Genomic DNA, 56,417 nt, shown 5'->3' on the forward strand with positions numbered 1-56,417 from the left:
GCCATCGCATCGCCGATGCCGGTGGCGGCGGCGTCGAACGCCTCTTCCCAGGTGTCGACGTGCCCGTCCCAGATCCGCGCCTCGGCGACGTAGTCGTCGAGCCTGCCCTGCTTGTTCGCGTCGTCTGTGGACGCGTCCTCCGCCTCCGGCGACTCGTCGTCGGGCTTGTCCCAGAACGGGCGGTCGCCCTCCAGGTATCCGGGCGCGTTCTGGTACTCCTGCCACAGTTCGACGCAGCGCTCGTACGCGGCGTTGACCTTGGGCTGGACCTCGGCGAGCGCATCCGCGTAGGTGACCAGCACCGGACCGGTGGGGCGGTAGAGGTCGCCGGCCTGCCCGAGCTTGTCGTAGGTGTCGCCGACCACCTCGCGCAGCTTCTCGATCGCCTTGCCGCGCTGATCGGATGCCTGGTCCACCAGTCCCTTCAGGAACGTCGAGCCGTCCTGCATCTGGTTGCCCAGCGACGTGATCTGATTGCCGCGCTTGCGGATCTCGGCGGGCTCGCCGTCCAGTGTGGTGACCCACCGGCCGGCGGGCGACGTGTCCATGGTCATCTGCTCGTCCTCCCCTGCCTCAGACCGGTCGCGGTTCGTGCTGGCCGCTCACATCGACCTCGAACTGGGCCGCCGTGTCGTGGTCCCAGTCCTTCATCCCGTCGACGACGCCCTGCACGTGCTGCTGCACCTTGCCGATGTCGCGGGACAGGTCTCGGCGCTTGTCGTCCCAGCGCGATTCGAAATCGTGCGCGCGGTCATTCAGCTTGTTCTGGCCGAACGGGTGGGCGATCGCCTCATCCAGGTCGTCCGCCCGCGAGCTCGCCTCGTCCAGCTCGGTGATGATGGCCTTCAGCTTCTCGTTGACCTGTTCGAGCTGGGTGTAATGCACCCACACACCATCCGACATCGGTCAGGTCCTCTCGATCACGCGCGGTTCGCCGCCGGGGTGGGCACGAAGTCGAGGGCGAGCGCCATCGCGTCGAACAGCGCATTGGCCGCCTCGCGGTGCGGCGCGTCCTCCGGGTCGGTCGCCTCGACCAGGTGCGTCCCGGCCAGCATCACCGCCTTGCGACGGCTCGTACCGGGCACCGGGATCAGGTAGGAGTACTGGCACGAGACGGTGCCCGCCATCTCGTCGCGGCCCGCGGTCCGCGTCTGCCAGGCCAGGACGGTGCGCCCGTCGTCGAGGAACTCGGTCGTCCCCTGACGGATCTTGGCGGTGACCCAGTCCTCCAGCGAATGCTCCGCGTCGTCGCCGACGAGAGAGACGGTCAGCGACATCGGCAGCGTCCGTTGGTCGGGCAGATCCAGCGGCAGGATCGCGTAGAGTCCGCCCCGCTCCCGGAGGTCGCCGATCCACCGCTTGAGCATCGACGTCACGTACGCGTCCACGTCGGGCCGGCCGGCGCGCTTGACGGTGGTGCGGAACCGCTGGGCGAAGCGTTCGTATCCTTCCCCCTCGAGCGGAATCACCTCCCAGCCGCCGGGCACCAGCATCCGCATCGTGGGCGCGTCCGGCGCGCCCAGCAGCTCCTCGCGCAGCGACGTCATGCCACGATCCCCTCATCCGCCCGGCTCACGCTGATCCCGGCCGCGAACTCCTCAAGGATCGACAGGCCCTCGCCCAGGATGCCGAGCTCGGCGGACGCCGCGTACACCTCGACCAGGACCCGGTCGTGGATGAACTCGAATCGCAGCTCGCCGATGGCGCCGCCGGCATCGGTGGCGGCCACGGAGCTGGTCACCCGCCCCTCGCCGAGCGTCGGCGAGGTGACCGGCCGCACCCGCTCGGGCAGCGCGACCGGGGTCGGGCGGTCGTCGAGCTGATCCAGCTCGTCCACGTCGACCTCGCCGACGTGCACCTCGACCAGCACATCCCCGGGCAGTCCCCGCGGGCAGTACACGAACGCGGCGAACGCCTCCGGCGACAGGAGCGCGAGCTGCGCCTCCATCCGTGCCCGGAGGCCGTCGGGATCGTCCTTCCACTCGTCTGCGACCGTGTTCTGGGCGCAGACCTCGCGCAGCCAGGGGGCGCGCTCCGGGGACTGATCGCCCCGCAGCTGCTCCGGCACCTCGAGGAAGAGCCGCGCGTCGAAGGGCACCTCGATCTGCCGTGCGATGCCGTCCGACATCTCAGACCCAGCCCATGTCGTGGGCGAAGCTCAGCCCGCCCTTGCCGGAGGCATCCACGAAGTTCAGTGCTTTGTCGATCCCGCTGGCGCTGTCGCCGATCAGCGAGGCCAGGCCCTGACCGCCGGGCGTGTTCGACAGGAACTGGGCGAGGTTGCCCTTCGCCTTGTTCGACAGGGCGGCCGCGGCATCGGTCATGGTTGCTCCGGCGGCGTTGTCGAACCCCTGGGTGAGACGGCTGAGGATGCTGGGCTGTCCGGTACGGCCGAAGAAGTTGCGCAGCACGGACGATCCGCTCTTGTTCAGCGCGCCGCTGCCGTGGAACACCTGCGCGAGCCGGCCGTTCTGCAGGACGCCCTTCAGGCTCTTCAGGCTGGTCTTGCTGCCCAGGCCCACCAGGTCGCCGAGCATCCCCTTCCCACCCTTCAGGCCGGCGGTGAGCTTGCCGAGCGGGCCGGCGGCCTTGGAGATGCCCTTGAGCGCACCGAAGGCCTTGCCGAACGGGAAGACGGCGATCGCCGCGAACATGACGTCGGTGAGGGTGGCGCGTCCGCCCGCGTACCGCAGCAGGGTGGTGCCCAGGGCGGCCAGGCCGACGAGCGCGGCGGCCAGCACGAACGGGCCGCCGATGATGCAGGCGGCGACCACCAGCGCGATCCCCACCCAGGTCAGCACCGTGCCCAGCGCATCGAGGAACGGGAGCGCGTTGTCCAGCCACGAGTCCTTGACGCCGTTGTCGTTGGCGTCCTCCAGTCCGCTGTGCGCGCGGTCGTACGCGGCGTCCCAGGAGTCCCAGTGGCCGTTGTACTTGCGTGCCTCGTCCTCCCAGTCCTGGACGGCGGTGTCGAATTCGGACTGCAGCGTCGAGGTGTCGTCGCCGGTCTGCGACGCCGTCTCCAGGTCGGTGGACTTCGTGCGGACGGTGCCCCACAGGGTCTCGCACTCCGTGACGATCACCTCGATCGGGCCCTGCACCTCACCCAGGGTCTTGCCGTAGTCGGCGAGCGCCTCGCCGCTGGGCGCGTACCGGATGCCCGCCTTCTTCAGGTCTTCATGCACGTCATCGGCGCTGTCGCGCAGCTTGTCGATCGAGGCGCCCTTGCCCTCGGTCCCGGAGGCGAGGGCGCTGAGGGAGTTGGCCGCCTTCTGCATCCGCTCGCCGAGGTCCTTCATCGCCACGCCGCGCGTGTGGATGTCCTCGGCGTTGCCGCTGATCCGGCGCAGCTCGTGCCCGCCCTCCGGCGTGACCAGCATGCTCAGGGAGCGGTACTTCGGGTCGTTCTCGGTCATCCGTCGTTTCCATCCGATGTGTCGACGGCCTTGGCCAGCTCGGCGTCGAGTTCCGCCCACTTCTCCCGCGTCCCCGAGACGCGATCCAGCAGGTCGACCAGGTGTTCCTTGAGCGTGTCGCGCTTGTCGTCCCACGCCTCTTCGAACCGCTGCGCCTGCGAGCGCAGACCGGACCGGTCCAGCGGGCTGCCGATGGCCGATTCCAGCGCCTCGCTGTTGTGGGTGGCGTTCTCGAACTCGTCGATCGTGTCCTTGACGGCCTTCTCCAGGTCTTCCATGCTGCGCATCGGGATGTCGATGTCGTCATAGGCCATGTGAGAACCTCCCCCTGTGGTGCGGACGGTCGTGCCCTCGTGCGGGACGACGCGCGGATGTCGAGACAGCGGCGTCCGACGACCTCAGTCGTCGGACGCCGCGGTGGCCGGTCAGCTGCCGGCGAGCTGCTGGTCCAGGTCCTGGATCGCGTGCATCATGCCGGTCAGCGCGTCGGACATGTCGCCGATGCCGTCGACGGCGTTCTTCAGGCCGGTGGTCAGCTCCTCGTAGCCCTCACCGAACTTGCCGGACGCGTGCTGCGTCTTGAAGTCCTCGCCCAGCAGGGTGTCCACCTGGCTCTTCAGCGTGTCCAGCTGACCCTGAATGTCATCACGAGCCTGCGACAGCGAGTTCGCCACCTGCTCCATCTCTGAATACGATGCTCCGAAATCAGCCATCGTCAACTCCTCTGCTCAGATTGCCCGACCCCCGTCGGGCCGATGAGAAGAACCTAACAAGATCGGCCGGACCCCGTCGATGGGGACAATTCCCCACCGTTCTCAGGGCCGCGCGACGGCAGAGACGTCGAGGTCGCCGTCGTAGAAGGTCCAGGCCAGCCAGGCGACCGGTCCGAGCTCCTGCGCCTGGGTGCGCGTGGCGGCCGGCACGTCGGTGAGCGTGTCGAGCTCGCGCGCCCACTCCCGGCCGACGGCGTCCGGCGCGTCCGTGCGGGCCAGCCGCGCGGCATCCGCCCGCAGTCGCCGGCCCTCGTCGCGCAGGCGTCCGGCGTCCGCGTTCGGCGCGGCGTCGGGGGCGGGCCGCACCAGCAGCGCCAGGACCGCGAGTTCGAGCACCACCACTATCGCTCCGGCGTGCCACCAGGCCAGCTGGGCCGCGGTGAAGTCGGTCGTGCCGCCGGCCGGTCCGATCACGAACCGGTAGATCACCACGGCGACCATGATCAGCCCGACGACGACCACCATCGTCAGCGCTCCGGTGGACCGCGGCCGGCGGCGCAGCCACGCGGGCAGTGCGACGGCCAGCAGGACGATCGCCGCGATCAGGGTCGCGAAGATCACCGGGACGGCGGTCGCCGCCTCGAGCGTGACGCGCTTCATCACCGGGCCGGCCAGTGCCGCCGAGACCGTGGCGGCCAGCAGCCCCAGCGCGAGCAGCACGTACCAGACGGTCGATGACGCGGGTCGGCCCTTCGGCGCGGCGGTCTCGGATCCGGCCGCCGCGACCGTCGGCGCGGCGAATCCCGCCATGTAGGAGCGACGCTGTCGCCCGAGCTGGTCCAGGGCCGGCAGCAGGCCGCGCGCCTCGCGGTCCGCGGCCACCACCCGCCAGGCGCGTCGCGCGACGGCGACGATCTCGTCGTCACTCCCGGTCAGACGGATCGGTTCGCTGCTCACCACCACTCCAATCTACCGGCGGATCATCCGGCGGCCGGGGACGCGACGGTGAGCACGGATGCCTCGGCCAGCGGCATCTGGACGGTCACGGCCCGACCGGCCTGCACGAAGATGCCGCGCCCCTCGGGGAACTCGGCGCGCTTGACCTTCGGGAACGGGACCTTGAAGACCGCCTCGCCGTCGAACGAATCCGGCTTGAGCACGATGCCCTTCCGGCCCGCCTTGAAGTCGCCGATGAGTCCGAACCCGCTGGTGACCTGGGTGATGTCGGCATCGCCGATGAGGAACTGCTCGCTGCGGTTGATCGCCTGGAACAGCGCCTTCAGCGGCCGCTCGGCCGGCGAGTCGGCGAACTGCGGGACGTCCTCCACCACGATCATCAGCCGCATCCCGAGCGCCTCGTCGGCGACCAGGTCGCTCAGCTCGGTGACGAGGTCCTTCGCGTCGTCCGGGGTGGTCGCGCTGCGCACCCAGGGCGCGAACTCCTTGAGCTGCGAGCGCCGCCCACCCAGGTGGAACAGCTTGACCTCGGGGTCGAAGCGCACCATGGCGGTGATCAGCGCCTTCATCGCCGTGGTCTTGCCGGCCATCGGCGGCCCGGCGACCACGAACGTGCCGGCCGGGTCGAAGCCGCGCGGCGCGAGCGTGTCCTCGGCGACGCCGAGCACAGGGAACTCGCCGACCCGGTCGGGCAGCTCGTCCAGCGCCAGGCGGGTGGGCAGCGACCCGATCTCGGCGACCTCGCGGATCCCGCGCGTCCGCAGCTCTTCGGCCAGCTGCCCGAGCAGCTTGGTCTGCTCGGCGACGTTCGGGGTGCCGCCGAGCACCGCGATCTGCGTCTCGAAGCCGTCGACGATGGCACGGCCCGGGCCGGAGCGCTCGTCCAGCACATCCTTGGGGGCGTTCAGCAGCGAGTACGCGTTCTCGTCCGACAGGCGCAGGATGACGCGGCGCGACACGTTCGAGCTGACCGCGGTGGGCACCGAGCCCGAGCGGTCGGCGGTCGCCACCACGTGCACGCCGAGCGGGCGCCCCTCGCCGAGGATCCGCATGAACACCTGGTAGAACGGCATCCGGGCGCTGGTGGACTCCCACTCCGAACGGAACTGCGGCAGCCCGTCCAGCAGCAGGATGATGCGCGACTCGTCCCGCCCGGTCAGCTCGCGGTATTCGGTGACGCTGGACGCATTGGCCGCGCTGAACCGCTTGCCGCGGTCGTCCAGCACCGCGGCCAGGGTGCGCAGCACGCGCTGCACGCGCTCCGCGTCGTCGCCGGGGATGATGGATCCCACGTGCGGCAGGACCTCGAGGCTCTTCAGCGAGCCCGAGCCGAAGTCCAGCCCGTACACCTCGACGTTCTCGGTGCGCCGGCCGATGGCCGCGGCGATCGCGATCGTGCGCAGCACGGTGGATTTGCCGGACCCGCTGGTCCCGTACACGAGCATCGACCCGTCGCGGTCGGGCTCGAAGTGGACCGCCTCCTGCAGCTGGCGCTCCGGGACGTCCCGCTTGCCCAGCAGGATCGACCCGGCACGCCCGGCCGACAGCTCGCGCACGTCCACCGTGGCCTCCAGGTCGTCCAGCCACGGGCGTCGGGGGGCCGGGATGCCGGCGTCCGCAGCGGCCGCGATGAGGGTGGCCACGATCCGCTTCTGGTCGTTGGGGCCGGGGTCGCCGTCGTGCACGTCGGCATCGCCGCGGTCCTCCTCCTCCCACCTCTGCACCGAGCCGAACCGCAGCTCGGCCACGCTCACATCGGCTTCGGGCGGCTCGTCCGTGCTCCAGCCGCCGGCGTACGCGGACTGGAACGGCACCAGGCGGCCCGGGCCGGTCTTGGCGATGCCGCGGCCGGGGATGCTGGGGTCGAAGCTGCCCGCGATCGGGTCGTCCACGACATCCTTCGAGTCCGAGGCGTCGGCCATGCGCAGCGCGACGCGCAGGTTGGTGTTCGCCCGCAGGTTGTCCTTGATGACGCCGGCCGGACGCTGCGTCGCCATGATCAGGTGGATGCCGAGCGAGCGGCCGCGCTGGGCGATGTCGACCACGCCGTCCACGAACTCGGGCACCTCGCCGGCGAGGGCGGCGAACTCGTCGATCACCAGCACCAGGGCCGGCGGGGTCTCGGGGTCGCGGCGCTTCTCCATCTCCAGGAGGTCCTTGGCCTTCTTGCGGTTGAAAAGGTGCTCCCGATAGTGCAGCTCGGCGCGCAGGCTGGTCAGGGCCCGGCGCACCAGGTGGGGGCTGAGGTCGGTGACCAGGCCTACGCAGTGCGGCAGCTCGACGCAGTCGGCGAACGCCGAGCCGCCCTTGTAGTCGACGAACAGAAACGTCACCCGGTCGGGGCTGTGCGCGGCCGCCATGCCCAGCACCCACGCCTGCAGGAACTCGCTCTTGCCCGCACCGGTGGTGCCGCCGACCAGGGCGTGCGGGCCCTGGGTGCGCAGGTCGAGGGTCATCGCGTCGGTCGCGCCGTGGCCGACGAGCGCGCGCAGCGTGCCCGCCTTCTTCAGCCGGGGCAGGGCCGGGCCCGACCGGTCGATGATCGTGTTGTTCTCGCGCCAGCGGTCGACCGCGAACGACGGGGTGGTGGCCAGCTCGGATCCCACCAGCGACAGGAACATCACCGAGTTGGGGATGTCGGAGGCGTCCTCCACGACGGTGCTGGCATCGGTGACCGGGGCCAGGCGCCGGGCCAGCACGTTCATCAGCTCGTTCGAGACGCCTTCGACCGCGGCATCCGGGTAGTCCACGCCGCTGCGCACGGTGCCCACGCGGGCATGCTCGAGTCCGCCGCCGACATCCACGAAGCTGCGGCACACCGCCGGCAGGGCCTCGACGACCGGAGCCACGAACACCCCGTACACGCCGACGTCGGCGCCGCGCTCGAGGACCTGCGTGAGGCGTGCACGGTCGACCGGCGCGTCGGCGGTCACGATCACCACGACCGCGGTCTGACCGGGGAAGGATGCCTCTTCGGCGGCGCGCTTCACATCGGTGCCGAACCGCATCGGGTCCCAGTCCTCGCCGTAGGGCGGCCGGGGCGATGCGGTGGCGGTCGAGCGGCGCATGACCAGTTCTTCCAGCCCGGACAGCAGCGCGGCGCCGGTGGACGCCGAGTCGGACAGCGGCATGTCGCGGAACGGGCTGCGTTCGCTGGAGGTGTGGGGCAGCCACTTCAGCCATTCCAGCTCGCGCGCCCATTCCGGCTCGGTGAGCGCGACGGCCACCAGGTCGTTGGGCGAGTGCATCCCGAACAGCTGCACGCTCAGCCCGCGCAGCGCGTCCGCCGCCTCGCGCTGCGGCCCGGCGATGCCCATGACCCCCACGCTCTGCAGCGATTCGAGCACGGGCACGCCGTCGATCATGCGGTAGCGCTCCTGCAGCCGGTCGACGCGATCGACGTACTCGGGCAGCGAGTCGGTGCCCTCGGAGCGGTGGATCACCGTGCGCGAGAGCGCCTCGCAGGTGCCCAGGCGCACCGCGAGGAAGTTCCAGTGCTCGGGGCGGCGCGTCCACAGCATGGGACCGAGCCGCATCGCCTGCTCGAACACCACGGCCACCGGCGGCACCTCGGCGTTGCGGGTCTCGCGTTCCCGGGGCCGCTCGCGGTACAGCGTCTCCTCGAGCTCCTCGAACGTGCGCTCGAAGACCTCGGACTCTTTGCGCAGCCGCTGGCCCAGGTTCGTGCGCTGGGAGATGAAGTTGCCGAACAGCATCAGCGGCGACATCAGCACGATCAGCAGCGAGCGCGGCTGGCCGTTGATCGCGAACATCGACAGCCCGAGGATCAGCGGGGCCACCAGCATCGGCCACGGGAAGAGTCGGGTGACCGGGTCCTTGGGCATGCGCGGCTCGGACAGCTCCTGCCCGGCGTACCGCGGCTCGACCCGCGGGCTGCGGTTGAACAGCAGCGTCCCGCCGCGCTCGAGCACCGGATCCTGGGTGACCGGCGCGAAGTCCTGGAGCATCCGCACGACCAGCTCGGTGTCGCCGAGCATGAAGCGCTGCCCCGGGATGACCCGCAGGCGCTGCACCAGCCCGCCGTCCACCACGATCCCGTTCGCCGAGTTCAGGTCGACGACCTCCACGCCCGTGCCGACCTCGATGCGGGCGTGCCGTTTGGAGACGAGCGCGTCGTCGACGACGATGTCGTTCTCCGGCGCCCGCCCGATCGTGAACGACCCCTTGCGCAGCGCGAACTCGTGCCCGGCGAACGGTCCGCCGACCACGTGCAGGGTCGCCAGCGCCGGGCCGTCGGCAGAGCGGGACGACGCGTACCGGTCGCCGAGGGTGGTGACCGTCGCGACGAACCCGGACCCGACCGGAGCGTCGCTGATGGGCATGTCGGGGTCGAGCACGGTGTGATCGCCGGAGGTCGGCGGGGCGACGCTGAGGGTGAGGATGCCCTCCGCCGGGCCCGCGCCGAGCCGTGCCGGGTCGGTCTCGGTGATCTTGCGCGCCACGTCCTGCACGGTCGCGGTCGCGTCCGATGTCACCGCGATGTCGGTGGTCTGGCCGTTCTGGCGCCGCAGGGTCAGCTTGAGTCTCATCGGAGATTCCTCGTCGGGGTCGGCGGATCAGTCGGTCTGGAAGCGGGCGCGACGGTCGCCGAAGCGCAGCTCGTCGCCGTCCCGCAACGCCAGCGGTCGCCCGGGCAGGAGCTCGTGCTGGGTGCCGTCCCGCACGATCGCGCTGCCGTTGGTGGAGTGCCGGTCCTCGGCGGCCCAGACCCCGTCGATCCGGTGCACCGCGACGTGCGTCTTGGAGACGGACTTGGTCGTGTCGGCGACGGGGACGGGGAGGAGCTCGGCGTCCCCGCGCGCGCGGGCCGGGGCGCGCCCGAGCAGCACGCCGTCGCCGGCGACCGCGATGCGCTCCCCCGTCTCCAGGACGAGCGTGGCGGTGCCCGCTGCCGGGACGGCGGGCGAAGCGGGGGCGGCCGGTGTCGCCGGGGCGGGGGATGCTGCGGCCGACGGCGCCGGGGCCGCAGCTGCGGGAGCCGACGGCGCGCCCGCCTGGCCCGTCGTCGCCGGGGGCTCGGGCAGCAGCGAGGGCGGAGCCCACGCGGCGGCGGGTGCGGCATCCCTGGCCGGAGGGGAGATCGAAGGTGCGGCATCCACCGCATTCGTCGGTGCGGGACTCGTCGGTGCGGGACTCGTCGGTGCGGGACTCGTCGGGGCGGGGTGGGTCGGCGCGGGGCTCGTCGGCGCGGGGCTCGGCGGCGTGGGCGCCGCAGGCGTGACCGGCGGGCGGGACTGCGCAGCGGCCGAAGCGGCGGCCGGCGGCGCGGCGGCGCCGGAGGCCTGGGTGCGGGGCGCTCCGAGTACCCCGCCGGTGCTGCGCGCGACCGGGAACGCGGCCGCCCCGACCACCGGGTCGGCCGGGGTCGCCAGCGACGGAAGCCGGGTGACGACGTCGCGCAGCGGGGTGGTCACGGTCTTGCGGGCGATGCGCATCCGCTTGCCGTCGTACGGGTTCAGGCCGCGGCGCACGTCGACGAACCAGGTCGCACCGGCCAGGTCGGCCCATCCGCGGCCGCGGCGCTCAGGATCGATCAGGGGCGAGACGGCGATCACCAGCACCGGCCCGATCAGGGGCACGATCATGCTCGCTGCCAGGACCAGGTAGCGGACCACCGCGCCGCGCCAGAAGCCGGGGCGCTCCAGCGTGCGCACGTTGACCGACCGGATGCCGGCGATCGCCTTGCCCACGGTCACCCCGCGGCGGCCGTGCAGCACGAGCTGGACGATGATGAACGCGATCGACAGGAACCACGACGCGGCCGCGCAGATCAGCACGATGATCAGGTCGGACCGGGTTGCGAGCACCTGCTGCGGCTCGGGGTCCAACGCCGCCCCGACCAGGACCGGCAGGGCCACGATCAGCAGCGGCAGCAGCAGGATCAGTGCGATCGCCGCCTCGCACAGGGTCGCCAGCACGCGCTGACCCGGACGCGCCGGCAGCAGTCCGAGCGAGGCCGCGTAGCCGGGCATCGGTCGACCATGCGCGTCGAGGCCCTCGATCGTGCGTGTGGCGTCGTCGATCTCCCAGATCACCGATGCGTCCTCCCGTATTCCCGCATCGACCTTACCCGGCCGCGCCCGCGGCCACAGGCGCGGGCGCAGCCGGGTGCGGCCCGATCAGTGGAAGAAGTGGCGCTCGCCGGTGAAGTACATGGTGATCCCGCGCTCCTTGGCCAGATCGATCGTCTCCTGGTCGCGCACCGACCCGCCGGGCTGCACGATCGCGGTGACGCCGGCGTTGATGAGGGTCTCGGGACCGTCCGAGAACGGGAAGTACGCGTCGGATGCCGCGACCGAGCCGACCACGCGGTCGCCGGCGCGCTCGACGGCCAGCTTGCACGAATCGACCCGGTTCACCTGGCCCATGCCGATGCCCACGGTCGCCGAGTCCTTGGCCAGGACGATCGCGTTCGACTTGACCGCACGGCAGGACTTCCACGCGAAGATCAGGTTCTGCATCTCGGCGTCGGACGGACGCTCGCCGGAGACCAGCTCCCACTTGTCGGCAACGGATTCGATGTCGTCCGGGAACCGGTCGGCGTCCTGCAGCAGCAGACCGCCCGAGACCAGGCGCACGTCCATGCGCTCCTGGGTCCAGTCGGCGGGCAGCTGCAGGACGCGCAGGTTCTTCTTCAGCTTGAACAGCTCGAGGGCCTCGGGCTCGAAGCCGGGGGCCACGATCACCTCGGTGAAGATGTCGCGGAGGTTCTCGGCCATCTTCAGGGTGACGGTGCGGTTCGCCGCGATCACGCCGCCGAACGCCGACAGCGGGTCGCACTCGTGCGCCCGCAGGTGCGCGCTGGCGATCGGGTCCAGCGCGTTGGGCGCGGTCACCGCGATGCCGCACGGGTTGGCGTGCTTGATGATGGCGACGGCCGGCAGCACCATGTCGAACGCAGCACGCAGGGCGGCATCGGCATCCACATAGTTGTTGTACGACATCGCCTTGCCCTGCAGCCCCGTGGCCTGGGCGATCCCGTGACCGCCGACGCGCGAGTAGATGGCGGCGCGCTGGTGGGCGTTCTCGCCGTACCGCAGCGGCTCGATCCGCTCGGCGCGGATGGTCAGGTGCTGGGGCAGGTCGACGCCTTCGGCGAGGGTCTCCTCCGAGAACCAGGTCGCCACGGCGCGGTCGTAGTTGGCGGTGTGCGCGAAGGCGCGGGCGGCCAGCTCCTTGCGCTGGCCGAGCGACGTGCCGCCGGCGCCGACGGCCTCGATGATGGCCGGATACGACTCCGGCGAGACCACGATCGCGACGTTCGCGTAGTTCTTCGCCGAGGCGCGGACCATCGCCGGTCCGCCGATGTCGATCTGCTCGACCACGTCGTCGCTGGAGGCGCCGGAGCGCACGGTCTCCACGAACGGGTACAGATTGGCCACGACCAGCTCGAACGGCTGGATCCCCAGCTCGGCCAGCTCGTCCTCGTGGGCCTGCAGCCGCAGGTCGGCCAGCAGGCCTCCGTGCACGTTCGGGTGCAGTGTCTTGACCCGCCCGTCCAGCATCTCCGGCACGCCGGTCACGGCGGCGACATCGGTCACCGCGATCCCGGCGTCGCGGATCGTGGCCGCCGTCGACCCGGTCGAGACGATCTCGACCCCGGCACCGGCCAGCGCCTCGGCCAGCGGCACCAGGTCGGTCTTGTCGCTGACCGAGACCAGCGCCCGCCTGATCGGCACGACATCGCGCTGACGGTACAGGGAGGGATCGTGACGGGGGCCGGCCATAGGTGCTCCTGGTTCGTTGTCGGGATCGGGTCAGACGCTCTGCGCGGGGCGGGACGCGGCGAGATCCAGCTCGCCGGTGGCGATGCGTCGCACCACGTCGATGAGCAGGCGCCGCTCGACGGGTTTGATGCGCTCGTGCAGAGTGTGCTCGTCATCGCCGGTGAGGACGGGCACGCGCTCCTGCGCGAGCACCGGTCCGCTGTCGACTCCGTCGTCGACGACGATGACGCTGGCTCCGGTCTGGGTGGCTCCGGCGGCGAGCGCATCCCGCACGCCGTGGGCGCCGGGGAACTCGGGGAGGTATGCGGGGTGCGTGTTCACGATGTGCGGGGCCCAGGCATCCACCACCGACGACGGCAGCAGCCGCATCAGACCGCTGAGCACGACCAGGTCGGGCTGCCAGGTGCGCAGCTGGGCGTCCAGCTCGGCCCCCCATTCCTCGCGGGTGGGGTAGGCCGAGTACGGGACGGTGAAGCTCGGGATGCCGAAGGCCTCGGCGTGATCGAGCCCGTCGGCCTGCCGGTCCGCGCCGACCACGACGATGCGGGCGGGGTACGCGGGGTCGTCGGCGGCCTCGAGCAGCGCACGCAGATTCGAGCCGGCGCCTGAGATGAGAACGGCGACCGTGAGCACGCGCCCAGTCTACCCACGGGCGCAGCGGCGCCCGGCCCGTCCCGCCGGTCGCCAGGTCAGTCGCGGCCGAGGAAGCCCGGGTCGATGGGGGCGGTGTCGGTCTCGTCCTCGGATGAGGCGAGCAGACCCCGCTCGATCGGCACGGGCTCGATGGGGGCGGTGTCGTTCTCGTCCTCGAGCCGGTTCGGGTCCCGCGGGACGTCGCGGATCGCGGCATCCGCTGTCGGCGCAGGATCGGCGCGACGCGGCTCGAGCGCCGGTGCCACCTCCGGGTGCAGGGGGCGCTGGGGGGTCAGCAGGATGATCGCCGCCCCGACGAGCACCTCCAGCCCGAACGCCAGCGCGAACGGTCCCGGCTGCGGGCCGACCTCGGCCAGCCGGCCCGGTCCGATCGCCCCGGACGAGAGCCAGCCCAGCAGCGCCGCCCCGGCCCCGCTCAGCGCGGCGACCCCCACAGCAAGGCCGGCGCGCAGCCCGAGATCCGACCGGTGTGCGGGAGTGGCAAGCCGGGCGCGCAGCATCCATCCGGCCAGCGCGCCCGCCGCGATCGGCAGCAGGACCAGGGCGAGCAGCCAGGGCGAGGCCGACTCGGGGAGCGCGCCGAGCACCGGCAGCCCCGGGACCACGCCGAGCTGGGTGCCGGCCGGCGAGACGGCCGTCCCGGCGCCCACGGCGAACCCGGGGCCGGCCAGGAACGCTGCACCCCAGAGCACGAGGGTGGGCAGATAGGCCAGCTGCGCGAGCGCGACCACGATCACGCCGATGGCGTCGAAGTTGCCGGCCTGGAACAGCGCGATCACCTCGTCGCCGCGGAAGATCAGACCGCCGACGACCGTCAGCGCGCCCAGGCCGATCATCGCGATGAGGGTGACCGCCGCTCCGCGCAGCATGAGCGCGGGCGCCTCGGGCCAGGATCCGGGCAGGTCCGTCAGCGCGTGGCGCAGCTGCGCGAGAAGGCCGGGCGCATCCCGCCAGGCCGTGCCGACGGCGCCGGCCAGCGACGGCAGCAGGTAGACGAGGGTCGGCAGGAGCACCGCCTGCCACAGCTGCGGTGCGGCGATCGGGGTGCGGGCGGTGAGCGCGATGACCGCGGATGCCGCGGCGAACACGACGCCGCTCGAGAGCACTCCCACCGCCCAGTGCCCGCTGCGACCGGCACGCGCGCCGGATCGGGCGGCGAACACCGCGGTGCTGCCGGCCAGGGCGAGCGGAGCGAGCGAGAGGGAGAACGAGGCGGCATCCTCCGGGATCCCGGCGACGGCGAGGTACTCGGTGGGCAGGTGCACGGCCAGCGGGACGAGGTGGCCGAGCTGCCAGATCGCGCCGGTCGCCGGCCACAGCGCCGACCAGTCCGGCGCGCCGATCCCCACCACCCACAGCAGGGTCAGCGGAGCCAGCACGACGGCGACGCCGACGGCGGCCGCGATGACGGCGTCGAACGCGGCGAGGAAGACGATGAGCAGGCGTTGCATGGGCGCAGTCGACACTACCCAGGCCCGCGGCATCCGACCTCGCGGCCACGCCCGCGCGCGCGATTCGCGCGCGTTCCTGGATGGATGCTGTGAATCGGCGTGCGGGGCGCTAGGTTTTGTGGCGGAGGTCCCCCGACTATGAGCACAGCCCCTGCCACCGACACCGCCGCAGAGCACGACCGCGCCCCGAAGAACGGCTTCGACCGCTTCTTCGAGATCACCCGCCGCGGCTCGACGCTGGGCACCGAGATCCGTGGCGGCATCGTCACGTTCGTGACGATGGCCTACATCGTCATCCTGAACCCGATCATCCTCGGCGGCACGCAGGACGTGGCCGGCAACGCCCTGCAGAACCAGCAGGTCGCCGCCGTCACCGCCCTGACCGCGGGCGTGATGACGATCCTGTTCGGCCTCATCTCGCGGCTGCCGTTCTCGTTCGCCGCGGGGCTGGGGATCAACTCGTTCCTCGCGGTGAGCGTGGTCGGCCAGCTCACCTGGCCCGAGGCCATGGGGCTGGTGGTGATCAATGGCCTGATCATCGTCCTGCTGTCGGCCACCGGCCTGCGGCGCATGATCATGGATGCCGTCCCGATGGAGCTGAAGATCGGCATCACCGTCGGCATCGGCCTGTTCATCGCGTTCATCGGCATGGTCGACGGCGGATTCGTCACCGCGACCGGTCTGCCGTCACCGCCCGTCGGCCTCGGCAGCGGCGGCTCGATCGCGACCGTCCCGGCGCTGCTGTTCGTGTTCACCCTGCTGCTGGCGGGCATCCTGATGGCTCGCAAGATCAAGGCCGCGCTGCTGGTCGCGCTGGTCTCGGGCACCGTGGTCGCGATGATCGTCGAGGCGATCTGGCACCTGGGCGCCCGCGGCGAGTCGAACCCCGGTGGCTGGGGGATGTCGGTGCCGACGCTGCCGTCGCAGTGGCTGAGCCTGCCCGACCTGGGCCTGGTCGGCCAGGTCGACCTGGTCGGCAGTTGGGGCCGGATCGGCGCCATCGCCGGCATCATGCTCGTCTTCACCCTGGTCTTCACGAACTTCTTCGACGCGATGGGCACCATGACCGGCCTCGCCGAGGAGGCCGGCCTGTCCGACCAGAGGGGCAACTTCCCGCGGCTGAAGTCCGCGCTGATCGTCGAGGGCGTCGGCGCGGTCGTCGGCGGCGGGGCCTCGGCCTCGTCGAACACCGTGTTCGTCGAATCCGCCGCCGGCATCGGCGAGGGCGCGCGCACGGGGGTGGCCAACCTGGTGACGGGTGTGCTGTTCCTGCTCGCGATGTTCCTCACGCCACTGACCTCGATCGTGCCCAGCGAGGTCGCCTCGGCCGCGCTGGTGATCGTCGGTGCGCTGATGATGTCGCAGATCCGCCGGATCGAGCTCAAGGACATGTCGGTGCTGGTCCCGGTGTTCCTGACCGTGTCGGTGATGCCGCTGACCTACTCGATCGCCAACGGCATCGGCGCCGGGTTCATCGCCTGGGTCGTCATCCGGTCGCTCGCCGGCAAGGCGCGGCTGATCAGCCCGCTGCTGTGGATCGTCGCCGCCGGCTTCGTGATCTACTTCGCCCGCGGCCCGCTCGAGGCGGTCATCGGCGGCTGACGCGTGTCGGCGGTGCTCGACCCGCTGCAGCTGCGGCCGCGGGGCGCCCACGACGGGCAGGCCACCGACCGGTTCGGCGTGACCTGGCTGATCGGCTACGAGGACTGAGCCGGCGCGTCGCCGCGGCGGCGCTCAGTCCGTGATCGGGTCGAGGACGAACAGGGCGATGAGCCGGTCGGTCTTCGTCTGGTATTCGGCGTAGTTCGGGAACGCCTCGACCGCGCGCGCCCACCACGTCTCGCGCTCGGCCCCGGCTGCCTCATGGGCGAGATAGTCGCGCTTCACGCCGAGGTCCTGCAGCTCGACGTGCGGGTGCTTTCGCATGTTCGACGCCCACTTCGGCTCGTCGGGCGACCCGCCCTTGGACGCGACGACGGCGTAGTGCCCCTCGTGCTCGACCCGCATCAGCGCGGTCTTGCGCAGCGCACCGGTCTTCGCGCCGACCGTGGTCAGGACGATGATCGGCTTGCCGCGCAGCTCGTTCGCCTCGGCACCGCCGCTCGCCTCGAACGTCTCGGCCTGCTTGCGCGCCCACGATGCGGTGCTCGGCTTGTACTCTCCGGTCAGTGGCATGTCCTCACGCTACCGCGCCGCCGTCAGCGCGAGATCACGCTCGTGCACGCTTTTTCCGGCTCCACGCGTGCACGAGCGTGTTCTCGCGCAGGAGAGGGGGCCGGTCTGCCGACGCGACGAAGGGGCGGATGCTGCGGGCTGCGGCATCCCGCGCGCATCCGGGGTGCATCCCGCGCGCATCCCCGCGCATCCGGGGCGGGTCAGAGGACGAGGCGCTCCCCCGCCGTGGGCACGCGCAGCCGATGCGTGAGGCCGGCGTACTCGAATTCGCGCACCAGCCGCTCGCGGGTCTCGCTGAAATGGTGCCAGCCCTCGGCGTGCACCGGCACGATCACCGCGTCGCCCAGCGCACGGGCGGCCTCGACCGCGGTGCGCGCGTTGAGCGTCAGGTCGTCGTCGCCGAACCGGCCGACGTTGGCCGCGCCCGTGAACAGCACCGCGATGTCGATGGGGCCGACCCGGGCGGCGATCTGCTCGACCAGCTCGACGGCGGCGTTGTCTCCCGAGACGTACACGGTCGGCTCGCCCGGTGCGCGCAGCAGGAATCCGGTGACCGCGCCCGAGAGCCGTTCGGCGCCCACGGGGCCATGCCGGGCGGGCAGCCCGGTGATCTCCACACCGTCGACGGCGTGGGTCTGCCACGGCGCCAGGCCGGTCACCCCGTCGAGCCGCCCAGCCGCGTCGGCGGTGGACAGCACCGTGCCGACGCGGGCCAGGTAGCGGCGGCCCGCGACGTCGAGATTGTCGGGATGCTGGTCGTGCGAGAGCAGCACGACGTCGATCTCGCCGATCTCGTCGGGTCCGAGTGCCGGCCCGGTGAGCTTGTGCAGCGACACTCCCCCGCTCGGATACTCGCCGGGGTCGTCGAGTGTGGGATCGGTCAGCATCCGCACGCCGGCGAATTCGATGACGGCGGTGGGGCCGCCGACGAGCGTGAGCGCTGTGGGCAGTGTTGTCATGACTTCATCGTGCCGCAGCCGTACGGCCGAGGGGGCGGATGCCGCAGCATCCCGCACTGCGGGCCGCGGCATCCGCCCCCTCTGAGGCGTCAGTCGATCAGAGCGACGTGATGATCTCGCGCATCAGGTCGGCGGTCTCGGACGGCGTCTTGCCGACCTTGACTCCGGCGGCCTCGAGGGCCTCCTTCTTGGCCTGCGCGGTGCCCGCCGAGCCCGAGACGATGGCGCCGGCGTGGCCCATCGTCTTGCCCTCGGGGGCGGTGAAGCCGGCCACGTAGCCGACGACCGGCTTGGTGACGTGCGCCTTGATGTAGTCGGCCGCGCGCTCTTCGGCGTCGCCGCCGATCTCGCCGATCATGACGATCGCCTTGGTCTCGGGGTCGGCCTCGAACGCCGCGAGGGCGTCGATGTGCGTCGTGCCGATCACCGGGTCGCCGCCGATGCCGATGGCGGTGGAGAAGCCCAGGTCGCGCAGCTCGAACATCATCTGGTAGGTCAGGGTGCCCGACTTCGAGACCAGGCCGATCGGGCCCTTGCCGGTGATGTTGGCCGGGGTGATCCCGACCAGCGCCTCGCCGGGCGTGATCACACCGGGGCAGTTCGGGCCGATGATGCGGGTCCTGTTGCCCTTGGACTGCGCGTACGCCCACGCCTCGGCGGTGTCGCCGACGGGGACGCCCTCGGTGATGACCACCAGCAGAGGGATGTCGGTGTCGATGGCCTCGATCATCGCGTCCTTCGTGAACGCGGGCGGGACGAACGCGATCGACACGTCGGCTCCCGTCTTCTCGATGGCCTCGGCGACCGTGCCGAACACGGGCAGCTCGACCGGGTTGCCGTCCTTGTCGGTGTGGGCGACCGTGGTGCCGGCCTTGCGCGCGTTCACGCCGCCGACGACCTGGGTGCCGGCCTTGAGCATCAGCGCCGTGTGCTTGGTGCCCTCGCCGCCGGTGATGCCCTGGACGATGACCTTGGAGTCCTTGTTGAGGTAGATCGACATCTTCTGTTCCTTTGTCTCGTCAGCGGGCTCAGGCGTTGGCCAGCTCGGCGGCCTTGTCGGCGCCCTCGTCCATGCTGGCGGCGAGCGTCACGAGCGGGTTGTTCGCGGCCGCGAGGATGGCACGGCCCTCGTCGACCTGGTTGCCGTCCAGTCGCACCACCAGCGGCTTGGTCGCGGTGGCGCCGAGGATCTCCAGCGCCTTGACGATGCCTTCGGCGACGGCCACGCACGAGGTGATGCCGCCGAACACGTTCACGAACACGCTCTTGACCTGCTGGTCGCCGAGGATGACGTCCAGTCCCGCGGCCATGACCGTGGCGGATGCCCCACCCCCGATGTCGAGGAAGTTGGCCGGCTTCACGCCACCGTGCTTCTCGCCCGCGTAGGCCACGACATCCAACGTCGACATGACCAGGCCCGCGCCGTTGCCGATGATGCCCACCTGGCCGTCGAGCTTGACGTAGTTCAGGTCGTTCGCCTTGGCCTTGGCCTCGAGCGGGTCGGCGGCGGACTTGTCCTCGAGCGCCTCGTGGTTCGGGTGGCGGAAGGCCGCGTTCTCGTCGAGCGACACCTTGCCGTCGAGGGCGATGATGTCACCCTCTTCGGTCTGGACCAGCGGGTTGACCTCGACCAGGGTCGCGTCCTCGCCCTTGTACACGTTGTACAGCTTGACGAACACGTCGGCGACCTTGGGCGCCAGCTCGGCGTCGAAGCCGGCCGCCTGCGCGATCTCGAGGGCCTTGGTCTGGTCGATGCCGGTGAGCGGGTCCACATCGACGCGGGCGAGCGCCTCGGGCTTCTCGACGGCGAGCTGCTCGATCTCCATGCCGCCCTCGACGCTGGCCAGGGACAGGTAGGAGCGGTTGGCGCGATCCAGCAGCACGGAGAAGTAGAACTCCTTCGCGATGCGGGCGCCGCCGGCGACCATCACGCGCTTGACGGTGTGGCCCTTGATGTCCAGGCCGAGGATCGACTGTGCCGCCTCGTATGCCTCGTCGGGGGTCTTGGCGACCTTCACGCCGCCGGCCTTGCCGCGGCCGCCGACCTTGACCTGCGCCTTGACCACGACGACGCCGCCGAGCTGCAAGGCCGCGGCCTTCACTTCCTCGGGGGTGTCGGCGATGATGCCGGGGAGCACCGGCACTCCATACTGTTCGAACAGGTCTCGTGCCTGGTACTCGTAGAGATCCACTTACAATCCTTCGCTGGGACGAATGCGGGGTGGTGATGCGGTGTGGCGAGGCGAAAAACGTCTCGACGTCGAGATAAATCGACCGATCACACAGCCTACTACCCGAGCCTGAACGGCCTCGGTCCGCGGCATCCCACCCGCTACCCTCAGAGGATGAGTTCTTCCCCGCCCGTCTCTCGTGCGCACACGGCGGTGATGGCGGCCGCGCTGGACCTGTTCGACCGCCAGGGCTTCGAGGCGACGAGCGTGGAGCAGATCGCGAAGGCGGCCGGGGTCTCGCGATCGACGTTCTTCCGTCAGTTCGGCGGCAAGGACGACGTCGTCTTCGCCGACCACGAGCTGCTTCTGCAGATGCTGCGCGACTATCTGGCCGAGCCGCACGCCAACCCGTGGGTGGCCGTGCGGGACGCCTCGCTCAAGGTGTTCCGGCACTTCGCCGCCGACCCCGAGCTCGCGCGACAGCGCTACGCGGTGGTGCGGCAGGTGCCGGCGCTGCGCGAGCGCGAGATCGTCACCGTGTTCCGCTACGAGCGCCTGTTCGACGAGTATCTGCGCGCGGCCCTGCCGGGGCTGGATCCGGTGGATGCCGTCGGCTTCGCCGCCCTGGTCACTGCGATCCACAACCATGTGCTGCGCCGCCTGATCCGCGGATCCAAGCGGGTGCCGGAATCGGTGCTGCGCGCGGCGCTGGACGAAGCGATGCGCCGGTTCGGGGTGCTGGACGAGGATGCCGCGGCCGGCCCCGATGATCTCGTGATCGCCGTCTTCCCTCGCCGGATGCCGGCAGCCGAGGTCGCGCGGCGCCTGCAGGGGGAACTGCCGGGCGGGCGCGCGGGGTAGGGCTGGGATGTGGCGGCGCTCGGGCTGTGGTCCGGGGCTGTGGACAACTTCCGCGGGATGTCGCGCCGAATCGCTACCGTGGGCTTGTGTCTTCTCGTCTCATCCGTGCCACGGTCACCGCAGTCGTCGCCGGCGTCTGCGCCGCGGGGCTGCTGACCGGGTGCGCGCCGGAGCCGCACGAGACGCCGACCCCGACGCCGCGCTTCACCAGTGAGGCTCAGGCGTTCCAAGCCGCGGAGGAGACGTACCGGGCGTACGTCGACGCGTTGAACAACGTCGACCTGGCCGACCCGTCGACGTTCGAGGACGTGTACAAGTGGGAGACCGGCGATGCGCTGGACTCCGAAAAGAAGTCGCTCACGCAGATGCATGCAGACGGGTGGACCGTGTCTGGGCAGAGCGGCGTGACCCTAACCGAACCGGCCACGAGGCCGCCCGATACGCCCGACAACGTGCTCCTCGTGGCCGCATGCTGGAACGTTCAAGATGTGCAGGTCACCGACAGGAATGGTGAATCCAAGGTCAGTTCAGACCGCGTGGATTTACAGAGTGTCACGGTAAAAGTGCAACGCTCCGATTCCAGTTCTACGGGGTGGCTGATCGCGAATGTCACTGGTCGAAGCGGTGAGCCGTCGTGCGACTAATGCATCTCGTATCCGTCGTCCTAATGCTCGCCCTAGCGAGCGCTCGGTTCGACTCTCCAACCACAACCGCCGATCCACCTCCCTGCATCAGCACAGGGTGGACTTCAAGCTGCCCGGTGAACACCGGCTCAAGCGTTGACATCGATGGAATTCAGAAGACACGAGGGTCGGAGAGTCCGAACCGAGCGAACAAGGATGACAGCGGCGCAAATCACCCGACAGTGGGCAACACAGCCCGAAGGGATGACCCACGCACTCCTTCTCGCTCGCCCGAGCCCTCCACTCCCGAGAACACCGCCGTCGACTGCGAGTCGCCCGCGATCGCGTGCCGGATAAATCCGACGCCGGCACCATCCCCCACCACGTCGCCGAAGACGCGCACCATCCCGGCGGTGACCCTCAACGATCTCGTCTCGTTCCGGCCGACTCCCCCGACGCTGACCAGCGAACCCGACCGCGTGGGGATCGCGGGACTTCCCCTGAACTTGGTCGCCGCTACCAGCACGCAGACGCTCCACGGCGAACTCTTCGACTTCGCGGTCGCGGTCCGGTTCGTTCCGCATCATTTCGACTGGTCGTACGGCGATGGCGGCGGCTCGACCACCAGAACAGGCGGCACCACATGGGCGCACAACGGAGATGCCCAATTCACGCCCACCGGCACGAGCCACACGTACTCCGAGCGCGGCACCTACCGTGCGACCGTCACGGTGTCCTACGCACCCTCCGTCAACTTCGGCGACGGCAGATGGCGGCCCGTCGCGGGGTACGTCACGGCGACCAGCTCGGCCCAGAGCATCCGGATCCTCGAGGCGCACACCGCGCTCGTCGCGCACACCTGCACCGAGGACCCCTCCGGCCCCGGATGCTGATCCATCGGTTCCTCCCCAGCCGGGGATGAAGCGCGCAATCACGCGAGTTCTCCACCACTTCTCGTTGTTCGCTTCGAATGTCCGTGGTCGATGTCATTATTGAGTATGACCTTCTTGTCCGAGACGCGCGACCTGACGGACGACTTGTCCGCGCATCCCGAGCTCGACGTCGATCCGGCTGAGCTGCCGGCCGCCGTCGATGCGTTGGCAGACGATGAGGTCGTACAGATCCTGAAGACGTCGGCGGCGCTCGCGACCTCACTCGAGCGCGTTCGCGTCGTCGCCGCGGGGGTCGTGGCGCGCCGGTCATCGCGCGCGCAGGGCCAGAGCGGCCTGGCCGCCGGTGATGGCCACCGGTCGCCGATCGATATGGTGCAGAAGATCTCGGGCTCGTCGCGCGCCGAGGCGCGCCGGCAGGTCAAGCTGGGCACCTCTCTCCTTGATGGCGATGATCAGGGCGAGCTCCCGTCTCCGCCGGACGCGAACGACCAACCCGCTGCGACTGACGTCGAAGCCGGACGTTCCGAGGGTCGGACGCAGTGGGATGAACCGCTGCGCCGCGCCCTGTTGGCCGGTGTCATCACTGCCGCCCAGCACGAGGCACTCCTCTGGGGCCTCGGCGAGCCTCCCCTTCCCCGCTCCGTGGCGGGGCATCCGGATGCGGAGTCCGCAGACACCGGCGACGAAGAAGCATCCCGCCTCGCCCACGAGGCGTGGCAGCTCGCGGCCGAACAACTCCTGCGCGAGTCGGCCGAGTACTCGGTCGAAGAGCTGCGACGCCGCGCCCGGCAGGTTCGCGACAGTCTGGACGAATCCGGAGCGCAAGAGCGCTTCGACCAGCGGTTCGACGCTCGATCCCTCCGCACCTGGCGCGACGCTGAAGGGCGCCACCAGGGACACATCGTCTTCGACGATGAGATGGGAGCATGGGTCGACTCGATCCTGGCTGCGGGACTCCGCCCCCGACGAGGCGGCCCGCGCTTCATGACCGACGAAGAGCGCGCGGCCTCACAAGACCTGATCGAGGATCCACGCACGAACGACCAGCTCGCCTACGATCTGCTCATGGGCGTCCTGCGGGCGGGGTCGCTCGCCTCGGCGGAAGACGTATTCGGCGCTCGCCAGCCGGGCGTCCGGCTCGTCGCCGTCAAGGATCTGATCGGCCCCCGCGATGCGTTCGGTCGGCTCACCACAGTCGCCCATCTCGAAGACGGCGGAGACGTCCTTCCCGGCTCAATGATCGATCGTGCGCTGTGCGACACCGGAACGGTGACGGTGACGGTCGATTCCTGCGGAAATCCGCTCGATGTGGGGCGGGAACAGCGGCTGTTCACGTCGAAGCAGCGCATCGCACTGGCCATCCGAGACGGAGGATGCCGATGGCGCGGCTGCACCGTCCCCGCTTCGTACTGTGAAGCGCATCACATCGACCACTGGTGTGATGACGGCGGCCGGACCGACGTCGATCGCGGGATCCTCCTGTGCAGATTCCATCATCTTCTCCTGCACAACCAGGGATGGCGCATCCGCCGAGATCACAACAGCGAATTCATGCTGCATCCACCGGCGGGCCGCTCCAATCCACCCGTCCCCCTGCCCAGCGGGTCGGCGATCCGATGGGCCTGGGATCCACCCCCGCCGCTCATGCGGAAACACTGGCGCGCCGCGTAGCGGACGACACGAGGGCAGGACAGCAGAGAGAAGCGCGCGGCGCCGAGGTGGTCACCGACTCGCCCTGTGGTTCTCTTGCAAGCACGCCCTGCACGCGACCGGGGCGGACGGGTGCTCTTACCGATGTCACCTGCACCGATATCACCCCTCGCAGATGTCGCCCTCACGGATGTCGCCCTCGCAGATGTCGCCCTCACGGATGTCACCCTCACGGATGTCACCCTCGCGACCGAACCTTCGGACCGGCATCATGGGTTCATGCCGTATGACATCCCTGCGCCGATGCTGGCGAAGTCCGTGCCCCGCATCCCCGAGTCCGACAGTGTCGCCGGCGGGCTGAGCTACGAGCCGAAGTGGGACGGATTCCGCGGCCTCGTGTCCTGTGACGGCGAGAACGTCGAGATCGGCAGCCGCGGAGCGAAGCCACTCACCCGGTATTTCCCCGAACTCGTCGAGGCATTCGCGAACCTCCTGCCAGAACCATGCCTGCTCGATGGCGAGATCGCGGTGCCGATGGGTGAGGCCGGCCACCGTCGGCTCGATTGGGAAGCGCTCAGCCAGCGCATCCACCCCGCCGCCTCACGCGTTGCGAAGCTCGCGGTCGAGACCCCGGCGATGTTCATCGCCTTCGACCTGCTCGCCCGCGGCGACCGTGATCTGCAGCCCGAGCCGTTCGAGGCGCGACGAAGCGAACTCGAGAGCCTCGTGGCGCAGCTGCCGCATCCGATCCACCTCACCCGCACAACCCGAGATACAGAGACCGCGCGCCGCTGGCTCGACGAATTCGAGGGTGCCGGGCTCGACGGCGTGGTCGCAAAGCCGCTCACCCAGCCGTACGCGCCGAACAAGCGCACGATGCTCAAGATCAAGCACGCCCGAACCGCCGACGTCGTCGCGCTCGGCTATCGGATCCACAAGTCGGGAACCGGCGTCGGCTCGCTGCTGCTGGGCCTCTACACGCCGGATGGAGCTCTGCACAACGTCGGCGCAGTGTCGGCATTCAGCGACATCCGTCGTGCAGAGCTCGTCGACGAGCTTGCCCCGCTGGTGGAACGGGATGCCGCGGGCGATGCCGTCACCGGAGCGACGGACAAGTCCCGATTCAGCGCCGGGAAGGACGTGAGCTTCGTGCGGCTGCGCCCCGAGCGCGTGCTCGAGGTGCGGTACGACCAACTCGAGGGCTGGCGCTTCCGCCACACCGTGCAGTTCGAGCGCTGGCGTCCCGACCGCGACCCGCGGTCATGCACCTTCGAGCAGCTCGAGACGGTCGCCGCGTTCGATGTTGACAGCGTGCTCCAATAGCGGCGCTGCCGCATGCTGAACCCGGCATACCCGTGTCGGATGACGGCAATCTCGCCGAACCGGAGACAACTTCGGCGAACCGAGGACAACTTCGGCAAACCGAGGACAACCTCGACGAACGGACGACAACCTCGGTAAACCGAGGATAACCTCGGCAAACGGACGACAACCTCGGTGAACCGAGCACAATCTCGACGAACCGAGGACAACCTCGGCAAACGGACGACAACCTCGACGAACCGAGGACATTCTCGGCGAACCGAGGACAACCTCGGCGGCGGCCGGGGTCAGGGGCGAGGGCGGGTGAACTCGACGAGGGGGATGTCGGCATCGCCGCCGGCGGCGGCATCCATCGCCCCCTTGAGGTGCTTCCACGCAAGCGGGTGCTCGCGCGTGTACCGGTCGAGCACCTCGGCCGACTCGGCGGCATCCAGGAACCGCACGTGCGCGGGCACGCGACGCGCATGCCCGGTGCTCAGGAACGCGACGCCGTTCGCCTTGAGATTTCGATACCACTGCGACCGGCGGCCGAGCCCCGAAGCGACCACGATCCGCTGCGGCGTACGCTCCACGATCTCGACCACGACGTACTTCGGCTCGTGCGAGACGCGCCCGAGGTGCTCGATCATCACCAGACGCCTGCCGAGCAGCCAGCCGAACCCGGCGCGGTACATCGGGATCGGCATCCGCATCAGTCGCGGGGTCTGCAGCGCCCCCGCGATCAGGCGGTCGACGATGCTCGCATTCTCACTCATCGGTCTTCCTTGCGCGGCTCGGCTGCACCCGCGGCGGCTCGCCGGGCATCTTGGGGAACTCGGGCGGGAAGGGCAGCTCGCCGAGCCCGTCCGCGACGTCGCGCTCCCACCATTCCAGCAGGGTGTCGATGCGGCCCGGCTTCGCTGAGAACTCCGCCCAGGGGTCGCCGACCTCGGCCAGTCGCTGCGGGATCGACCGCACGGTGAACGACATCGGGTCGATGCCGGCCAGCTCGTCCCAGCGCACCGGGGTCGAGACGGTGGCGCCCGCCAGCGCGCGCGGACTGTACGCCCCGGCCATCGTGCGGTCGCGATTGGCCTGGTTGAAGTCGACGAAGATGCGCTGGCCGCGCTCCTCCTTCCACCAGTCCATCGTGACCTTGTCCGGCATCCGCCGGGCCAGCTCGCGGCCGGCCGCGATCACCGCATGCCGGACGTCGAGGAACTCGTGCGTCGGCTCGATCGGGCAGAACACGTGCAGCCCGCGGCTCCCGCTGGTCTTGATCCAGGCATCCAGTCCCGCCTCGGCGAGCACGTCGCGCAGCGCCGGGGCGACGGCGACCGCATCGGCGAAGTCAGTGCCGGGCTGCGGGTCGAGATCGATCCGCAGCTCGACCGGCTTGTCGGCGTCGGAGGCCAGCGACGCCCACGGATGGAACACGACGGTGTTCATCTGCGCCGCCCACACGGCGACCGCGATCTCGGTGAGGACGAGCTGAGGATGCCGTCGCCCGCTGTTGTACGTCACGGTGACGGCCTCGACGAAGTCGGGAGCCCCCTTCGGCGGATTCTTCGAGAAGAAGCTCTCGCCGTCGATGCCGCCGGGGAAACGCTCGAGTGAGACGGGTCGGTCGCCGTTGGCGGCCAGGAACGGGTCGGCGACGGCCAGGAAGTACTCGGCGAGTTCGCGTTTGGTGACGCCGACCTCGGGCCAGAGGACGCGGTCGGGGCTGGACAGCCCGATCTCACGGGCGCCGTGCGGTCCCGGGGCGGTCAGCGTGATCCGGTCGGAGGCCATGCCTCAGGCTAACGTGCGGCCGGTTCCCGCGTACAGGTGGCCGGGCGTGCGTCAGTCGTCTTCTTCGCCGGCGGAACCCTCATCGGCGATCTGCTCTTCGGCCTCGGGCTCGGGCAGCGCCATCACCGGGCCGAGATCGGCGCGGTCGATGCGGATCCAGGGACCTGCCGGGTCGACGACGACACCGGAGATGCCCTCGTCGGTGCGCAGCGCCGAGCCGAGCTGGGCGGGTGAGAACGGCGTGGGGCGGTCATCCCGACCGAGCGCCACGACCTCCAGCGGATGCGAGAACACCGGAAGGATCCGCTCGCCGTCGTCGGTGCGCGACTCGGCGACGCCCCAGTCGTCCTCTTCCGAGGCGCGGTTGACCGCGATCCACAGCGGCACGGTGGCGAGGGCATCGGCGACGGCAGCGACGGTCTCGTCGGTGCGCTCCCCGGTCACCAGTCGCTTCAGCGTCAGGTTCGGGTCGACCTCGGCGAACATGCGCTCGATGAGCGCGCGCGGGAGCACCACCGACGCCGGTGCGGACGCGTGATCCAGGATGATTCCGGCGAAGTCGCCCTGCAGCGAGTACTGCAGCACGGCCGGGGCCGCCTGGCCCATCGCGGACGTCTCGGTGTCGCCGTCGGCGGTGACGGCGGCGGCGAGCGCCTCGCCGCAGCTGTAGACCATGACGTACTGACCGTCATCGCGGGTGGCGACCGCCAGCGGGATCTCGGCGCCCGCCTTCATCAGCTCCTGCGCGTTGCCCTGCACGCGCAGGTACACGTTGCCCTGGAAGAGCTGGCGGGCCACATTGAGGATCTCGTGGCCCTCGGGGTCGGTGCCGAGTGCGGCCAGGGCCGCCCGGAGCACCACATTGTCCGGAAGCCCGGGGATCGTCTCGCTCGGCGGCGGCGCCTCGCCCGTCAGTGCGGGAACGGCGGCCGGCCGCGCGGTGCTCTCCGCACCGAAGCCGCCGTACGAGGTCGTCGAGATGCCGACCTGCGGCGCGCCCTCGGTGGATGCCGCATCCGACGGCGTCGCCGCGTCGTCGGTCGCGTCGGGGGCGGATGCCGCGGCTGCGCTCGTCGCGTCGGCCGCCGCGGCTGCGCCCGTCGCGTCGGCCGCCTCATCCGCACCCGGTGCTTCGTCCCTACCCGGTGCTTCGTCAGCGTCTGACGCTTCGTCAGTATCCGACGTCTCGTCAGCGTCCGACGCCTCGTCAGTACCCGACGCCTCGTCGGTACCCGATGTCTCGTGAGTACCCGACGTCTCGTCCGCGTCCGACGCCTCGCCACCGTCCGACGCCTCGCCACCGTCCGACATCTCGTCAGTACCCGACGTCTCGTCAGTACCCGACGCCTCGCCCGAGGCCGAGGCCGCAGCCGCAGTCGACGCCTCATCCGCCTCGGGGGCGGGTGCCGTCGCGCTGCCGTCGTCGGCCGCCGACGCGTCCTTCCCGGAGTCGGTCGTCTTCGGGCCGCGAGAGAAGAGAGCCATTACGCAAGCCTAACCTGGGAGCGCGGACGCTTCATGAACAGGCGCCCGCCGCGGCGCAGCATCCGGCTGCGCTCGATCATCCCAGCGCGGCGACACCCGCCACGATGACGCTCACTCCGGTGACGGCGAGCGAGACCGCCAGGACGGCCACGCCCGTCCACAGCAGCGCGATGGCTCGGCCCGGGCGCTTCGGGTCGGATCCGAGGACCGACAGGAAGAACCCGCCGGGCACAAGCAGCGCCGCGGCCAGCACGCCGACGCCCGCCCACTCCCAGCCGCCGGTCACCCCGGCGGCTGCCTGCAGGAGCAGGCAGACGATCCCGAGGATCACCAACACCCCGGCGTGGGCGTGGCCGGCGCGGAAGAAGGACTTCTGCAGGGCATTGAACTCCAGCCCGCGCGAGACGACCCGCAGCAGGAACACTCCCCCGGACTCGATGCCGATCACGGCGAGTACGGTCACGCCGACGACGATCGCGATGATCGGGTCCATCGCTCCTCCTTGGATAGTCACAGTATCTATTGTTGGATAGTAGTACTCTCTAGTCATCCGGTCAACACATCGAGGGTGGAATGAAGATTTCCGAGCTGTCCGAGCGCAGCGGCGTCCCGGTCGCGACGCTGAAGTACTACATCCGCGAGGGGATGCTCCCCCGCGGCGCGGCGACCTCCCCGACCAGCGCCGAGTACGACGACGAGCATCTGTCGCGGCTGCGGGTCATCTCGGCGCTGGCGGGGGTCCGCGGCCTCCCGCTCAGCCGAGTGCGCGACATCCTCGCGCTCATCGACACTCCCCTGGCCGACCCCGTCGCGACCATGGGGCGGGCGGTGAGTGCGCTGCCGCCGTACGTCGACGAGCCGATCGCCGATGACCGGGCTCGCACCGCGATCGCCTGGGCGGGCCTCACCTACGATCCGGACTTCGCCGCGGTGGGCCAGCTGGAGACGGCGATCCGTGCCGTGGAGAATGCCGGCCTGCCCTGGGACGAGACGACGCTGCACCGTTACGCGGACCCGATGCGGGATGTCGCGGCCGCCGAGGTCGCGCCGACGGCCCGGCAGACACCCGCCGAGGCGACCGCGTACGCCGTGCTGGGCACCGCCCTGTACGAACCCGTGATCCTCGCGCTGCGGCGGCTCGCGCACCAGCACCAGCTGGAGTTGCGGCCGACCGTCGACGAGCCGTAGAGCCGGGTCAGCGCCCGATCAGACCTTCGCCTTCCGATATCCCGCGGCCCGTGCGGCGGCCTCAGTCCGGAAGCAATCCTCCGGCTGGGTGGCGTTGTAGAAGCGCTGACCGGGCATGTGGTAGATCATGGACGAGGCGTTGCCCTTGATCGGCGCCCACGACGGACAGTTCCAGAGCGACGCCGGCGTGGTGCGGGACGGGTAGCCGATGGCGCCGGTCGCGGCGGACGTCCGAGATACCGTCGTGTAGCCGGACTTCCTGCCGGTGACCCGCACCGAGATCTTCTTGCCGGCCTGCGCCGTGCCCAGCTTCAGCGTGGCTTTGGTCGCCCGTGAGATGGCACGTCCGTTGGCGTACCACTGATATGTGAACGCCGTCCCCGCCGTCCATGCACCGGGCTTCGCGGTGAGCACCCGGGTGACATATCGCGAGCCCGAGACGGTCGGGGTCACCGCCTTCGGCACGCGCAGCGTGGCCTTGGAGGTCTTGGCGACGCTCGCGTATCCCGACTTCCTGCCCGTCACCTTCACGGTGATCGCGGCGCCGATCCGCGAGCTCGTCACGGCGAGTGTGGATGCCGTCGCCCGCGAGATCGCGGTGCCGTTCGCGTACCACTGGTAGGAGAAGACGGTGCCGGTCGTCCAAGTTCCCGGCCGCGCCGTCAGCCTCGATCCCACGGCAGCTGTGCCCGAGATGCTCGGCGTCGCAACCTTGGGCGCCCTCGCCGTCGCGGCCGACGTCCTCACGACGGTGAGGTAGCCCGACTTCCGGCCGATGACCCTGACCGAGATCCGCTTGCCGAGCTGGGTGGAGGCGATGGCGTAGGTGCTGGCGGTGGCCCTCGAGATCGCCCGACCGTCGGCGTACCACTGGTACGAGAACGCGGTGCCGGCTGTCCAGGTGCCCGGCCTCGCCGTGATCCTCGACCCGACAGCCGTGGTGCCCGCGATCGTCGGCGCGGCGGTTCTCAGCGTCCCGAGCCGGACCGCGGCGGTCGCCGCCGACGCCTTCGAGGTGGTTGTGTAGCCGGCCAGCCGGCCGGTGACCCGAACGGCCACCCGCTTCGCATACTGCGCAGCGGCGATCGTGAACGTGGACCTCGTGGCGCCGGCGATGACCTTGCCGTCGGCGAGCCACTCGTACGACAGTGCGGCCCCCGACGTCCAGGTGCCCGGCTTGGCCGTGAGCGTGGATCCGACGGCGACCGTGCCCGACACCGTGGGCGTCGCCACCGTGAGCGGTCGAGTCGTCACCGCGGCGGTGGATGCCGAGACCCGCGACACCGGACGGTAGCCGGCCAGGGTCCCGGTCACGGTCACCGAGATCCGCTTGCCGACCAGTCCGGCCGTCAGGCTCAGCCTCGAGGAGGTCTGCCCGGCGATGGCCACGCCATCCGCGGACCAGGCGTAGGCGAGGACCGCACCGGCGGTCCAGGCGCCCGGACTGGCGGTGAGCGCGTCGCCGAACCGGGCGGTGCCGGTGATCGTCGGGACGGCGGAGCCGAGGTCGGGCCCGCACCCGGCGGTGTCCGGCGACAGCGTGACATCCCTGGTCGCCGATCCCGGGGCGGTCACCGTGATGAGGGCGGAGCGCTCGGGCGCAGCCGCCGCATCCGGTGTCTGCGGGCAGTACCCGGCAGCGGCGGCGGCCACGGCGTAGTCGCCGGCGTGCAGGCCGCCGACCGCGTACTGCGCGCCCGGCCGTTCGATCGCCGCGGGGAGCGGCGTCCAGTTGCCGTCGATCTTCCGGTACAGCGTCAGGGTCGCCGATGCGGGCTGCGCGATGCCGGTGATCGAGCCGGCCGGCTCCAGGAAGATGTCGACGCCCGCCGAGATGGCACCGGCCGAGACCGTCACCGGCGTGGCGGATGCGACATCCGTCACGTCGCCGTAGAACTCGTCGAAATGCGGACGAAGCGCCGGATAGCAGTCGCACCCCCACCGCGTCTGGATCGTGTAGTCCGCGCCCGGGAGGCCGGTGATCTCGAACGCGCCGTCCGCGCCGATCGGCTCGGTCGACATGTGGGCCTCGGGACCGTACGGGTCATCGGCCGCCCCGACCGGAATCGCGAAGACCCAGGTCGACCCGGTCTCGCCGGCGAGCGAGCCGCCGCCGTCGAGCTGCACGTGACCGGTGATCGACCCCGACTCGTCGGCGAATGCCGCCGTCGGCACCAGTGCCAGCATCGACGCGATCAGCGCCGCGGTCAGCGTCGCGACGAGAGCGCGCGCGCGAACAGAACTCCCCATGATTCCCCGATCCCCCACGCCAGAACGGCGCCCCCGTGGTCAGGCCCCTCCCTGACGCTGCGCTCATTCAATCAGATCGCTGACATGGGACGCAACGGATCCGCACAGTCGGTTCAGAGCTTTTCGATCGGGGCGATCTTGATCAGGAGCTTCTTGGCGCCCGCGGTCTCGAACCGCACGTGCGCCACCCGCTTCGCGCCCTCGCCGGTCACGGCATCCACGATCCCCTCGCCGAAGTCTTCGTGTCGGATGCGGTCGCCCGAGGCGAGCTCCATGGCGCCGTTGTCACGCACCCGCGCCGGGATGCGATTGGGGAACTTCTCCATCGCCGTGGACTTCGGCTTCAGCGCCGGCGGGTCGTCGGTGCGGCGCTGTCCCCAGGGCCGACGGGCGTTCAGCGCCCGGGACTGCGTGCCGCCGCGCGAGTTGACATCGCCCGGGGACTGGCGCCAGTCGACGAGCTCGGCCGGCACCTCCTGCAGGAAGCGACTCGGCATCGCGACCGAGATCTCGCCGAACTGCGCCCGGGTCATCGCCAGCGTGAGGTAGAGCCGCTGGCGCGCGCGGGTCACGCCCACATAGAACAGCCGCCGCTCCTCGGCGGGACCGCCCGGCTCGCCGGCCGAGATGCGATGCGGGATGAGGTCCTCTTCCACGCCGGTGATGAAGACGGCGTCGTACTCCAGCCCCTTGGCGGTGTGCAGCGTCATCAGCGATACGGTGCCCGACGCGTCGTCCAGGTCGTCGGCATCCGAGACCAGCGCCACCTCGGTGAGGAAGTCCAGCAGCGTTCCGTCCGGGTTGTTGCGGGCGAACTCGCGCGCCACGGCGACGAACTCGTCGAGGTTTTCCAGCCGGGCCTCGTCCTGCGGATCGCGGCTGACACGCAGCGCCTCGCGGTAGCCGCCCTTCTCCAGCAGCAGCGCCAGGCCGTCGGCGACGGTCGACGGCGGGGCGACCTCGCCCGAGGCGGGCAGCATGAGCTCGGATGCCTCGGCCAGCACCGCGTCCAGCCGCGAGATCGCCGCCTGCAGCTTCGGCCCGAGGCCGAGCGCGGACGCGTTGGCCAGCGCATCCCGGAACGTGATCTGCTCGTCGGCGGCGTAGCGCGCGATCGCCTGGACCGTGACGTCGCCGATGCCGCGTCGCGGCTTGTTGATGATCCGGCGCAGCGCCATCTCGTCGGCGGGATTGGCGACCACGGTCAGATACGCCAGCGCATCCTTGATCTCGGCGCGCTCGTAGAAGCGGGTGCCGCCCATGATCTTGTATGGGATCGCGGCGCGGATGAAGATCTCCTCCAGCGCTCGGGACTGCGAGTTGGTGCGGTAGAACACCGCCACCTGCGCGTAGTCCATGCCGCCCCGGTGGAGTGCGTCGATCTCGTCCGCGACAAACTGCGCCTCGTCGTGCTGCGAGTATCCGGTGAAGCCGACGATCTTCTCACCCTCGCCGACGTCCGTCCACAGTCGCTTGTCCTTGCGGTCGAAGTTGTGGCTGATCACGGCGTTGGCCGCGCTCAGGATGTTCTGCGTCGACCGATAGTTCTGCTCGAGGAGCACCACCTTCGCGCCGGGGAAGTCGCGTTCGAACTCGGTGATGTTGCGGATGTCGGCGCCGCGGAACGCGTAGATGGACTGATCGGAGTCACCGACCACGGTCAGCGAGGCCGCCTCGACCTCGGGGGCGTGCTCGGGCTCGAAGATCATCATGCCGCCGGAGGCATACGGCTCGGCGGCCGTGCCCACTACAGGCTTGGTGAGCTCGCGGATCAGCGCGTACTGGGCGTGGTTCGTGTCCTGGTACTCGTCGACCAGGATGTGCCGGAACCGGCGCCGGTACACGTCGGCGACATGCGGGAACGCCCGGAACAGGTAGACGGTCTGCGCGATCAGGTCATCGAAGTCGAACGCGTTGGCCTTCTGCAGCGCCCGCTGATAGTCGCCGAACACGTCGACGAACTTCCGCTCGGCCGGATCGGACAGGTTCGCCTGCCGGGCATACGCCTCTGCGTCGGTGAGCTCGTTCTTCAGCTTGGAGATGCGGCTCTGCACCGCACCCGGCGTGAGGCCGAAGGCATCCGCCTCGTGCTCCTTCACCAGGCGCTTGACCAGCGCCCGCGAGTCGCCCGAGTCGTAGATCGTGAACGAGGTGGTGAAGCCGAACTGCGCGGCCTCGCGCCGCAGGATGCGCACGCAGGCGGAGTGGAAGGTCGAGATCCACATGCCCTGCGACTGCTGGCCCACCAGCTGGCTGACGCGCTCGCGCATCTCGCCGGCGGCCTTGTTCGTGAATGTGATGGCCAGGATCTGGCTGGGCCAGGCTTCGCGGTTGCGCAGCAGCGAGGCGATGCGGTGGGTGAGGACGCGGGTCTTGCCGGATCCGGCGCCGGCGACGATCAGCAGCGCGGACCCCCGGTAGACGACGGCTTCGCGCTGCTGCGGGTTCAGCCCCTCGAGCAGGTCGTCGTCGGGGCGGCCGCCCGGGCGGGGACCGGAGTCTCCGCCGATGATGAGGGGCGAGGATGCGTCGGTCATGGCTCTACGAGTTTAGGCGCGCACGCCGACACCCGCGTCGCCCCGGCTCACCGGCCCAGCGCCGCCTCCTGGCCGAACCGCGCGAGCTTGTCGGGGTTGGCCACCGAGTAGATCTCGGCGATCCGTCCCCGCTCGACCCGGATCGTGACCACGCCGGCCAGCTGCCCGTCCAGCTCCATCCGGATGCCGGGCTCGCCGTTGACCCAGGTCGCCGTGGCCACGAGCGTGCCCTCGACCTTCGACATCCCACCCACGAGGTAGCGCGCGAGCCGATCCGCCCCGACGATCGGGCGCCGCGCGGCCCCGCGCACCTTGCCGCCGCCGTCGGCGACCGAGATCACGTCCGGCGCGAGGATGTCCATCAGCCCCTGGATGTCGCCGGTGTTCAGCGCGGTCACCAGCCGCTGCACGGCGTGCTCGTGCTCGGAGCGCTCGACCTGCATCCGCGGACGCCGCGCCGAGACGTGGTCCTTGGCGCGGTGCGCAATCTGCCGCACCGCGGCCGGCGTCTTGCCCACGGCATCCGCGATCTCGTCGTACGGCACGTCGAACACCTCACGGAGCACGAACACGGCGCGCTCGGCCGGTCCGAGGGTCTCGAGCACGGTGAGCATCGCGATCGACAGGCTCTCGGCCAGCTCCACGTCGTCGGCGACGTCCGGGCGGGTCAGCAGCGGCTCGGGCAGCCACTCGCCGACGTACTCCTCGCGGCGCCGTGCGGTCGTGCGCAGCTGATTCAGCGCCTGCCGCGTGACGATGCGCACGAGGTACGCGCGCGGATCGTGGACGCGCGCGGCATCCGCCGCCGCCCAGCGCAGCCAGGACTCCTGCAGCACGTCCTCCGCGTCGGCGGCCGATCCCAGCAGCTCGTACGCGACCGTGAACAGCAGGTTGCGGTGCGTGATGAACGGGTCCTCGGCATCTCGCGCGACACCAGCCATATTGCGAGCCTAGGCGGCTTCGGCGCCGGCGGGGCGGGCCGCGAGCGGGGGCAGCCCGCACGCATCGGCGAACTCCTCGGAGTGGATGCCGAGGGCCACGTTCATGCGCGCGCTCATGTTCATGAAGGCCACCCGGGCGGCCAGTTCGACCAGCGCGCCCGGACCGAGTTCGGCCAGCAGCGCGTCGGACAGCTCGTCGGTGACGGCGGGCGGCGTCTGGCTCGCCGCCTCGGCATACTCCATCACCTGGCGCTCGAGCGGGGTGAAGTCGGCGGACTCCCGCCAGCGCGGCACCTGCCGGGCCTTCTCCTCGTTCAGCCCGTGGTTGTGCGCCATGAAGTAGTTGAAGTCGAGGCAGAAGCTGCAGCCCACCGTGGCGGCGGCGGCCATGGCCGCGTACGAGGCGAGCTCGGGGTCCAGCTCGCTCCATCCTTCGACCTTGCGGCCGATTCCCATCGAGTCCTTCATCACCGCCCGGTGGTTCCACAGCACGCCGATCGAGTCGGGGACGTGGCCCATCATCCTGCGGGCGGCGAACTTCACCACCGCGCCGTACGGGCCCGACACCTCGGTCGCCGGGATTCGTGTCGTGTCGGTCATCTCTCCTCCTGCGTCATTCGTGATGACGATCGGCGCCGATCTGGACACCGTCATCATGAAGACACCGGCCGGCGGCATCGTGTGACATCCGGTCTCCTGGTCGACGGGCGGATGTCGGGGCCGCTGGCTACCGTGGAGGCCATGGACACCCGGATCACGTTCGTCACCCTCGCCGTCGCCGACATCGCGGCGTCTCGCCGGTTCTACGTCGACGGCCTGGGCTGGACGCCCGCGTTCGAAGCCGAGGGCGAGGTGATCTTCTTCCGCGTCGCCGACACCGTGATGCTCTCGCTGTGGACCCGGTCCGGGTTCGAGGCCGAGATCGGCCCGCTGCCGGCCGCCGGCGGCACGCCGCCGATCACGCTGGCGCACAACCTGCCCGATCCGGCCGGCGTGGACGCCGTGCTGGCCGAGGTCGCGGCGGCCGGCGGCGAGATCGTCCGGCCGGCGCAGCAGCGCGAGTGGGGCGGGTATTCCGGGTACTTCGCCGATCCGGACGGCTTCCGCTGGGAGGTGGCGTACAACCCCGACCCGCTCGGCGTGGAGCTGATGCAGGCCGCCGGGCTGACGTGAGGGCCGGGCCGGCCGGTTACGGACTGTAGTGAGGCGAGGGCGGGGTGAGGCGAGTCAGCCGGTCGCGGCTGGAGTGAGGCGAGGGCCGGGCCGGGTCAGGCGAGTCAGCCCGTTGCGGGCTGGAGTGAGGCGAGGGCCGGCCCGGGTGAGGCGAGTCAGCCCGTCGCGGGTCGGCGCACGGCATCCCAGCGCACGGCGAGCAGGGCTCCGACGATCAGGACCACGGTGCCGGCGATCGCCGCCCACCACACCGCTTCGTCCGGGATGTCGAGTCGGAGTGTGACCGCGACGACCCGCTCCAGGCCCCAGGGCAGCAGCCCGCCGCGGTCGTCCCAGACCGTCAGCGCGCGCTCGATCCCGACTCCGGCGATCACCCAGGCCGGCACCGCCAGGCCCGCACCGACCGCGCACAGCACCGCCCCGACCGCCCGCCGCACGCCCAGCTGGGCGAACATCGACCACCCGGCGGCGATGAACAGCCACAGGAACAGGGCGAACGCGACGGTGATGTATGCGCCGCGCAGGCCGGGCAGCTCCCAGAACGCGTACCAGTAGCCGCTGGGCCCGGCATACGACAGCACGACGAGGGTCAGGATGCAGCGCAGCATCACGACTCCGCCGACGGCCGCCATCACCGGCCACGGCGACCGGCGTCGCACCACGATCCGCAGAGCGAGCGCGAAGACGATCCACGCCCCGATCACGATCCCCAGTCGCAGCCAGCCCGTGAAGGAGCTCTGCACGACGCGCGTCGCGATCAGCAGCGCCACCGGCACGCCGAACAGCAGCCAGCGGTCGAGCGACAGCATCCCGAGCGTGGATTCCCGCGCCCGCCAGGGGCGCGTGGCCGCCAGCCAGGTGGCCCGGGCGGCCGCGGCGCCGGGACGCCGCACCAGGCTCGTGCGCGCGGCGACCATGCCGATCACCAGCCACGCCACCGCCAGGACGAGCAGGACGCGCGCGAACCAGGCCAGGACCGGGTCGGCCGAGGTGTCGATCGGGTTCACGGGATGCCCCGGAGCACCGGTGTCGAGGGTGTCAGCCACCAGGACCGCGGCGCCGGCGCCGAGCGCGAGCACCAGGACGGCGAGGGCGGCAGAGAGGGTACCTCGTCTGTCCACCGTCGCCATGGACTGATCCTACCGACGCCCGCGACCTCGGCCCGACCGCGCGAGGCGGCGACCGCCTATCCTGGGGCGAACGGGAAGGATCCGAGATGTCCGCACGAATCGCGGCCGGCGCGGTGGGGCTCCTCCTGCTGTGTCTGACCGGCTGCTCGGGAGCCTCGATGAACAACCCCACCGGCCCGACGTCGGGCACGCGTCCGCCGTTCACCAGCATGACGCCCTCGGCATCCGTGCCGTCCGGCACTCCGACCACGGTGCCCGACGCTCGCTGGGACGCACTCGTCGCCGACCTCGGCGGGCGGGGCGTGACGGCGACTCCGACCCTGGTCTCGGCCGAGGCGATGACCTGGCCCAACGGCGCCCTGGGATGCCCGGCGCCGGGGGCGAGCTACACTCAGGCGCTCGTCGACGGGATGCGGGTGGTCGTCACCGCGGACGGGAAGACGTACGACTACCGGTTCGGGACGTCGGACACCCCGCTGCTGTGCGAGAACGGCCGCCCCGCGGCCCGGCCGTGACGCGAGCCGGCCGTGACGCGAGCCGGGGCGGCCCTTTCGGACCACCCCGGCGAATCGCTGTCGCTGTGTCGTTATCGCACAGTCGCTAGCGCGCCGACACGAGCAGCGCCTCGTCGCCGCCCGCGCGGTTGTCGGGAACGACGATCATCGTGCCCAGCGGCTTCTGCTTCGCGACCTGAGCCGGATCGACCGCCACCTCGAATGACACCGACGTGCCGTGTGCCGGGACGGTGCCGAACTGGCCGTTCGAGATCGCCGGGGCGTTCGGGTCGTACGCTGCCCACGACGAGAACTCGTCGCCGATGGCCGAGTCGACCACCGACGCCGACTGCACCGTGTACGAGAACGGCCCGGTGATCCCCAGCACGCTGGCGTACATCGGCAGCAGGATCGTGCTGCTGTCGGTGGGCGCCTGTGCGAGGAAGTACGGGCCCGCCGTGGTGCCTGTCGCGACGTCGTACACGAACACCGTCGACCGGCCGTCGACCGATCCTGCTGTCACCAGCCCGTTGTCCGCCGAGAACACGATCTTGTCGGCATTTCCGTCGTTGTTCGTGTCGATCACCACGTCGTACTCGTTGTTCGCCGCGTTCGACCACCTCTTGTAGGTGTTCACCGCGAACACCATCAGCGTGCCGTCCGCCGTGTCGAACGACTGCACGCCGGCAGCGCGCAAGTCGACGCCGCTGTCATCGAGACCCTTGGCGAGGTCCGACTTGTCCGACAGGCCCCACGTGTAGAAGTCGGCGGATGCGTCCAGCGCACCGAACCGGTTCTGCAGCGTGACCTTCTCGATGCCGCCCTTCTTCGTGACGTTCTTGGAGAACTTCGACCCGTGGGTCACCCCGACCTTCGCGTCAGCGCGCGGCACCAGCAGGTACGGCACGTGCAGCGTCGATGACTTCGCGGTGAAGACCACGTCGCCGGCGAACTGGTAGAACGAGAACTCGTCCGCGAGCGACGACCCGACGTCGCCGGCGCGGGCGGTCAGCGTGACGGCCACCTTCGCCGACTTGCCCGGGCGCACCGTCACCGTGGAGGGCCACACCGACACCTTCGCTTTGGCCGACGAAGCGGACGCGACCGTCGACGCCTTGTACGTGACCGCGGACGTGCCGTGGTTCGTCAGTGTGATGGTGCGCGCCTCCGCGAAACCGAGCGACGAGCTGTCGTAGCCGAAGCTCACCGTCGGCTGCGTCTCGCGACCGCTCGTGGTGCGGAACGTGTCGCCGGAAGCCGTCACCGTCGCGGCGACCGCTGCGGCGGGGTCGACCAGGCCGACACCGCCGACGGTGTTGTCCTGACCGACGACCTTCGACGGGTCGGCGGTCGTGGTCAGCACCGATGCGACATCGGCGCTCGACCAGGTCGGATGCGCCTGCACGGCGAGGGCGGCGACGCCCGCGACGTGCGGGCTGGCCATCGAGGTGCCCGACATGACGGTCGAGCCGCTGCCGGTGCCGACGGCGACCGAGCGGATGCTGACGCCCGGGGCCGCGACATCCGGTGCGACCGCGCTGTCACCTGAGCGGGGGCCGCCCGAGGTGAAGTCGGCGTAGTGCCGGAAGCCGGGGTTGGCGATGGTCCCGCCGCTGATCGAGGCGGTCTGGCCGTCGGCGGCGAGAAGCGCTGCGCCGTCGGTCTTGCGCACCCCGAGGAACGGGATGGTGAGATCGAACGGCTCCCCGTTGTCGGGGTTCTCGGTGACGGTGCCCTCGTACGGCGGCAGGCCGTCGGAGTCGTTCACCATCACGGCGCCGGCAGCGCCGGCCTGCTGCGCGAAGATCGCCTTCGCGACGCGCGCGCAGGTTCCGCGCTGCGAGACGGCGAGCTGGTTGCCGCCCGAGGTGACGCCGTTCGACGTGTAGGCGGCGACCGAGCAGCCGAGCGCTTCGTTCTCGCTCGTATTCGGGTCGTCCTTCAGGTAGGCGACGGTCATGTCCGCCGTCTGCGAGAGGTCGGCGCCGTTCGCGTTGATGGCGTCGATCGTTCCGCCCGGCAGCGCGATCTTCGCGCCGGGGAAGGATGCCGTGCTGTCGACGGCCGAGACCGAGACGACGCCGCCGCCCACGCTGGGCGAGCCGACGATGTACGGGTTGTGGCCTTCGTTGCCGGCGGAGGCGACGACGACGACCCCGGCCCCGACCGCGTTGGCCGCGGCGACGGCATCCGGGTCACCGGCGCGACCGTAGTCCGAGCCGAGCGACATGTTGATGACGTCCATGCCGTGGTCGACGGCCCAGTCGATGGCCGGGACGACGACGTTGGTGCTGCCGGCGCAGCCGAACACGCGCACCGAGTAGATGTCAGCCTGCGGGGCGACGCCGGGACCGACGGCGAAGTCGTTCGACTCCGTGGTGTCGTCGTACGCGCCGGTGTAGGTCGAGCCGTCGGCGAGCACGCCGCTGCCGGCGGCGGTGCCGGCGACGTGGCTGCCGTGACCCTGGCAGTCCAGCGGGTTCGGGTCGGGCTTGGGGACCGAGTTGGCGTCGTTCGCGTCGTAGGCGTCGCCGACGAGATCGGTGCCGCCCTTCACTCGGGGCGCGTTCGGGCCGAACCAGGCGGGGTTGGCCGGCTGGGTCTCGGTGGTGTGCGCCTCCTTGTAGGCGGCAGCGGTGCCCGGGCCGCCGAGGTCGGCGTGGGTGTAGTCGATGCCGGTGTCGATGACGGCGATCTTGATGTTCTTGCCGGTGTAGCCGGTGTTCTGCCACACATCGGGGACGCCGAGGAACGGCACCGAGACGGTGTTGTCGATGGTGTGGGTCGGCGTGGCGTGCACGGCTTCGACGCCGGGCAGCTGCTCGAGGGCGTCGATCTGGTTGGAGCTGATGGTCAACTGGATGCCGTTGTAGGCCGACTGCATCTGCGCTTCGATCTTGCCGCCCTTGGAGCGGATGCTGCCGGTGACGGCATCCTGCTCCTTCTTGAGCTTGCTCTTGATCGATGAGCGCTCGCTCTTGGTGAGGGCGCGGCCCTTGTCGGCCTGCACGACGGCGACGGGGTCGCCGGTCATCTGCACGATGACGCTCACGCGACGTGTCGGGTCGGCACCGACCGGCGTGAAGTCGCCCGTCGTCGTCGACGGTGACGTCTGCGTGAACCGTGCTGCGGGATCGGAATCAGGTGATGTTGCGGCCATCGCGGCTGTTGCCGGGATCGTCAGCGCCAGGGCGCCGGCGATGGCCAGTATCCGTCTGTACACAGATCTGCCTTCTCTTCGTTGAGCGGCGCCCAGAACCGGCTCCGTTGTGCAGAGCTGGAAGGCGCCAGAGTGAACGCTATGAGCAACCTGAACACCGGTCAATGGGCGACGCCGCGGATGAGAGCCATCTCACCTGGAGGGGTCCGCGGATGTCACGTGCGGACACGCGTCGTCATCCGCCGTCACCGCGGTTCATGCGCCGTCACTCAGCGTGCGGGTGTCGCCGGTCGCGCCTAGCCTGGGGTCATCGCGACGATCCGGTTGGTTCCGGGCGCCGGTTCATACCCGGTCGCGCAGCGGGTTCGACTCCCGCCGTCGCGTCGATATCGGGGTTGACCATCACCAACCCGATCGGTCGCCGCGCAGGTACTTCGGTGCCTGGATGCGCCAGGCTTCGGTCACGAGCTCGACGAGATGGTCGGGGTCGATGCGGGGCATGCGGAACGCCACCTTCGGCTCGCCCCAGGGGGTCGTCGTGCGCAGGAAGACCTCCGGCGCCATCTCGACCAGTGCCAGGGCATCGAGGCGGTCGCCGACTTTGACTCCCACCACGAGTTCGGCTGCGATGATCTCGCGCACGTCCTGAGGGATGCTCGGCCATGGATGGCACTCCCACGCATAGAGCTTCCGCCGCACGAACCAGGCAGCGCCGCCCGTCATCGCCCTCTCTTCGGTTCCGGGCAGGGCGGATGCCGTGCGCCGCAGATCGTCAAGGGTGGCCACGGTGCGAGCGTACGGCGCATCTGAGACACTGCGTCGGGGCGCCATGCCGGTGCGCGACCATACCGTCGCATTCGGAACCGGACGTGGAAGCATGCTCGAGGCCGACCCAGCGCACCCGCGGCACCTGCTCACCGAGTCGGGCATGGGCTACCGCCTGGTCCTCGACGAATCGGCCTAATCCGGGGGTCGGCGCAGCCGTTTGACGTCGGTGCGCCGCTTCTTCGCCGCCAGCCGCCGCTCGTGCGCACCGCGACCCGGTCTGGTCGGCCGGCGCGACGGCGCGGGCGGACGCAGGCCCTCGGCCACCACCGCAGCGAGCCGGGCGCGTGCGGCATCCCGGTTCCGCAGCTGCGCCCGATGCTCGGATGCCGTGATCGTCAGCACGCCGTCCACCAGCCGCCCGCTCAGGCGGTCGAGCAGTCGCTCGCGCTGGACCGGCGAGAGCACGGCCGAGCCGGCGGCATCCCACACCAGCTCCACGCGCGAGTCGGCCGTGTTCACCCCCTGCCCGCCCGGACCGGACGAACGCGAGAAGCGCCACGACAGCTCCGACTCGGGGATCGTGAGCCCCGCCGTCACCCGCAGACCGGGGCGATGGGCGGCAGGCATTCCTCCATCATCCCCCGACGTCCCACCTGCCTGGGACCGCGTATCAGCGCGCGCACCCGCGGGCTCCTGTGTGGTGGGAAGGCAATCCTTCATTCGCGATCCAAGGAGTACGACATGAACCGTCGGGCGTCTCGTCTCACCGCCATCTTCTCAGCAGTGGTCATCGTCGCCACCGGCGTCTTCGTCACGACGTTGCCGGCATCAGCGCGACCGAACTGCGCGGTGTCCGACCCGCCACCGATCTGCAGCGGCGTGATCGACCCCGTCGTGAGGCTTCCTGACCTCGTCGCGAGTGTCAGCGGGCCGACGTCGGCGACGGGCGGGAGCACGGCCGTCTATACCGCGAGGGTGACCAATTCGTCCTCGCTCAACGGCGCGACGGCCCGGGGCGTGTCGGTCCGGATCACCGCAAGCGGAGCGACGATCGCGGCCGTGTCTTCAGCGGGCTGGACGTGCAGCACCGCAGGCGCGGTCGCCACCTGCTCGGGCGGCACGCTGACGAACGCCGCAAGCGCTTCTCTCCCCGTGACGGTGCACTTCCCCGTTGCGACAGCCTCCGTCTCCATCACGGTCTCGGCCGATCCGGGCGGCGCCATCACCGAGAGATCCGAGACGAACAACACCGCGCTGGTCAGAACGTCGGTCACGGCTCCCGCCCTACCCGACCTGCAGACGACGTTATCCGGTCCCGCGTCGGTGCGCGGGCTCTATGCCGCAGGCGTGTGGACCATCACTGTCACGAACGCCGGCAGCGCAGTCGCGACCCCGGTCAATGTGAGCTGGCTGACCAATTGGCGCGGTGACGTGAACGCGAACGCCGTGATCCGCGGCGCGATCGGCTTCACCTGCATCGTGCCGCCGGAATACATGCAGCAGATGGTGTACTGCTACGGCGACGGCGCCCTGCAACCCGGTGCGAGCGCCACGATTGTGATCACCGCCGTGCCGCCGGCACCCGGGGACGTGTATGGGACCGCCGGCGTCTCCACGGTGACGGCGACCGCCGACTATGGCCTACAAGTGAGCGAATCGAACGAGTCGAACAACGCGGCGTCGGTGGTATCGACCATCCTGCCCTGATTCGGGGGTGAGGATGCCGAGGCCGAACGCCTCGCCGATGCCTTCCAGGAGTTCGCGGCACGAGCACGCGGCCGCCGCGACGAGCACGACGGTCGCGAGGAGCGTGCACGGCACCGCCCAGCCGGTCGCCGCCGGCACTCCTCCGGGGGCGTCGCGCGGCACGGCCGGGCCGCGCACCCGTGCGCGAGATCGGGAGAATGCACGCCCGAGCGGCGCAAAGTGGAGCATTCTCCCGATCTCGCGGATCGGCGGCGCGGGTGTGGGGATTCACTCCTCACGGAAGACCCGGATGCCGAGGTCGGGGTGATCGACGAACACCCCGTCGAGGCCGGTGTCGCGCAGCATCCCCCACTCCGCGGCGTAGTCGCCGAAGGAGGCCTTCCCGCCCGTGCCCCGGAACGCGCGGGACAGGAACGTGTTCTCGGGCCGGCACGTCCAGGCGAACACGCTGAGCCCCCGCGCGTGCGCGTCGGCGACGAGCGCACTGGGGGTCGAGACCCGGCCGAGTCGGTCGGGTGCGAGGATCATCTTCTTGGCGACGCTGATGCCGTCGACCTCGCCCGCGAGCCCGTCCAGCCCGGCCGGCGTCGCCAGGTGCGCGTAGGTCGGTGCGGCGGAGCCGCGCGCGGCGACCAGGTCGAACGGCCGGCCCGAGGCCTCGAGCAGGAACACCAGACGCGCGGCGATGCCGTGCTCGCGCACCTGCCCGAGCACGGTCTGCTCGAACGACTCGATGATCAGCGGGCGGCTGCCGTCCGCCCAGCCGGCGGCGTGCAGCTCGTCGGCGACCAGGGCCGCGACATCCCAGCCCAGAGCGGCGAAATACGTGGCGTGCTTGATCTCCAGCACGATCCCGGCGTCGCGGGAGCTGGTGCGAGCGTCGCGGCCGACGGCGTCGCGGGTGCCGGGGCCACGGGTGCCGGAGCCGGCGACGAGGTCGAGGACGTCGCGCAGGCGCAGCACAGGCTCGCGCCCGTCGAAGGCCGCGCTGTCCGGTCGCAGCCGGGGCAGCCGCTCGCGGGCGCGCAGGGTGGACAGCTCGTCCCAGGTGAAATCCTCGGTGAACCAGCCCTCCACCCGCTGCCCGTCGACCGTCTTGGTCGTGCGCCGGGCCGCGAACTCGGGCCGGTCGGCGACATCCGTCGTGCCCGAGATCTCGTTCTCATGCCGGACGACCAGCACACCGTCGGCGCTGACCACGACGTCGGGCTCGACGGCATCCACCCCCTGCGCGAGGGCGAGCGCGTAGGACGCGCGGGTGTGCTCGGGGCGATATCCGGGCGCGCCCCGGTGTCCGATCACGAGCGGAGCAGATCCCGGCACTCCTTCAGCGTAATCGCGGGGTGTTCACCCGGCGGGACTGCGGCCTCTCAAAGGGGAATCACAGGCCGAGGGGGCGCGCGGCGCGGGGGTGCCGACTATCGTGGAAGGACAGCAACGTGCTGTGACCCTGACACAGACTTCTGGAGAGTGCGAGCATGCCTTCGGCAAACCCCGCCTTCAACAACCCCGCGTTCCAGGACAGGAGCGCTGTCAAGAGCTATCCGGGCGGCCCGCAGGCCGCGAACATCGGCGGCCAGACGCAGAGCGCCGCGTTCACGCAGCAGGCGCAGACCGCCGCGGTCAACGCGCAGCTGGAGGGCCAGTTCGCCGGCCCGTCGGCGAGCGCCATCGAGACCGACCGGATGAGCGTCGAGGACACCGTCCTGAAGACTCTCGCCCTGTTCGCCGTCCTGGTCGTCGGCGCCGTCGCCGGCTGGATCTGGTCGGCATCGACGGTCACCGCGACCTCCGGCCCGACGATGGTGCCGTGGATCGTCGGCATGGCCGGCGGGTTCATCCTCGCGATGATCGTCTCGTTCTCCAAGACGGTCCGCCCCGCGCTGATCTTCGCCTACGCGGCCTTCGAGGGTCTGTTCGTCGGGGCGATCTCGATGTTCTTCGAGTTCATCTGGCCCGGGATCGTGCTGCAGGCGACCCTGGCGACCCTGGCGGTCGTGGGCGTGACGCTGGCGCTGTTCGCGAGCGGCAAGATCCGGGCGTCCAAGCGGGCGACCAAGATCTGGATGATCGCGATGCTCGGCTACCTCGTCTTCTCGGTGATCAACGTCATCATGATGATGTTCGGCGCGTTCCCGGCCGGCTCTGCGGGCGCTTTCGGGATCTTCAGCATGCAGGTGTTCGGCATCCCGCTCGGCCTGATCATCGGCGTGTTCGTGGTCATCATGGCGGCGTACTCGCTCGTGCAGGACTTCGACTTCATCCAGCAGGGCGTGCGCAACCGCGCTCCCCGCAAGTACGGCTGGCTCGGCGGCTTCGGCATCATGGTCACCGTCGTCTGGCTCTACATCGAGATCCTGCGGATCATCGCCATCGCGCGCAGCAACTGACCCTGCTCGTTCTGAAGGGGACCGCCCGCCGGGCGGTCCCCTTCGTCGTCCCCCGGATGCCGCGTCCGCCCGCCCTGCCGGCCGCCACGACGCCGAAACCGGGGATCTCTCGTGACACCGGGGACATACCGCTCGGTTTCACGGAGGATCCCCGGTCTCGGCGATCAGGCGGCGCCGCTCAGCGCGACTCGGCCGAGGAGCGGGCCGGCACGTCGAGGTGGCGGGCGAAGAACCGGGTATCGATCCGCTCCATCGGCACGCGGAAATGCGAGCCCGGAAAGGCATGCAGCGTCTTGTCCTCCGACCCGAACGCGTCGAACAGTGCCAGACCCGGGCCGCGGTCGATCTCGGGGTCGTCCCACGGCAGAAGGAACTCGATCGGGATCGTCACCCGTCGCGCCGCCTCGATGAGCGCGTCGTACACGAACACTCCCCCGAAGATCGCCGCTCGGATGCGCGGCTCGGCGACGACGAGCGGGATGCCGATCGCGGTCGCCGTCGTCATGCCGGAATACCCGACCGGCGCCGCGCCGCCGATCTCGGGGAGCGTCTGCAGGGCGTCGATCGTCTGCTGCCACTCCGGCACCGCGCGCTCGGCGAGCGAGGCGTTGAAGGGGCCGATGATCGGCTCGAACGGCTCGCCGTTCTCACGCGCGTGCAGCAGCGCATCGACCCACTGCTGATCCGCGCGCGACCGGGGACGATCGCCGTGACCGGGAAAGTCGATCGCCGCGACGTGGAACCCGTCGCGCACGACGGCGCTCCGTGCGCGAGCGACGAGGCCGGGGTGCCGCTTGTGCAGGCCGCCGCTGTGACCCATGAGCAGAAGTGGTGCTCCGGCCACGGGTCGTTCCGGCGACCACAGGACGCCGGGAACGTCTCCGACGGTGAAACTGCGGTCGACCACGCCATCCGACGAGGTCTCCGCGATGAAATTCAGGTGCATGATGGTGCCTTCCGAGAGGATGTCTCGGGGCACTCCTCCGCGACGTCTAGATCGTCGCCTCGTCGCGCAGGCGAGGAAGAGCGCCCCTCTGGGCTGAACTGTTCACGGGGACTCACCTCCTCGATCGATCACGACCGTCGTCACAGTAGCGGTCGCACCGTCATCCCACAAGCGCCGTCCCGCGGGCACTGTCGCCCGCCCGCCCGCGCCGTCCCCCGCGAGCACTCAGGCCTCCCGCGTTCGCCCGCGCACGACGCCGAGACCGGGGATCTCCCGCGAAACCGAGGACGCGCCACTGGGTTTCGCGGAGAATCCCCGGTCTCGGCGATACCACGCGGAGGATCCCCGGTCTCGGCGATGACACGCGCCGAATCCCGGGCTCCCGCCCGCCGTCCCCCGCGAGCACTCGGACCCCCGCGCCCGCTCCGGACCGGGTCCGCTGTCAGCGGAACGGCCGGACGCCGACGCACCCGTGGCCGTATCGTGAGCGCATGGCAGAGATCGTCCCGCTGCACCCCGCGCCCGCACACCACCGCCCGCGGGAGCGCCAGCTCGACCCGCTGTGGCGCGAGGCCGTGGGCGATGTCCTGCGCCGCACCCGGCAGGAGCGCGGCGAGCGCCTCGCCGACACCGCCGGCCGCTCGGGCGTCTCGATGCAGTACCTGTCCGAGATCGAGCGCGGGCTGAAGGAGCCCTCCAGCGAGATGCTGGCCGCGGTCGCCGGAGCGCTGGATCTCACTCTGCTCGACCTGGCCTCCGCGGTCGCCGAGGGGCTGCGCCCGGTCTCTTCCGGCGCGGTGGTGAACGCTGCGTAGGGCTGGCTGCGGCATCCCTCGCCCGCTAACGTGGCGGACATGAGCGCCCGACAGGCGAAGAGCTCCGACGACGCGCACCTGCAGATCGACGGCCACGACGTGCGCGTCTCGCACCCCGACAAGGTCGTCTTCCCCGAGCCGGGGCTGACCAAGCTCGACCTGGTGCAGTACTACCTCTCGGTGGCGGAGGGTGCGCTGCGGGGCGCCGGAGACCGCCCGCTCGTGCTCAAGCGCTTCGTGAAGGGCATCGACGCCGAGCCGTTCTTCCAGAAGCGCGTGCCCGAGAATCACCCCGACTACATCGACACCGCGACGCTGCACTATGCGTCGGGGACCTCCGCCGAAGAGGCCGTGATCCGGGATGCCGCGGGCCTGGCCTGGCTGGCGAACCTGGGCTGCCTCGACCTCAACCCGCACGCGGTGCGCGCGGGCGACCTCGAGCATCCTGACGAGCTGCGCGTCGACCTCGATCCGATGCCCGGCGTGGAGTGGGGCCAGATCGTGGATGTGGCCCTCATCGCGCGCGAGGCGCTGGCCGACCACGGACTGGTGGGCTGGCCGAAGACCAGCGGATCGCGCGGCATCCACATCCTGGTGCGGATCCGGCCGGAGTGGGACTTCCGCGCCGTGCGGCTGGCCGCCGAGACGTTCGCCCGCGACGTGGAATCGCGCGCGCCCGGGCTCGCCACCGCGCGGTGGTGGAAGGAGGAGCGCGGCGAGAGCGTGTTCGTCGACTTCAACCAGAACGCGAAGGACCGGACCGTGGCATCCGCGTACTCGGTGCGCCCGCTGCCGGATGCACGGGTCTCGACGCCGCTGGCGTGGGACGAGGTGCGGGCCCGGCGCCCCGAGGAGTTCACGGTCCGCACCGTGTCGCAGCGCTTCGCCGACCAGGGCGACCCGCATGCCGGGATCGACGACGCCCCGGGCTCGCTGGAGTCGCTGCTGCGGCTCGCGGACGAGCTCGGACCGGCCGAGCGGGCACCGCGCGGGAAGAACAAGACCGGGCGCCGCGCCTCGACCATGCCGCTGATCGAGATCGCCCGGACCAAGACCAAGCACGAGGCCGAGGACGCGCTGGAGCAGTGGAAGACCGAGCATCCGGCGGTGGCGGGGATGCTGCACCCCGCCGACGTGCTCGTCGACGGGATGCGCGGCTCGAGCTCGCAGTGGTACCGCGTGCGCATCAACCTGCAGCACGTTCCCGAGGCAGAGCGCCTCGAGCAGGGGCCGCTGCTGGCCGACTACGACCCGTGGGCCGGCCGCTGACCGCGGCCGCTCGTCCCACAGCACCCACCCCAATACACCCACCCCACCCGCCCCACACGCCCGGGAGGCACCCCCATGGAGCTCGGACCCCACCTTCGCCGGATCGGCAACGACATCGTCGCCGCCTATCTGATCGTCACCGACGACGGCATCACCGTCATCGACGCCGGCCTGGCCGGGCACTGGCGCGACCTGCAGGACGAGCTGCGCGACATGGGCCGTTCGCTCGCCGACATCCGGGGGCTGATCGCCACGCACGGCGACTCCGATCATCTGGGGTTCGCCGAGCGGCTGCGGCGCGAGGCCGGCGTCCCGGTCTACGTGCACGCCGCCGACGCCGATCGCGCCCGCGGCGGCGACAAGCCCAAGACCGCCTGGGGCGCGATGCGGTTCGGCGCGGTCCTCGGCTTTCTGGGCTACAGCATCCGCAAGGGCGGCATGCGCACGACCTGGCTCACCGACCTGGTCGAGGTGCACGACGGCGACACCCTCGACCTGCCCGGAGCGCCGCAGCTGATCGGCATGCCCGGGCACTCCCCCGGCAGCATCGCCGTGTACTCGCCCGTGGCGCGGGCGGTCTTCGTCGGCGACGCCCTCACCACCCGCAACGTGCTCACCGGCCGGGCCGGCGCCGCCCCGGCTCCGTTCACCGACGACCCGGCGCAGGCGCTCGCGTCGCTCGACCGGATCGCGGGGCTGGACGCGGAGTGGGTGCTCCCCGGTCACGGCACACCGTGGCACGGCTCGCCGCAGGCCGCCGTCGACGCCGTGCGCGCGGCGGCCGGCTGAGCCGCCGCGCCCCGTCCCGGGCCCCGCGGGGCCCGGGACGGGCTCATCGAGCCGAGGCGAGCACCCGATCCGCGAGGCCGTAGGCCACAGCATCCGCCGCCGTGAAGAACCGGTCGCGGTCGGTGTCGGCGCGCAGGCGCGCGGCGTCCTGGCCGGTGTGCGCGGCGAGGATCTGCTCGACGTCGCCGCGCACGCGCACCAGCTCGTCGGCCTGCACGATCAGGTCGGGGATCGCCCCGGTGCCCTGCCCGGCCGGCTGGTGCAGCACGACCCGCGCATGCGGCAGCACGGCGCGCTTGCCGGCCGTGCCGGCCGCAAGCATGACCGCGCCGACGCCGACCGCCTGCCCGATGCACGTCGTCGCCACGTCCGGCCGGATGTGCTGCATGGTGTCGTACACCGCCAGCATCGCCGACGGATCGCCGCCTTCACTGTTGATGTAGAGCTGGATGTCGCGCTCGGGGCTCTCGGCGTCCAGATGGAGCAGCTGCGCGATCAGCACGTTCGCCACGCCCGCGTCGATCGCGGTGCCGAGGTAGACCACCCGCTCGCTGAGCAGGTGCGAATAGACATCCATGATCCGGTCGCCGCGCGGGTTCTGCGCGATCACGTTCGGGATGGTGTACCCGCTCATGCCGCCGCTCCCTCGGTGCTGATGCCCACCGGTCGGCGACGGCGGGGGACCACATCGCCGAATTCGCGCACGATGCCGTCGATGAAGCCGTACACCTGGGCCTGCTCCGCCGTGTACCAGCGGTCGTGCAGCGAATCCTCGAACACGCGCTCCGGGCTCTGCCCGGTGTCGGCGGCGATCAGTCCGAGCACGGTGTCGCGCAGGTGTCGCAGATCGTCGGCCTGCGCCTCGACCTCGACGGCCGACCCGCCGATGCCGGACGAGCCCTGGTGCATCAGCACCCGCGCGTGCGGCAGCGCCCGCCGCTTGCCGGGGGTGCCGGCCGAGAGCAGGAACTGACCGGCGCTGGCGGCCATCCCGAGCACCAGGGTGGCGACGTCGTTCGGGATCAGCCGCATGACGTCGCGGATCGCCAGCATCGCCGGCACCGACCCGCCCGGCGAGTGGATCCACAGGGCGATGTCGGATGCGGCATCCTCGGCCGCCAGCGCGAGCAGCTGGGTCGCCAGCAGGGTGCCGTTGTCGTCGTCGAGCGGCCCGTCCAGGACCAGCACCCGCTGCTGGTACAGCTCACGGCGGGCCGTGTCGCCGAAGGCCGGGTGCTTCGTGTCTTGTGTCATGGCTCCAGGTTGGCGTCCGATCCCGCGGTGCGGGCCGGTATCCGCTGGGTGCGGATCCGCCGGCGGCGGAGCCGGGGCTCGGCGGGCCGCGGCTTGGCGGGCCGGGGCTTGGCGGGCCGGCGGGCCGGGGCGGCAGACTCGGCGGGGCGACGGGCCGGGGCTTGGCGGGGCGGCGGGCCGGGGCGGCAGGCCCGGCAGCGCGGCGGGCCGGGGCTTGGCGGGCCGGGGCGGCAGGCTCGGCGGGGGCGGCGGGGCCGCGGGCCGGGGTGGCCGGCTGGCGGCGTCGCAACGGCAGGCCCGATCGACCTCTTCCCCGCCGCCACAGGCAGCGGGGGCACATTCAGCCTGCCGTTGCGACAGGTGTGAGGTCAGACGCGGCGCGACGGGGCCGCCAGCACGTCCCGCACGGCGGCGGCCAGGGCATCCATCACGTGCTCCGGATCGACCCGCCGCGCCGCCTGCACCGCCTCGCGCGACAGCCGCACGCGCAGGTCGGGGTCGTCCAGCACCTGCACCAGCGCGCGGGTCAGGCCGTCCTCGTCGCCGTCGGCCACCAGGATGCCGCCGCCGTCGGCGAGCGCATCCCGCGGCCCGTACCGCACGTCGTACGACACGACCGGGCAGCCGTGCGCGAGCGCCTCGACCACGGCGAGCCCCTGCCCCTCGAACGCCGAGGTGAACACGAGGGCGGATGCCTCGTCCAGCACCCGGCCGGGATCGTCCGTGCTCCCCCGGAGCGCGACGTGCGCGCAGAGGTGGAGCTCGGTGATGAGGTCCTGCAGCGCCGCCCGCTGCGGGCCCTCGCCGTAGATGTCCAGGCGCGCCTCGGGCACCACCGCGACGACGCCGGCGAACGCCCGGATCGCCTGGTCGATGCGCTTGCCCGGCGCGAGCCGGTTCAGCATGACGACCCGGCCGGCATCCCGCTCGGCCGGCGGGACGACGGATGCCGCGGCGGCCACCCCGTGCGGCACCACCACGTGCACCCCGTCCAGCCCGAACCGTGCGCGCGCATCGGCGCGCTGCTCGGCGGTCAGCCACAGCACGGCGTCGAACCGCTCGGCGAGGCCGAACCAGCGCGACCAGAGCGCGTTGACCGGAGCATCCGGACGGTACGGCGGTTCGAGGTGGATCGTGTGGATCGCGTGCACGAGCCGCACGCCCTCGTCATCCCAGCCGGCCAGCAGCTCGCCGAGCTGACGCGACTCGCACAGCACGACGACCGGACGCCCGACGTGCCCCGCGCGCAGCCCCTGCACGAGGTGGTCGAGCCAGGCCCGGTACAGCGCGCCGAACCCGTCCAGGGCGCCGGCGATCGACCCGTCGGCGGCGTACACGACGACCGCCGCCGTGCTGACATGCCAGTCCGGATCGCCGGAGATGACCGGCAGCGCGACCGCGGGCCGGCCGCGTGGGTCCTCGATGACGCGGTACTCCAGGGCCGGGTCCGGCTCGCCGGTGTGCGCGGCGTCCCGCAGCCATCGCGCCGCGCCGCCGACGGGGTCGGATGCCTCGTCGAACAGGTTGCGCATGCGCGCCGGCGAGGTGATCAGCGCGCGCTCGTCGAAGACGCGGCGGTGCCGGGCGTGCTCTTCGGTGGTGCCGGGATCGACCGTCAGCAGGAGCGGACCGTCTCCCCCGTGCACGCCGGCCTCGGCCATCTGCCGCGCCCGGGCGAGCGTGGCCAGCGTGTAGCCGCCGTCCATGTCGGGGATGAGCCGGCTGGACAGGACCAGGTAGTCCGCGTCCGGGAATGTCGCGCTCATCGCGCTACTCCCATTCGATGGTGCCCGGGGGCTTGCTGGTGACATCCAGAACCACCCGGTTGATCTCGCGCACCTCGTTGGTGATCCGGTTGGAGATCTTCGACAGCACGTCGTACGGCAGCCGCGTCCAGTCCGCGGTCATCGCGTCCTCACTCGAGACCGGACGCAGCACGACGGGGTGCCCGTAGGTGCGGCCGTCGCCCTGCACCCCGACCGAGCGCACATCGGCCAGCAGCACGACCGGGCACTGCCAGATCTCGCCGTCCAGCCCGGCTTTGCTCAGCTCTTCACGGGCGATCGCGTCGGCGTCGCGCAGGATCTCCAGGCGGTCGCGGGTGACCTCGCCGATGATGCGGATGCCCAGTCCCGGACCGGGGAACGGCTGACGGCCGACGATCCCCTCGGGGATGCCGAGCTCGCGGCCGATCTCGCGCACCTCATCCTTGAACAGCGTGCGCAGCGGCTCGATGAGCTCGAAGTCGAGATCCTCCGGCAGCCCGCCGACGTTGTGATGGCTCTTGATGTTCGCCGTGCCGGTGCCGCCGCCGGACTCCACGACATCCGGGTACAGCGTGCCCTGGACGAGGAACCGGATCGGAGCGCCGCCCTCGGCCCGCGCCTCCTCGACGAGGTCGCGCTGCACCTTCTCGAACGCGCGGATGAACTCGCGCCCGATGACCTTGCGCTTCTGCTCGGGATCGGTGACGCCGGCCAGCTGCTCGAGGAACGTGTCCGCGGCATCCACGGTGATCAGCCGCACCCCGGTGGAGGCGACGTAGTCCTGCTCCACCTGCTCGCGTTCGCCCTTGCGCAGCAGACCGTGGTCCACGAACACGGCGGTCAGCTGGTCGCCGATCGCCTCGTGCACGAGCGCCGTCGAGACCGCCGAGTCGACGCCGCCGGACAGCGCCGAGATCACCCGGGCGTCGCCGACCTGCGCGCGGATGCGCTCCACCTGCTCGGCGATCACATTGCCGCTGTTCCAGTCGGCGGCCAGGCCCGCGGCCTTGTGCAGGAAGTTCTCCAGCACCTGCTGGCCGTGGGCCGAATGCCGCACCTCGGGATGCCACTGGACCCCGTAGAAGCACTTCTCGTCGTCGCCGAACGCGGCCACCTGGGTGGCAGGCGTGGAGGCCAGCACGGTGAAGCCGGCCGGCGCCTGCGCCACCTGGTCGCCGTGGCTCATCCACACGTTCTGGTCGACGGGCTGACCGCCCAGGAGCACGCCGCCGTCGCCGACGATCCGCGCGTCGGTGGCGCCGTACTCGCGCAGTCCGGTGTTGGCGACCTCGCCGCCCAGCGCGCGCGCCATCATCTGGAAGCCGTAGCAGATGCCCAGCGTCGGCACGCCGAGGTCGAACACGTCCGGGTCGAGCTGCGGGGCGCCGTCTTCGTACACCGACGACGGTCCGCCGGACAGGATCAGCGCGACCGGGTTCTTCGCCGCGATCTCGGCGGCGGTGGCGGTGTGCGGGACGATCTCGCTGTACACGCCCGCCTCGCGCACGCGCCGCGCGATCAGCTGCGCGTACTGCGCTCCGAAATCGACGACGAGGACCGGCCGCTGCGAGGTCTCAGTCTGTTCGGTCACCGGGCTCCTTCGGTGGCGGGGGCGCCGGCATCGGATGCTGCGGCTTCACGCTCGGACAGGTAGTGCTTCACGTCGCGGGCGACGATCCCCTCCATGATGAACGACAGGAAGGGGACCACGCCACCGGCGGCCAGCATGATGAACCGCCAGAACTGCCAGCGCATCAGACTCCACACCCGGAAGCAGCTGAACAGGTAGACGACGTAGAACCAGCCGTGGATCACGAGGATCGTCATGTTCAGGTTGAGGCCGTCGCCGGTGGACTGGCCGTCGTAGCTGACCGGGGACAGGTACAGGAACCCGCCGGTGCCGCCCAGGAACAGCTCCTGGCCGAAGCCGTATTTCATCACCATCTCGGCGACCAGCAGCAGCAGGAACGTGCCGGTGATGACAGAGCAGATCTGGTAGAGCTTCAGGGCGCCACGAATGGCAGGGAAGGACGCCAGTTTCGGGGCGAGGGGCATGCCCCCATCCTATCCGGGCGAGTTCTCCTCCAGCTCTTCCACTTCCTTCTCCCAGGCATCCCGGGCCAGCCGGTACCAGAGGTAGAACGCGAAGCCGGCGAAGACCGCCCATTCGGCGGCGTAGAAGAGGTTCAGCCAGTTCAGCCCGCTCTGCCCCTCCGGGGCGGGCGCTGCGATCGTGACCAGGCCGTCGGGGGCGGCGTCCGAGATCAGGTAGGGACGGTACATGTCCAGCCCGGCGATGTCGTGCCAGCGGCTGAGCAGGGCCGCCGGCGACATGGTGGTCATCGCCAGCGGATCGTCGCGCGGCGGCACCTGCGGACCCTCGTCCGAGACGACCCGCCCGGTGACCGAGGTGGCCTGCCCGGCCTCGGCGTTCAGGGCGGCCGCGGCATCCTGCGCCTGCTGCCGGGTGGGCGCCCAGCCCAGCGCGACCGCGAGCGAGGTGGGGGCTGCGGCATCCACCCGGAACTGCCCGGTGACCCAGAACCCCTCCGCGTCGCCGTTCATCCGGCGCGACACGATGAGGAAGTCGTCGGCCACGAAGTGTCCGTCCGTCGTCGCCTTCTGCCCAACCAGCGGGGCGTTCAGGTACTCGCCCGGCTGCACGACGTCGGTGAGCGGGACGACCCGCTCGGTCTGGCCGCTGTCGACGGGGACGGTGTCCAGCGCCCGGCCCAGCTGCCACTGCCCGAGCCAGGCGAACACGCCCGCCACGATCAGGCACAGGGCGAGCATCGCGAGCCACCGCGGGCGCAGCAGGACTTCGCGCAGCGTGGGCGGGAAGACCTCGGGGAGGTCGTCCGTCCCGGGACGGGTCTCGCTCATTCCACCCCGTACGGGGCCACGACGACCTCGACGCGCTGGAACTCCTTCAGGTCGGAGTACCCGGTGGTGGCCATGGACTTGCGCAGCGCACCCACGAGGTTGGCG

General features: G+C 70.8%; 52 protein-coding genes and 1 tRNA gene (2 of these 53 cut by a window edge). 15 read left to right on the top strand and 38 right to left on the bottom strand.

What is annotated here, in order from left to right; genetic code table 11:
- The 13 genes from AC0L6F_RS05990 to AC0L6F_RS06050 all read right to left on the bottom strand — a co-directional run.
- Positions 1–554: the start of a hypothetical protein gene (locus AC0L6F_RS05990; RefSeq protein ID WP_473539545.1), read on the bottom strand. The gene continues 688 nt to the left of window position 1, outside the view; only the first 554 of its 1,242 coding nucleotides appear in the window; the start codon lies at positions 552–554; its stop codon lies beyond the left edge, outside the window.
- A gap of 19 nt (positions 555–573) precedes the next feature.
- Positions 574–903 (bottom strand): hypothetical protein, encoded by a 330-nt coding sequence (locus AC0L6F_RS05995; protein WP_259612454.1) that lies wholly within the window; start codon positions 901–903, stop codon positions 574–576.
- A gap of 17 nt (positions 904–920) precedes the next feature.
- Complete coding sequence (locus AC0L6F_RS06000; RefSeq protein WP_274637711.1) at positions 921–1,547, bottom strand: hypothetical protein; 627 nt, start codon at positions 1,545–1,547, stop codon at positions 921–923.
- Positions 1,544–2,128 carry a hypothetical protein gene (locus tag AC0L6F_RS06005; protein ID WP_473539546.1) on the bottom strand — a complete coding sequence of 195 codons (585 nt, stop codon included), beginning with the start codon at positions 2,126–2,128 and terminating at the stop codon, positions 1,544–1,546. Before AC0L6F_RS06005 ends, AC0L6F_RS06000 begins: the two co-directional genes overlap by 4 nt.
- A gap of 1 nt (position 2,129) precedes the next feature.
- On the bottom strand, positions 2,130–3,416 hold the full coding sequence (locus tag AC0L6F_RS06010) for a hypothetical protein (protein ID WP_473539547.1): 1,287 nt from the start codon (positions 3,414–3,416) through the stop codon (positions 2,130–2,132).
- Positions 3,413–3,730 (bottom strand): hypothetical protein, encoded by a 318-nt coding sequence (locus tag AC0L6F_RS06015; protein WP_259612459.1) that lies wholly within the window; start codon positions 3,728–3,730, stop codon positions 3,413–3,415. Before AC0L6F_RS06015 ends, AC0L6F_RS06010 begins: the two co-directional genes overlap by 4 nt.
- 111 nt (positions 3,731–3,841) lie before the next feature.
- Complete coding sequence (locus AC0L6F_RS06020; RefSeq protein WP_259612460.1) at positions 3,842–4,129, bottom strand: WXG100 family type VII secretion target; 288 nt, start codon at positions 4,127–4,129, stop codon at positions 3,842–3,844.
- 102 nt (positions 4,130–4,231) lie between these two features.
- The gene (locus AC0L6F_RS06025; RefSeq protein WP_473539548.1) at positions 4,232–5,086 is read right to left on the bottom strand and encodes a hypothetical protein; all 855 of its coding nucleotides are present in this window, start codon (positions 5,084–5,086) and stop codon (positions 4,232–4,234) included.
- A 23-nt stretch (positions 5,087–5,109) separates the two neighbouring features.
- Positions 5,110–9,636: an FtsK/SpoIIIE domain-containing protein gene (locus AC0L6F_RS06030; protein WP_473539549.1), complete on the bottom strand. Its 4,527-nt coding sequence runs from the start codon at positions 9,634–9,636 to the stop codon at positions 5,110–5,112.
- Positions 9,637–9,663: 27 nt separating this feature from the next.
- Positions 9,664–11,142, bottom strand: coding sequence for an RDD family protein (locus AC0L6F_RS06035; protein WP_473539550.1), 1,479 nt, complete (start codon positions 11,140–11,142; stop codon positions 9,664–9,666).
- Positions 11,143–11,226: 84 nt separating this feature from the next.
- A complete protein-coding gene (gene purH / locus AC0L6F_RS06040) occupies positions 11,227–12,834 on the bottom strand; it encodes a bifunctional phosphoribosylaminoimidazolecarboxamide formyltransferase/IMP cyclohydrolase (RefSeq protein WP_274637705.1) in 1,608 nt (535 codons plus the stop codon).
- 30 nt (positions 12,835–12,864) lie between these two features.
- Positions 12,865–13,467, bottom strand: a complete 603-nt coding sequence (gene purN, locus AC0L6F_RS06045) for a phosphoribosylglycinamide formyltransferase (protein ID WP_274637704.1) — start codon at positions 13,465–13,467, stop codon at positions 12,865–12,867.
- Positions 13,468–13,523: 56 nt separating this feature from the next.
- Positions 13,524–14,939, bottom strand: a complete 1,416-nt coding sequence (locus tag AC0L6F_RS06050) for a cell division protein PerM (RefSeq protein ID WP_473539551.1) — start codon at positions 14,937–14,939, stop codon at positions 13,524–13,526.
- A 138-nt stretch (positions 14,940–15,077) separates the two neighbouring features.
- On the opposite strand from AC0L6F_RS06050, the gene AC0L6F_RS06055 reads away from it, so the two are divergent.
- On the top strand, positions 15,078–16,541 hold the full coding sequence (locus AC0L6F_RS06055; RefSeq protein WP_473539552.1) for an NCS2 family permease: 1,464 nt from the start codon (positions 15,078–15,080) through the stop codon (positions 16,539–16,541).
- Between the two features lie 132 nt (positions 16,542–16,673).
- Here AC0L6F_RS06055 and AC0L6F_RS06060 read toward each other — a convergent pair whose 3' ends face one another.
- From AC0L6F_RS06060 to sucC, 4 genes are all read right to left on the bottom strand, one after another.
- Positions 16,674–17,114 carry a nitroreductase family deazaflavin-dependent oxidoreductase gene (locus AC0L6F_RS06060; protein WP_473539553.1) on the bottom strand — a complete coding sequence of 147 codons (441 nt, stop codon included), beginning with the start codon at positions 17,112–17,114 and terminating at the stop codon, positions 16,674–16,676.
- Between the two features lie 200 nt (positions 17,115–17,314).
- Positions 17,315–18,073, bottom strand: a complete 759-nt coding sequence (locus tag AC0L6F_RS06065; protein ID WP_473539555.1) for an MBL fold metallo-hydrolase — start codon at positions 18,071–18,073, stop codon at positions 17,315–17,317.
- A 97-nt stretch (positions 18,074–18,170) separates the two neighbouring features.
- On the bottom strand, positions 18,171–19,073 hold the full coding sequence (gene sucD, locus AC0L6F_RS06070) for a succinate--CoA ligase subunit alpha (RefSeq protein ID WP_473539556.1): 903 nt from the start codon (positions 19,071–19,073) through the stop codon (positions 18,171–18,173).
- A 28-nt stretch (positions 19,074–19,101) separates the two neighbouring features.
- Positions 19,102–20,265: an ADP-forming succinate--CoA ligase subunit beta gene (gene sucC / locus AC0L6F_RS06075; protein ID WP_473539557.1), complete on the bottom strand. Its 1,164-nt coding sequence runs from the start codon at positions 20,263–20,265 to the stop codon at positions 19,102–19,104.
- A 153-nt stretch (positions 20,266–20,418) separates the two neighbouring features.
- Between sucC and AC0L6F_RS06080 the strand changes: the two genes are divergently transcribed.
- The 5 genes from AC0L6F_RS06080 (at position 20,419) to AC0L6F_RS06100 (ending at position 25,594) form a co-directional block, all read left to right on the top strand.
- Entirely contained in the window at positions 20,419–21,105 is a 687-nt protein-coding gene (locus tag AC0L6F_RS06080; RefSeq protein WP_473539558.1) for a TetR/AcrR family transcriptional regulator, read from the top strand.
- A gap of 86 nt (positions 21,106–21,191) precedes the next feature.
- Positions 21,192–21,749 carry a hypothetical protein gene (locus tag AC0L6F_RS06085; RefSeq protein WP_473539560.1) on the top strand — a complete coding sequence of 186 codons (558 nt, stop codon included), beginning with the start codon at positions 21,192–21,194 and terminating at the stop codon, positions 21,747–21,749.
- A 392-nt stretch (positions 21,750–22,141) separates the two neighbouring features.
- Positions 22,142–22,621, top strand: coding sequence for a hypothetical protein (locus tag AC0L6F_RS06090; protein ID WP_274637696.1), 480 nt, complete (start codon positions 22,142–22,144; stop codon positions 22,619–22,621).
- A gap of 105 nt (positions 22,622–22,726) precedes the next feature.
- Entirely contained in the window at positions 22,727–24,292 is a 1,566-nt protein-coding gene (locus tag AC0L6F_RS06095; protein ID WP_473539562.1) for an HNH endonuclease signature motif containing protein, read from the top strand.
- Positions 24,293–24,550: 258 nt separating this feature from the next.
- The gene (locus AC0L6F_RS06100; RefSeq protein ID WP_473539969.1) at positions 24,551–25,594 is read left to right on the top strand and encodes an ATP-dependent DNA ligase; all 1,044 of its coding nucleotides are present in this window, start codon (positions 24,551–24,553) and stop codon (positions 25,592–25,594) included.
- A 287-nt stretch (positions 25,595–25,881) separates the two neighbouring features.
- Here the strand turns inward: AC0L6F_RS06100 and AC0L6F_RS06105 are convergent, their stop codons facing one another.
- From AC0L6F_RS06105 to AC0L6F_RS06120, 4 genes are all read right to left on the bottom strand, one after another.
- Positions 25,882–26,349 carry a nitroreductase family deazaflavin-dependent oxidoreductase gene (locus AC0L6F_RS06105; protein WP_473539563.1) on the bottom strand — a complete coding sequence of 156 codons (468 nt, stop codon included), beginning with the start codon at positions 26,347–26,349 and terminating at the stop codon, positions 25,882–25,884.
- Complete coding sequence (ligD, locus tag AC0L6F_RS06110) at positions 26,342–27,367, bottom strand: non-homologous end-joining DNA ligase (RefSeq protein WP_473539564.1); 1,026 nt, start codon at positions 27,365–27,367, stop codon at positions 26,342–26,344. The genes AC0L6F_RS06105 and ligD (AC0L6F_RS06110) overlap by 8 nt, the downstream gene beginning before the upstream one ends.
- Positions 27,368–27,418: 51 nt before the next feature.
- Complete coding sequence (locus AC0L6F_RS06115; protein ID WP_473539565.1) at positions 27,419–28,852, bottom strand: SseB family protein; 1,434 nt, start codon at positions 28,850–28,852, stop codon at positions 27,419–27,421.
- 76 nt (positions 28,853–28,928) lie between these two features.
- A complete protein-coding gene (locus AC0L6F_RS06120; RefSeq protein WP_473539566.1) occupies positions 28,929–29,345 on the bottom strand; it encodes a hypothetical protein in 417 nt (138 codons plus the stop codon).
- Positions 29,346–29,425: 80 nt separating this feature from the next.
- On the opposite strand from AC0L6F_RS06120, the gene AC0L6F_RS06125 reads away from it, so the two are divergent.
- On the top strand, positions 29,426–30,040 hold the full coding sequence (locus AC0L6F_RS06125; RefSeq protein WP_473539567.1) for a MerR family transcriptional regulator: 615 nt from the start codon (positions 29,426–29,428) through the stop codon (positions 30,038–30,040).
- 18 nt (positions 30,041–30,058) lie between these two features.
- On the opposite strand, the gene AC0L6F_RS06130 is transcribed toward AC0L6F_RS06125, so the two are convergent.
- The 4 genes from AC0L6F_RS06130 to AC0L6F_RS06145 form a co-directional block, all read right to left on the bottom strand.
- Positions 30,059–32,290: a sunset domain-containing protein gene (locus tag AC0L6F_RS06130; protein WP_473539568.1), complete on the bottom strand. Its 2,232-nt coding sequence runs from the start codon at positions 32,288–32,290 to the stop codon at positions 30,059–30,061.
- Positions 32,291–32,403: 113 nt separating this feature from the next.
- Positions 32,404–34,827: an ATP-dependent helicase gene (locus AC0L6F_RS06135; RefSeq protein WP_473539569.1), complete on the bottom strand. Its 2,424-nt coding sequence runs from the start codon at positions 34,825–34,827 to the stop codon at positions 32,404–32,406.
- A 47-nt stretch (positions 34,828–34,874) separates the two neighbouring features.
- Positions 34,875–35,768, bottom strand: a complete 894-nt coding sequence (locus AC0L6F_RS06140; RefSeq protein WP_473539570.1) for an RNA polymerase sigma-70 factor — start codon at positions 35,766–35,768, stop codon at positions 34,875–34,877.
- Positions 35,769–35,777: 9 nt separating this feature from the next.
- Positions 35,778–36,368, bottom strand: a complete 591-nt coding sequence (locus AC0L6F_RS06145) for a carboxymuconolactone decarboxylase family protein (protein WP_274637685.1) — start codon at positions 36,366–36,368, stop codon at positions 35,778–35,780.
- A gap of 141 nt (positions 36,369–36,509) precedes the next feature.
- On the opposite strand from AC0L6F_RS06145, the gene AC0L6F_RS06150 reads away from it, so the two are divergent.
- Positions 36,510–36,941, top strand: a complete 432-nt coding sequence (locus tag AC0L6F_RS06150; RefSeq protein WP_473539571.1) for a VOC family protein — start codon at positions 36,510–36,512, stop codon at positions 36,939–36,941.
- A 155-nt stretch (positions 36,942–37,096) separates the two neighbouring features.
- Here AC0L6F_RS06150 and AC0L6F_RS06155 read toward each other — a convergent pair whose 3' ends face one another.
- Positions 37,097–38,071, bottom strand: coding sequence for a hypothetical protein (locus tag AC0L6F_RS06155; protein WP_473539572.1), 975 nt, complete (start codon positions 38,069–38,071; stop codon positions 37,097–37,099).
- Between the two features lie 86 nt (positions 38,072–38,157).
- On the opposite strand from AC0L6F_RS06155, the gene AC0L6F_RS06160 reads away from it, so the two are divergent.
- Positions 38,158–38,586 (top strand): hypothetical protein, encoded by a 429-nt coding sequence (locus AC0L6F_RS06160; RefSeq protein ID WP_274637682.1) that lies wholly within the window; start codon positions 38,158–38,160, stop codon positions 38,584–38,586.
- Positions 38,587–38,671: 85 nt separating this feature from the next.
- On the opposite strand, the gene AC0L6F_RS06165 is transcribed toward AC0L6F_RS06160, so the two are convergent.
- Positions 38,672–41,788, bottom strand: a complete 3,117-nt coding sequence (locus AC0L6F_RS06165; protein ID WP_473539573.1) for a S8 family peptidase — start codon at positions 41,786–41,788, stop codon at positions 38,672–38,674.
- Between the two features lie 248 nt (positions 41,789–42,036).
- Here AC0L6F_RS06165 and AC0L6F_RS06170 point away from each other — a divergent pair.
- Positions 42,037–42,109, top strand: a tRNA-Met gene (locus tag AC0L6F_RS06170).
- A gap of 18 nt (positions 42,110–42,127) precedes the next feature.
- Here the strand turns inward: AC0L6F_RS06170 and AC0L6F_RS06175 are convergent.
- Together AC0L6F_RS06175 and arfB are read right to left on the bottom strand one after the other, a co-directional pair.
- On the bottom strand, positions 42,128–42,511 hold the full coding sequence (locus tag AC0L6F_RS06175) for an MmcQ/YjbR family DNA-binding protein (protein ID WP_274637680.1): 384 nt from the start codon (positions 42,509–42,511) through the stop codon (positions 42,128–42,130).
- Positions 42,512–42,685: 174 nt separating this feature from the next.
- Positions 42,686–43,120, bottom strand: coding sequence for an alternative ribosome rescue aminoacyl-tRNA hydrolase ArfB (arfB, locus tag AC0L6F_RS06180; protein ID WP_274637679.1), 435 nt, complete (start codon positions 43,118–43,120; stop codon positions 42,686–42,688).
- Between the two features lie 114 nt (positions 43,121–43,234).
- Here arfB and AC0L6F_RS06185 point away from each other — a divergent pair, with 114 nt between their 5' ends.
- A complete protein-coding gene (locus AC0L6F_RS06185; RefSeq protein WP_473539574.1) occupies positions 43,235–44,200 on the top strand; it encodes a CARDB domain-containing protein in 966 nt (321 codons plus the stop codon).
- Between the two features lie 267 nt (positions 44,201–44,467).
- Here AC0L6F_RS06185 and AC0L6F_RS06190 read toward each other — a convergent pair whose 3' ends face one another.
- Positions 44,468–45,523: a glycerophosphodiester phosphodiesterase family protein gene (locus AC0L6F_RS06190; RefSeq protein ID WP_473539575.1), complete on the bottom strand. Its 1,056-nt coding sequence runs from the start codon at positions 45,521–45,523 to the stop codon at positions 44,468–44,470.
- 155 nt (positions 45,524–45,678) lie between these two features.
- Here AC0L6F_RS06190 and AC0L6F_RS06195 point away from each other — a divergent pair, with 155 nt between their 5' ends.
- The gene (locus tag AC0L6F_RS06195) at positions 45,679–46,590 is read left to right on the top strand and encodes a Bax inhibitor-1/YccA family protein (RefSeq protein ID WP_473539576.1); all 912 of its coding nucleotides are present in this window, start codon (positions 45,679–45,681) and stop codon (positions 46,588–46,590) included.
- Positions 46,591–46,768: 178 nt separating this feature from the next.
- Here AC0L6F_RS06195 and AC0L6F_RS06200 read toward each other — a convergent pair whose 3' ends face one another.
- A complete protein-coding gene (locus AC0L6F_RS06200) occupies positions 46,769–47,536 on the bottom strand; it encodes an alpha/beta fold hydrolase (RefSeq protein ID WP_473539577.1) in 768 nt (255 codons plus the stop codon).
- A 491-nt stretch (positions 47,537–48,027) separates the two neighbouring features.
- Here AC0L6F_RS06200 and AC0L6F_RS06205 point away from each other — a divergent pair, with 491 nt between their 5' ends.
- From AC0L6F_RS06205 to AC0L6F_RS06215, 3 genes are all read left to right on the top strand, one after another.
- Entirely contained in the window at positions 48,028–48,351 is a 324-nt protein-coding gene (locus AC0L6F_RS06205) for a helix-turn-helix domain-containing protein (protein ID WP_259612498.1), read from the top strand.
- A 39-nt stretch (positions 48,352–48,390) separates the two neighbouring features.
- Entirely contained in the window at positions 48,391–49,620 is a 1,230-nt protein-coding gene (gene ligD / locus AC0L6F_RS06210; RefSeq protein WP_473539578.1) for a non-homologous end-joining DNA ligase, read from the top strand.
- Positions 49,621–49,695: 75 nt separating this feature from the next.
- Positions 49,696–50,409 carry an MBL fold metallo-hydrolase gene (locus AC0L6F_RS06215; RefSeq protein WP_473539580.1) on the top strand — a complete coding sequence of 238 codons (714 nt, stop codon included), beginning with the start codon at positions 49,696–49,698 and terminating at the stop codon, positions 50,407–50,409.
- Positions 50,410–50,452: 43 nt separating this feature from the next.
- Here the strand turns inward: AC0L6F_RS06215 and AC0L6F_RS06220 are convergent, their stop codons facing one another.
- The 7 genes from AC0L6F_RS06220 to AC0L6F_RS06250 form a co-directional block, all read right to left on the bottom strand.
- Positions 50,453–51,043: a ClpP family protease gene (locus tag AC0L6F_RS06220; RefSeq protein ID WP_259612499.1), complete on the bottom strand. Its 591-nt coding sequence runs from the start codon at positions 51,041–51,043 to the stop codon at positions 50,453–50,455.
- Positions 51,040–51,663 (bottom strand): ClpP family protease, encoded by a 624-nt coding sequence (locus AC0L6F_RS06225; RefSeq protein WP_473539581.1) that lies wholly within the window; start codon positions 51,661–51,663, stop codon positions 51,040–51,042. Before AC0L6F_RS06225 ends, AC0L6F_RS06220 begins: the two co-directional genes overlap by 4 nt.
- Positions 51,664–52,031: 368 nt before the next feature.
- Entirely contained in the window at positions 52,032–53,429 is a 1,398-nt protein-coding gene (locus AC0L6F_RS06230; RefSeq protein WP_473539582.1) for a glycosyltransferase, read from the bottom strand.
- A gap of 4 nt (positions 53,430–53,433) precedes the next feature.
- Complete coding sequence (gene guaA, locus AC0L6F_RS06235) at positions 53,434–55,020, bottom strand: glutamine-hydrolyzing GMP synthase (protein WP_473539583.1); 1,587 nt, start codon at positions 55,018–55,020, stop codon at positions 53,434–53,436.
- Positions 55,017–55,484, bottom strand: a complete 468-nt coding sequence (locus AC0L6F_RS06240; protein WP_274637669.1) for a DUF3817 domain-containing protein — start codon at positions 55,482–55,484, stop codon at positions 55,017–55,019. The genes guaA and AC0L6F_RS06240 overlap by 4 nt, the downstream gene beginning before the upstream one ends.
- A 9-nt stretch (positions 55,485–55,493) precedes the next feature.
- The gene (locus AC0L6F_RS06245) at positions 55,494–56,312 is read right to left on the bottom strand and encodes an SURF1 family protein (protein ID WP_473539584.1); all 819 of its coding nucleotides are present in this window, start codon (positions 56,310–56,312) and stop codon (positions 55,494–55,496) included.
- Positions 56,309–56,417 carry the final stretch of a GuaB3 family IMP dehydrogenase-related protein gene (locus tag AC0L6F_RS06250; protein WP_274638532.1) on the bottom strand. 1,010 nt of this gene lie beyond the right edge of the window, so only the last 109 of its 1,119 coding nucleotides appear in the window; its start codon lies beyond the right edge, outside the window — the gene reads right to left on this strand; the stop codon is at positions 56,309–56,311. The genes AC0L6F_RS06245 and AC0L6F_RS06250 overlap by 4 nt, the downstream gene beginning before the upstream one ends.

It is taken from the genome of Microbacterium sp. G2-16M, from assembly GCF_055809115.1.

Excerpts from the sequence above, each read along its gene's own strand:
- AC0L6F_RS06245 (WP_473539584.1), bottom strand. The coding sequence starts at position 56,312 with ATGAGCGAGACCCGTCCCGGGACGGACGACCTCCCCGAGGTCTTCCCG.
- AC0L6F_RS06145 (WP_274637685.1), bottom strand. The coding sequence starts at position 36,368 with ATGACCGACACGACACGAATCCCGGCGACCGAGGTGTCGGGCCCGTAC.
- purH (WP_274637705.1), bottom strand. The coding sequence starts at position 12,834 with ATGGCCGGCCCCCGTCACGATCCCTCCCTGTACCGTCAGCGCGATGTC.
- AC0L6F_RS06125 (WP_473539567.1), top strand. The coding sequence starts at position 29,426 with ATGAAGATTTCCGAGCTGTCCGAGCGCAGCGGCGTCCCGGTCGCGACG.
- AC0L6F_RS06115 (WP_473539565.1), bottom strand. The coding sequence starts at position 28,852 with ATGGCTCTCTTCTCTCGCGGCCCGAAGACGACCGACTCCGGGAAGGAC.
- sucD (WP_473539556.1), bottom strand. The coding sequence starts at position 19,073 with ATGTCGATCTACCTCAACAAGGACTCCAAGGTCATCGTCCAGGGCATC.
- AC0L6F_RS06065 (WP_473539555.1), bottom strand. The coding sequence starts at position 18,073 with ATGACAACACTGCCCACAGCGCTCACGCTCGTCGGCGGCCCCACCGCC.
- AC0L6F_RS06005 (WP_473539546.1), bottom strand. The coding sequence starts at position 2,128 with ATGTCGGACGGCATCGCACGGCAGATCGAGGTGCCCTTCGACGCGCGG.
- AC0L6F_RS06195 (WP_473539576.1), top strand. The coding sequence starts at position 45,679 with ATGCCTTCGGCAAACCCCGCCTTCAACAACCCCGCGTTCCAGGACAGG.
- arfB (WP_274637679.1), bottom strand. The coding sequence starts at position 43,120 with ATGCCTGCCGCCCATCGCCCCGGTCTGCGGGTGACGGCGGGGCTCACG.
- AC0L6F_RS06020 (WP_259612460.1), bottom strand. The coding sequence starts at position 4,129 with ATGGCTGATTTCGGAGCATCGTATTCAGAGATGGAGCAGGTGGCGAAC.
- AC0L6F_RS06015 (WP_259612459.1), bottom strand. The coding sequence starts at position 3,730 with ATGGCCTATGACGACATCGACATCCCGATGCGCAGCATGGAAGACCTG.
- AC0L6F_RS06105 (WP_473539563.1), bottom strand. The coding sequence starts at position 26,349 with ATGAGTGAGAATGCGAGCATCGTCGACCGCCTGATCGCGGGGGCGCTG.
- AC0L6F_RS06215 (WP_473539580.1), top strand. The coding sequence starts at position 49,696 with ATGGAGCTCGGACCCCACCTTCGCCGGATCGGCAACGACATCGTCGCC.
- AC0L6F_RS06205 (WP_259612498.1), top strand. The coding sequence starts at position 48,028 with ATGGCAGAGATCGTCCCGCTGCACCCCGCGCCCGCACACCACCGCCCG.
- AC0L6F_RS06150 (WP_473539571.1), top strand. The coding sequence starts at position 36,510 with ATGGACACCCGGATCACGTTCGTCACCCTCGCCGTCGCCGACATCGCG.
- AC0L6F_RS05995 (WP_259612454.1), bottom strand. The coding sequence starts at position 903 with ATGTCGGATGGTGTGTGGGTGCATTACACCCAGCTCGAACAGGTCAAC.
- ligD (WP_473539564.1), bottom strand. The coding sequence starts at position 27,367 with ATGGCCTCCGACCGGATCACGCTGACCGCCCCGGGACCGCACGGCGCC.
- AC0L6F_RS06220 (WP_259612499.1), bottom strand. The coding sequence starts at position 51,043 with ATGAGCGGGTACACCATCCCGAACGTGATCGCGCAGAACCCGCGCGGC.
- AC0L6F_RS06050 (WP_473539551.1), bottom strand. The coding sequence starts at position 14,939 with ATGCAACGCCTGCTCATCGTCTTCCTCGCCGCGTTCGACGCCGTCATC.
- AC0L6F_RS06140 (WP_473539570.1), bottom strand. The coding sequence starts at position 35,768 with ATGGCTGGTGTCGCGCGAGATGCCGAGGACCCGTTCATCACGCACCGC.
- AC0L6F_RS06200 (WP_473539577.1), bottom strand. The coding sequence starts at position 47,536 with ATGCACCTGAATTTCATCGCGGAGACCTCGTCGGATGGCGTGGTCGAC.
- AC0L6F_RS06000 (WP_274637711.1), bottom strand. The coding sequence starts at position 1,547 with ATGACGTCGCTGCGCGAGGAGCTGCTGGGCGCGCCGGACGCGCCCACG.
- AC0L6F_RS06135 (WP_473539569.1), bottom strand. The coding sequence starts at position 34,827 with ATGACCGACGCATCCTCGCCCCTCATCATCGGCGGAGACTCCGGTCCC.
- AC0L6F_RS06095 (WP_473539562.1), top strand. The coding sequence starts at position 22,727 with ATGACCTTCTTGTCCGAGACGCGCGACCTGACGGACGACTTGTCCGCG.
- AC0L6F_RS06010 (WP_473539547.1), bottom strand. The coding sequence starts at position 3,416 with ATGACCGAGAACGACCCGAAGTACCGCTCCCTGAGCATGCTGGTCACG.
- AC0L6F_RS06240 (WP_274637669.1), bottom strand. The coding sequence starts at position 55,484 with ATGCCCCTCGCCCCGAAACTGGCGTCCTTCCCTGCCATTCGTGGCGCC.
- AC0L6F_RS06060 (WP_473539553.1), bottom strand. The coding sequence starts at position 17,114 with ATGCCACTGACCGGAGAGTACAAGCCGAGCACCGCATCGTGGGCGCGC.
- AC0L6F_RS06160 (WP_274637682.1), top strand. The coding sequence starts at position 38,158 with ATGTCCGCACGAATCGCGGCCGGCGCGGTGGGGCTCCTCCTGCTGTGT.
- AC0L6F_RS06155 (WP_473539572.1), bottom strand. The coding sequence starts at position 38,071 with ATGGCGACGGTGGACAGACGAGGTACCCTCTCTGCCGCCCTCGCCGTC.
- AC0L6F_RS06230 (WP_473539582.1), bottom strand. The coding sequence starts at position 53,429 with ATGAGCGCGACATTCCCGGACGCGGACTACCTGGTCCTGTCCAGCCGG.
- ligD (WP_473539578.1), top strand. The coding sequence starts at position 48,391 with ATGAGCGCCCGACAGGCGAAGAGCTCCGACGACGCGCACCTGCAGATC.
- AC0L6F_RS06100 (WP_473539969.1), top strand. The coding sequence starts at position 24,551 with ATGCCGTATGACATCCCTGCGCCGATGCTGGCGAAGTCCGTGCCCCGC.
- AC0L6F_RS06225 (WP_473539581.1), bottom strand. The coding sequence starts at position 51,663 with ATGACACAAGACACGAAGCACCCGGCCTTCGGCGACACGGCCCGCCGT.
- AC0L6F_RS06080 (WP_473539558.1), top strand. The coding sequence starts at position 20,419 with ATGAGTTCTTCCCCGCCCGTCTCTCGTGCGCACACGGCGGTGATGGCG.
- AC0L6F_RS06055 (WP_473539552.1), top strand. The coding sequence starts at position 15,078 with ATGAGCACAGCCCCTGCCACCGACACCGCCGCAGAGCACGACCGCGCC.
- AC0L6F_RS06030 (WP_473539549.1), bottom strand. The coding sequence starts at position 9,636 with ATGAGACTCAAGCTGACCCTGCGGCGCCAGAACGGCCAGACCACCGAC.
- AC0L6F_RS06120 (WP_473539566.1), bottom strand. The coding sequence starts at position 29,345 with ATGGACCCGATCATCGCGATCGTCGTCGGCGTGACCGTACTCGCCGTG.
- AC0L6F_RS06130 (WP_473539568.1), bottom strand. The coding sequence starts at position 32,290 with ATGGGGAGTTCTGTTCGCGCGCGCGCTCTCGTCGCGACGCTGACCGCG.
- AC0L6F_RS06185 (WP_473539574.1), top strand. The coding sequence starts at position 43,235 with ATGAACCGTCGGGCGTCTCGTCTCACCGCCATCTTCTCAGCAGTGGTC.